Source organism: Streptomyces sp. NPDC046887, from assembly GCF_040644755.1.
Lineage (GTDB): Bacteria > Actinomycetota > Actinomycetes > Streptomycetales > Streptomycetaceae > Streptomyces > Streptomyces lichenis.
Window position 1 is genome coordinate 1 of the sequence record NZ_JBEYXH010000047.1, and the last position, 55639, is coordinate 55639.

The 55639-nt window shown below is 73.2% G+C and carries 54 protein-coding genes and 1 rRNA gene; 32 read left to right on the forward strand and 23 right to left on the reverse strand.

What is annotated here, in order from left to right:
• A 5S ribosomal RNA gene (gene rrf / locus ABZ945_RS29655) occupies nt 1–92 on the forward strand; the annotation flags it as partial.
• Nucleotides 93–143: 51 nt separating this feature from the next.
• Here the strand turns inward: rrf and ABZ945_RS29660 are convergent.
• Nucleotides 144–902: an alpha/beta fold hydrolase gene (locus ABZ945_RS29660; protein WP_361275739.1), complete on the reverse strand. Its 759-nt coding sequence runs from the start codon at nt 900–902 to the stop codon at nt 144–146.
• A gap of 59 nt (nt 903–961) precedes the next feature.
• Between ABZ945_RS29660 and ABZ945_RS29665 the strand changes: the two genes are divergently transcribed.
• The 8 genes from ABZ945_RS29665 (at nt 962) to ABZ945_RS29700 (ending at nt 7840) form a co-directional block, all read left to right on the forward strand.
• Nucleotides 962–1609: an HAD family hydrolase gene (locus ABZ945_RS29665; RefSeq protein WP_361275741.1), complete on the forward strand. Its 648-nt coding sequence runs from the start codon at nt 962–964 to the stop codon at nt 1607–1609.
• 51 nt (nt 1610–1660) lie between these two features.
• Entirely contained in the window at nt 1661–2842 is a 1182-nt protein-coding gene (locus ABZ945_RS29670) for an MFS transporter (protein ID WP_361275744.1), read from the forward strand.
• Complete coding sequence (locus tag ABZ945_RS29675; RefSeq protein ID WP_361275861.1) at nt 2811–3986, forward strand: acetoin utilization protein AcuC; 1176 nt, start codon at nt 2811–2813, stop codon at nt 3984–3986. Before ABZ945_RS29670 ends, ABZ945_RS29675 begins: the two co-directional genes overlap by 32 nt.
• Nucleotides 3987–4075: 89 nt before the next feature.
• Nucleotides 4076–4891: a phosphatase gene (locus ABZ945_RS29680; RefSeq protein ID WP_361275746.1), complete on the forward strand. Its 816-nt coding sequence runs from the start codon at nt 4076–4078 to the stop codon at nt 4889–4891.
• 129 nt (nt 4892–5020) lie between these two features.
• Entirely contained in the window at nt 5021–5233 is a 213-nt protein-coding gene (locus tag ABZ945_RS29685; RefSeq protein WP_105870973.1) for a helix-turn-helix domain-containing protein, read from the forward strand.
• A gap of 156 nt (nt 5234–5389) precedes the next feature.
• Nucleotides 5390–5488 carry an AURKAIP1/COX24 domain-containing protein gene (locus ABZ945_RS29690; protein ID WP_003948845.1) on the forward strand — a complete coding sequence of 33 codons (99 nt, stop codon included), beginning with the start codon at nt 5390–5392 and terminating at the stop codon, nt 5486–5488.
• A 179-nt stretch (nt 5489–5667) separates the two neighbouring features.
• A complete protein-coding gene (locus tag ABZ945_RS29695) occupies nt 5668–6762 on the forward strand; it encodes an NAD-dependent epimerase/dehydratase family protein (RefSeq protein WP_361275749.1) in 1095 nt (364 codons plus the stop codon).
• Between the two features lie 16 nt (nt 6763–6778).
• Entirely contained in the window at nt 6779–7840 is a 1062-nt protein-coding gene (locus ABZ945_RS29700) for a 1-acyl-sn-glycerol-3-phosphate acyltransferase (protein ID WP_361275752.1), read from the forward strand.
• A gap of 96 nt (nt 7841–7936) precedes the next feature.
• Here ABZ945_RS29700 and ABZ945_RS29705 read toward each other — a convergent pair whose 3' ends face one another.
• The 3 genes from ABZ945_RS29705 to ABZ945_RS29715 form a co-directional block, all read right to left on the reverse strand.
• Entirely contained in the window at nt 7937–9196 is a 1260-nt protein-coding gene (locus ABZ945_RS29705) for a DUF5667 domain-containing protein (protein WP_361275754.1), read from the reverse strand.
• Between the two features lie 238 nt (nt 9197–9434).
• Nucleotides 9435–10214 carry an ECF subfamily RNA polymerase sigma factor, BldN family gene (locus ABZ945_RS29710; RefSeq protein ID WP_361275757.1) on the reverse strand — a complete coding sequence of 260 codons (780 nt, stop codon included), beginning with the start codon at nt 10212–10214 and terminating at the stop codon, nt 9435–9437.
• A gap of 361 nt (nt 10215–10575) precedes the next feature.
• Nucleotides 10576–11508 carry an HAD-IB family hydrolase gene (locus tag ABZ945_RS29715; protein ID WP_361275760.1) on the reverse strand — a complete coding sequence of 311 codons (933 nt, stop codon included), beginning with the start codon at nt 11506–11508 and terminating at the stop codon, nt 10576–10578.
• A 159-nt stretch (nt 11509–11667) separates the two neighbouring features.
• On the opposite strand from ABZ945_RS29715, the gene ABZ945_RS29720 reads away from it, so the two are divergent.
• From ABZ945_RS29720 to hemB, 6 genes are all read left to right on the forward strand, one after another.
• Nucleotides 11668–11958, forward strand: a complete 291-nt coding sequence (locus ABZ945_RS29720; protein ID WP_361275762.1) for a glutaredoxin family protein — start codon at nt 11668–11670, stop codon at nt 11956–11958.
• A gap of 472 nt (nt 11959–12430) precedes the next feature.
• Complete coding sequence (locus ABZ945_RS29725; RefSeq protein ID WP_361275765.1) at nt 12431–13240, forward strand: redox-sensing transcriptional repressor Rex; 810 nt, start codon at nt 12431–12433, stop codon at nt 13238–13240.
• Nucleotides 13237–14586, forward strand: a complete 1350-nt coding sequence (locus ABZ945_RS29730) for a glutamyl-tRNA reductase (RefSeq protein WP_361275767.1) — start codon at nt 13237–13239, stop codon at nt 14584–14586. Before ABZ945_RS29725 ends, ABZ945_RS29730 begins: the two co-directional genes overlap by 4 nt.
• Nucleotides 14587–14588: 2 nt before the next feature.
• Nucleotides 14589–15548 (forward strand): hydroxymethylbilane synthase, encoded by a 960-nt coding sequence (gene hemC / locus ABZ945_RS29735; RefSeq protein WP_361275770.1) that lies wholly within the window; start codon nt 14589–14591, stop codon nt 15546–15548.
• Nucleotides 15545–17212 (forward strand): uroporphyrinogen-III synthase, encoded by a 1668-nt coding sequence (locus ABZ945_RS29740; protein ID WP_361275773.1) that lies wholly within the window; start codon nt 15545–15547, stop codon nt 17210–17212. Before hemC ends, ABZ945_RS29740 begins: the two co-directional genes overlap by 4 nt.
• 266 nt (nt 17213–17478) lie before the next feature.
• Nucleotides 17479–18483, forward strand: coding sequence for a porphobilinogen synthase (gene hemB, locus ABZ945_RS29745; RefSeq protein ID WP_361275775.1), 1005 nt, complete (start codon nt 17479–17481; stop codon nt 18481–18483).
• Nucleotides 18484–18510: 27 nt separating this feature from the next.
• Here hemB and ABZ945_RS29750 read toward each other — a convergent pair whose 3' ends face one another.
• The gene (locus tag ABZ945_RS29750) at nt 18511–19350 is read right to left on the reverse strand and encodes an NAD(P)-binding domain-containing protein (protein ID WP_361275778.1); all 840 of its coding nucleotides are present in this window, start codon (nt 19348–19350) and stop codon (nt 18511–18513) included.
• Nucleotides 19351–19485: 135 nt separating this feature from the next.
• Between ABZ945_RS29750 and ABZ945_RS29755 the strand changes: the two genes are divergently transcribed.
• Nucleotides 19486–19785, forward strand: coding sequence for a helix-turn-helix domain-containing protein (locus tag ABZ945_RS29755; RefSeq protein ID WP_361275864.1), 300 nt, complete (start codon nt 19486–19488; stop codon nt 19783–19785).
• 184 nt (nt 19786–19969) lie between these two features.
• Nucleotides 19970–20116 carry a hypothetical protein gene (locus ABZ945_RS29760; protein ID WP_361275780.1) on the forward strand — a complete coding sequence of 49 codons (147 nt, stop codon included), beginning with the start codon at nt 19970–19972 and terminating at the stop codon, nt 20114–20116.
• A gap of 70 nt (nt 20117–20186) precedes the next feature.
• On the opposite strand, the gene ABZ945_RS29765 is transcribed toward ABZ945_RS29760, so the two are convergent.
• Nucleotides 20187–21656 (reverse strand): S41 family peptidase, encoded by a 1470-nt coding sequence (locus ABZ945_RS29765; RefSeq protein WP_361275782.1) that lies wholly within the window; start codon nt 21654–21656, stop codon nt 20187–20189.
• A gap of 226 nt (nt 21657–21882) precedes the next feature.
• A complete protein-coding gene (gene argS / locus ABZ945_RS29770) occupies nt 21883–23655 on the reverse strand; it encodes an arginine--tRNA ligase (RefSeq protein ID WP_361275784.1) in 1773 nt (590 codons plus the stop codon).
• 192 nt (nt 23656–23847) lie between these two features.
• Here argS and lysS point away from each other — a divergent pair, with 192 nt between their 5' ends.
• The gene (lysS, locus tag ABZ945_RS29775) at nt 23848–25611 is read left to right on the forward strand and encodes a lysine--tRNA ligase (RefSeq protein WP_361275787.1); all 1764 of its coding nucleotides are present in this window, start codon (nt 23848–23850) and stop codon (nt 25609–25611) included.
• Between the two features lie 72 nt (nt 25612–25683).
• On the opposite strand, the gene ABZ945_RS29780 is transcribed toward lysS, so the two are convergent.
• The 3 genes from ABZ945_RS29780 to ABZ945_RS29790 form a co-directional block, all read right to left on the reverse strand.
• Nucleotides 25684–27168, reverse strand: coding sequence for a DUF2637 domain-containing protein (locus ABZ945_RS29780; RefSeq protein WP_361275789.1), 1485 nt, complete (start codon nt 27166–27168; stop codon nt 25684–25686).
• A gap of 177 nt (nt 27169–27345) precedes the next feature.
• Entirely contained in the window at nt 27346–28071 is a 726-nt protein-coding gene (locus ABZ945_RS29785; protein ID WP_361275792.1) for a DUF3558 domain-containing protein, read from the reverse strand.
• A 212-nt stretch (nt 28072–28283) separates the two neighbouring features.
• Nucleotides 28284–29213: a DUF3558 domain-containing protein gene (locus ABZ945_RS29790; RefSeq protein WP_361275793.1), complete on the reverse strand. Its 930-nt coding sequence runs from the start codon at nt 29211–29213 to the stop codon at nt 28284–28286.
• A 261-nt stretch (nt 29214–29474) separates the two neighbouring features.
• Here ABZ945_RS29790 and ABZ945_RS29795 point away from each other — a divergent pair, with 261 nt between their 5' ends.
• Nucleotides 29475–30668 carry an RtcB family protein gene (locus ABZ945_RS29795; RefSeq protein ID WP_361275795.1) on the forward strand — a complete coding sequence of 398 codons (1194 nt, stop codon included), beginning with the start codon at nt 29475–29477 and terminating at the stop codon, nt 30666–30668.
• A gap of 82 nt (nt 30669–30750) precedes the next feature.
• Here the strand turns inward: ABZ945_RS29795 and ABZ945_RS29800 are convergent, their stop codons facing one another.
• The 4 genes from ABZ945_RS29800 to ABZ945_RS29815 form a co-directional block, all read right to left on the reverse strand.
• A complete protein-coding gene (locus ABZ945_RS29800) occupies nt 30751–31521 on the reverse strand; it encodes an SDR family NAD(P)-dependent oxidoreductase (RefSeq protein ID WP_248636986.1) in 771 nt (256 codons plus the stop codon).
• 331 nt (nt 31522–31852) lie between these two features.
• A complete protein-coding gene (locus ABZ945_RS29805) occupies nt 31853–32203 on the reverse strand; it encodes a YnfA family protein (RefSeq protein WP_248636987.1) in 351 nt (116 codons plus the stop codon).
• A gap of 70 nt (nt 32204–32273) precedes the next feature.
• Entirely contained in the window at nt 32274–33029 is a 756-nt protein-coding gene (locus ABZ945_RS29810; RefSeq protein WP_361275799.1) for a Mut7-C RNAse domain-containing protein, read from the reverse strand.
• 13 nt (nt 33030–33042) lie between these two features.
• Nucleotides 33043–33831, reverse strand: coding sequence for an SMI1/KNR4 family protein (locus ABZ945_RS29815; protein WP_361275802.1), 789 nt, complete (start codon nt 33829–33831; stop codon nt 33043–33045).
• Between the two features lie 193 nt (nt 33832–34024).
• On the opposite strand from ABZ945_RS29815, the gene ABZ945_RS29820 reads away from it, so the two are divergent.
• The gene (locus tag ABZ945_RS29820; RefSeq protein ID WP_361275805.1) at nt 34025–34912 is read left to right on the forward strand and encodes an ABC transporter substrate-binding protein; all 888 of its coding nucleotides are present in this window, start codon (nt 34025–34027) and stop codon (nt 34910–34912) included.
• Between the two features lie 28 nt (nt 34913–34940).
• Here the strand turns inward: ABZ945_RS29820 and ABZ945_RS29825 are convergent, their stop codons facing one another.
• The 7 genes from ABZ945_RS29825 to ABZ945_RS29855 form a co-directional block, all read right to left on the reverse strand.
• Nucleotides 34941–35453 carry a Pycsar system effector family protein gene (locus ABZ945_RS29825; protein ID WP_361275807.1) on the reverse strand — a complete coding sequence of 171 codons (513 nt, stop codon included), beginning with the start codon at nt 35451–35453 and terminating at the stop codon, nt 34941–34943.
• 5 nt (nt 35454–35458) lie between these two features.
• Nucleotides 35459–35860 (reverse strand): hypothetical protein, encoded by a 402-nt coding sequence (locus ABZ945_RS29830; protein ID WP_361275810.1) that lies wholly within the window; start codon nt 35858–35860, stop codon nt 35459–35461.
• Nucleotides 35857–36840, reverse strand: coding sequence for a hypothetical protein (locus ABZ945_RS29835; RefSeq protein ID WP_361275813.1), 984 nt, complete (start codon nt 36838–36840; stop codon nt 35857–35859). Before ABZ945_RS29835 ends, ABZ945_RS29830 begins: the two co-directional genes overlap by 4 nt.
• A 67-nt stretch (nt 36841–36907) precedes the next feature.
• Nucleotides 36908–39226, reverse strand: a complete 2319-nt coding sequence (locus tag ABZ945_RS29840) for a hypothetical protein (protein ID WP_361275816.1) — start codon at nt 39224–39226, stop codon at nt 36908–36910.
• The gene (locus ABZ945_RS29845; protein WP_361275819.1) at nt 39223–40068 is read right to left on the reverse strand and encodes a hypothetical protein; all 846 of its coding nucleotides are present in this window, start codon (nt 40066–40068) and stop codon (nt 39223–39225) included. Before ABZ945_RS29845 ends, ABZ945_RS29840 begins: the two co-directional genes overlap by 4 nt.
• 300 nt (nt 40069–40368) lie before the next feature.
• Nucleotides 40369–41118: a Crp/Fnr family transcriptional regulator gene (locus tag ABZ945_RS29850; RefSeq protein WP_361275822.1), complete on the reverse strand. Its 750-nt coding sequence runs from the start codon at nt 41116–41118 to the stop codon at nt 40369–40371.
• A gap of 215 nt (nt 41119–41333) precedes the next feature.
• Nucleotides 41334–41915, reverse strand: coding sequence for a hypothetical protein (locus ABZ945_RS29855; RefSeq protein ID WP_248636989.1), 582 nt, complete (start codon nt 41913–41915; stop codon nt 41334–41336).
• Nucleotides 41916–42240: 325 nt separating this feature from the next.
• Here ABZ945_RS29855 and hemL point away from each other — a divergent pair, with 325 nt between their 5' ends.
• The 8 genes from hemL to ABZ945_RS29895 all read left to right on the forward strand — a co-directional run bounded on the left by hemL (nt 42241) and on the right by ABZ945_RS29895 (nt 51120).
• On the forward strand, nt 42241–43563 hold the full coding sequence (hemL, locus tag ABZ945_RS29860) for a glutamate-1-semialdehyde 2,1-aminomutase (RefSeq protein WP_361275826.1): 1323 nt from the start codon (nt 42241–42243) through the stop codon (nt 43561–43563).
• Nucleotides 43560–44258 (forward strand): histidine phosphatase family protein, encoded by a 699-nt coding sequence (locus ABZ945_RS29865; protein WP_361275829.1) that lies wholly within the window; start codon nt 43560–43562, stop codon nt 44256–44258. The genes hemL and ABZ945_RS29865 overlap by 4 nt, the downstream gene beginning before the upstream one ends.
• A 232-nt stretch (nt 44259–44490) precedes the next feature.
• Nucleotides 44491–45738 (forward strand): hypothetical protein, encoded by a 1248-nt coding sequence (locus ABZ945_RS29870; RefSeq protein WP_361275832.1) that lies wholly within the window; start codon nt 44491–44493, stop codon nt 45736–45738.
• A 204-nt stretch (nt 45739–45942) separates the two neighbouring features.
• On the forward strand, nt 45943–46563 hold the full coding sequence (locus ABZ945_RS29875; RefSeq protein WP_361275835.1) for a TlpA disulfide reductase family protein: 621 nt from the start codon (nt 45943–45945) through the stop codon (nt 46561–46563).
• 4 nt (nt 46564–46567) lie between these two features.
• Nucleotides 46568–47305, forward strand: a complete 738-nt coding sequence (locus ABZ945_RS29880) for a cytochrome c biogenesis CcdA family protein (RefSeq protein ID WP_361275838.1) — start codon at nt 46568–46570, stop codon at nt 47303–47305.
• Nucleotides 47306–47309: 4 nt separating this feature from the next.
• Nucleotides 47310–49424 carry a cytochrome c biogenesis protein ResB gene (locus ABZ945_RS29885; protein ID WP_361275841.1) on the forward strand — a complete coding sequence of 705 codons (2115 nt, stop codon included), beginning with the start codon at nt 47310–47312 and terminating at the stop codon, nt 49422–49424.
• Entirely contained in the window at nt 49421–50500 is a 1080-nt protein-coding gene (gene ccsB, locus ABZ945_RS29890) for a c-type cytochrome biogenesis protein CcsB (RefSeq protein WP_361275843.1), read from the forward strand. The genes ABZ945_RS29885 and ccsB overlap by 4 nt, the downstream gene beginning before the upstream one ends.
• Before the next feature lie 83 nt (nt 50501–50583).
• Nucleotides 50584–51120, forward strand: a complete 537-nt coding sequence (locus ABZ945_RS29895; protein ID WP_361275845.1) for an SRPBCC domain-containing protein — start codon at nt 50584–50586, stop codon at nt 51118–51120.
• A gap of 13 nt (nt 51121–51133) precedes the next feature.
• On the opposite strand, the gene ABZ945_RS29900 is transcribed toward ABZ945_RS29895, so the two are convergent.
• The gene (locus tag ABZ945_RS29900) at nt 51134–51526 is read right to left on the reverse strand and encodes a PLD nuclease N-terminal domain-containing protein (protein ID WP_361275867.1); all 393 of its coding nucleotides are present in this window, start codon (nt 51524–51526) and stop codon (nt 51134–51136) included.
• 104 nt (nt 51527–51630) lie between these two features.
• Here ABZ945_RS29900 and ABZ945_RS29905 point away from each other — a divergent pair, with 104 nt between their 5' ends.
• The 4 genes from ABZ945_RS29905 (at nt 51631) to ABZ945_RS29920 (ending at nt 55144) form a co-directional block, all read left to right on the forward strand.
• Nucleotides 51631–53082 (forward strand): menaquinone biosynthesis decarboxylase, encoded by a 1452-nt coding sequence (locus ABZ945_RS29905; RefSeq protein ID WP_361275848.1) that lies wholly within the window; start codon nt 51631–51633, stop codon nt 53080–53082.
• Nucleotides 53079–53552: a hypothetical protein gene (locus tag ABZ945_RS29910; protein WP_361275851.1), complete on the forward strand. Its 474-nt coding sequence runs from the start codon at nt 53079–53081 to the stop codon at nt 53550–53552. The genes ABZ945_RS29905 and ABZ945_RS29910 overlap by 4 nt, the downstream gene beginning before the upstream one ends.
• Nucleotides 53552–54478 (forward strand): menaquinone biosynthesis prenyltransferase MqnP, encoded by a 927-nt coding sequence (mqnP, locus tag ABZ945_RS29915; protein WP_361275853.1) that lies wholly within the window; start codon nt 53552–53554, stop codon nt 54476–54478. The genes ABZ945_RS29910 and mqnP overlap by 1 nt, the downstream gene beginning before the upstream one ends.
• A 99-nt stretch (nt 54479–54577) precedes the next feature.
• Nucleotides 54578–55144, forward strand: a complete 567-nt coding sequence (locus tag ABZ945_RS29920; RefSeq protein ID WP_361275855.1) for a Uma2 family endonuclease — start codon at nt 54578–54580, stop codon at nt 55142–55144.
• Nucleotides 55145–55164: 20 nt separating this feature from the next.
• Here ABZ945_RS29920 and ABZ945_RS29925 read toward each other — a convergent pair.
• On the reverse strand, nt 55165–55639 hold a 475-nt coding region (locus tag ABZ945_RS29925; RefSeq protein WP_361275858.1), incomplete at its 5' end, for a rhomboid family intramembrane serine protease.

Below are 55639 nucleotides of genomic sequence, written 5' to 3' on the forward strand. Positions count from 1 at the left end.
CGCCCGGTTACATTTCGAACCCGGAAGCTAAGCCTTTCAGCGCCGATGGTACTGCAGGGGGGACCCTGTGGGAGAGTAGGACACCGCCGAACAATCTTTGAAATCAGGCCCCGGACGGGTTATCGTCCGGGGCCTGATGTGTTTTAGGGCCCCATGCTGTGCTTGTGCAGGAACACCTCGAACCGTTCGGCGAAGCCTGGTGCTGCTGCCACGAAGTGACCGGCGCCCGGGTGCACACTGCGCTCGCCACCGAGCACTTCCGCGAGAGCGTCGCAGATCCGCTCGTGTGCGGCGGCATGGTCTCCCGACGCGACGAGCACCGGAATGCCGGCGTCCCGGATCACGTCGAGCCGCGGGTGGGCCTCGCTGGCCAGTCGGGCGCCGTGGGCCCGCCGAACCCCGGCGGCCACGCCCTCGGGGAGCGGGCCGTCGCCGATGGAGGCGCCCGCGAGACGAAGGAACTCGCGCAGCTCGGCCAGGTCCGTGTCCATACCGTGGGTGAGGACGGCGTCGCCGATGTGTGCGAGCCGTGCCACCTCGGGATCGCCGGGGACGAGGTAGGTGAGCGGCGGCTCGATCAAGGTGAGTGAGCGCACGCTGTCCGGCGCGGCGGCGGCTGCCATCAACGTCCCCAGAACGCCGTAGGAGTGGGCGACGACGTGCGGGCGGCAGCTGTTGAGCAGAGGTGCCAGGTCCACGGCGTCCACCTCGAAGTCCTGACGCTCCCGCGGTGGCGGGCTCGGCGGATAGCCACGGCGGTGGACGTATGCCAGCGTCCATCGATCGGCCAGCGGAGCGAGAGCGCCCCAGGTGGTCCGTGGCCCGGCACCGCCGTGCACCAGCAGGACCTCCGGCCCGCGGCCGTCGCGCACCACCACGATCCTGTCCAAGACCCCGTCCATGAGGCGAGCGTAGCGGCGCACGACGAGGCGCCGCACGGGGTCGCCATAGGGTGGCCGGTATGCGCTATGACCTGGTTGTCTTCGACAATGACGGTGTGCTGGTGGACAGTGAGCCGTTGTCCAACACGCTCCTCGCGGCCTATCTGACCGAGCTGGGGCACCCCACCACGTACGAGGACTCCATACGCGACTTCATGGGGTCCGCCATGCACCGCATCCACGACCTGGTGCTGGAGCGCACCGGGCGGCGGCTGCCGGAGGACTTCGACGACACCTTTCACGCCCGGGTCTTCGCCGCCTTCGAGCGGGAGTTGCAGCCAGTGCCGGGGGTGGTGGACGTGTTGGGGAAGCTGAAGCGCGAAGGGGTGCCGTACTGCGTGGCATCCTCGGGGAGCCATGGGCGCATCCGGGTGGGGCACCGGGCGACCGGGCTGGACCGGTGGTTCGCCGAGGGCACCGTCTTCAGCGCGGAGGACGTGGGGCGGGGGAAGCCGGCTCCGGATCTCTTCCTGTACGCGGCCGAGCGGATGGGGGTGGCCCCGGAGCGGTGTGCGGTGGTGGAGGACAGCCCGCTCGGCGTCCAGGCCGCGCATGCCGCCGGGATGGAGGTGTTCGCGTTCACGGCGATGACCCCGGCGGAGCGACTGCCGGGCGCGGAGGGCTACTTCGGGGACATGGGGGAGCTGGGGAAGCTGCTGGCTGGCTGATGCCGCCGGAGGCTCCCCGGCGAGGGGTGGGGCGGCCTACGCTGTCCCGCCATGGACACGACGGTGTTGCGGCGCGGGCGGGGCGCGTTGGGGCTGGCGTTCTGGGTGCAGGGGGTGGCGTTCGCGCTGCTGGTGACCCGTATCCCCGCCGTACAGCAGCGGTATGGGATCTCGGACGGGCTGCTGCCGGTCTTCCTCGCCGCGGTGCCGGTGCTGGCCGGGGTGGGGAGCGTGGCCGCCGGGTGGGCGGTGGAGCGGCGGGCGGCGGAGCCGGGGGCGGTGCTGCGGTGGTCGCAGCCGGTGGTGCTGCTCGCCCTGGCCGGTGTGGCGGTGGGAGACCGGCTCTGGCAGGCGGCCGTCGCGCTCGGGGTGTTCGGGCTGGCGGTGGGCGCGCTGGACGCGTCCATGAACATGCTGGGCGTCGGCCTCCAGCGGGCGTACGGGCGCTCCATCATGCTCGGCTTCCACGCGGCGTACAGCCTGGGCGGGATCGTGGGGGCCTCGCTGGCGTACTGGGCGGCTCGGGAGGGTGTGTCGCTGGTGGGTTCCTATCTGCCGGTGGTGGGGGTGCTGCTGCCGACGGCGTTGGTGGGGAGCCGGTGGTATGTGCGGGGTGGGGGGACGGAGACGAGGGAGGGAAAGAGCGGCGGGGGGCGGTCGGGGCGGGTGCTGCTGCCGTTGTGCCTGGTGATGGCCGTCGCGTATATCGGGGACTCGACCGTGTCGAACTGGAGCGCCGCGTATCTGCACGATGTGCTGGGCGGCTCCGAGGCGTTGGCGACCGTGCCGTACAACGCCTATATGGTGACGACCCTGTTGGGGCGGGGGGTGGGGGACTGGGCGGTGCGGAGGCTGGGGGCTGTGGCGGTGGTGCGGGGTGGGGCGGTGCTGGCCGCACTCGGGTTCGCGGTGGTGGCCGGGGCGCCGGGGCCGTGGACGGGAGTGGCCGGATTCACGGTGCTGGGCCTGGGGCTGAGCGTGCTGGTGCCGCAGGTGTTCGCGGCGGCCCGGGGGGACGCGGAGGTGGCCCGGGTGAACGTCTTCAACTATGTGGGCTTCCTGGTGGGGGCGCCTTTGGTGGGCGCGCTGGGGGAGGTGTGGAGCCACCGGGGGGCGATGCTGGTGCCGATGGTGCTGGTACTGGCGGGGGCAGGGTACGCCCGCGCGTTCGGTGCGGCGGGTGACCGATACGGTGGCGGTCATGAGCGGCCGCGCACTGTTGATGTGGGATGACGCAGTAACCGGGTACGACTTCGGGCCGAGCCACCCGATGGACCCGGTCCGGCTCGCACTGACCATGGGGTTGGTGCGAGCCTACGAGCTGGACCGGAAGGTGGATGTGGTGGCCGCGAAGCCGGCCGGGGAGTCCACCCTGCGGCTGGTGCACCGGGCCGACTATGTGGCGGCGGTGCGGGCGGCCTCGGCCGATCCGGGCTCGGCGGACCAGGACTACGGGCTGGGCACGCTGGACGATCCGGCGTTCGCCGGGATGCACGAGGCCTCGGCGCTGATCGCCGGGCAGTCGGTGGGCGCGGCCGAGGTGGTCTGGCGGGGCGAGGCCGCGCACGCGGTGAACTTCGCGGGCGGGCTGCACCACGCCATGCCCGGCTCGGCGGCCGGTTTCTGCGTCTACAACGACGCTTCGCTGGCGATCGCCCGGCTGCTGGAGCTGGGCGCGGAGCGGGTGGCGTACGTGGATGTGGACGTGCACCACGGAGACGGGGTGCAGGCGGCGTTCTGGGAGGACCCTCGGGTGCTGACCGTCTCGCTGCACGAGCATCCGCGCACCCTGTTCCCGGGCACCGGCTGGCCGGAGGAGACCGGTGCGGCGGGCGCGGCCGAGGGCGGCGCGGTGAACGTGGCGCTGCCGGCGGGCACCGGGGACGAGGGCTGGGTGCGGGCGTTCCACGCGGTGGTGCCGGAGCTGCTGGCGGACTTCCGCCCCCAGGTGCTGGTCACCCAGCACGGGGCGGACACCCACTTCGAGGACCCGCTGGCGCATCTGGCGGTGTCGCTGGACGCCCAGCGGGCGGTGCAGAGCGCCTGCCACGAGCTGGCGCACGCCTACGCGGACGGCCGCTGGGTGGCGCTGGGCGGCGGCGGTTACGCGGTGGTGGACGTCGTACCGCGCTCCTGGACGCATCTGGTGGGCATCGCGGCGCACGCCGAGGTGGCGCCGGAGTCGGTGATCCCGTCCTCCTGGCGGGACGAGGTGTACGCGCGGACCCGGCAGTTGGGGCCGGGGCGGATGACGGACGGGCGGTGGCCGGTGCAGTGGCGGCCCTGGGAGGACGGCTACGACCCGGCGGACCGGCTGGACCAGGCGGTGCTGGCCGCCCGCCGTTCGGCGTTCCCGCTGCGGGGCCTGCTGCCCTGAGCGCCGGTGCCGTGGGTGTTCGTCGCTCGACCGGGGGATGTGCGGCGGATCCCCCGGTCCGGCGGCCCGAACCGGGGGAGCATCGCGGGGTGCTGACCACCGAGGAGTTACGGGCGTATCTGCCGGCGGCCGGGCTGGCCGGGCGGGTGTCCGCCACCCGGGCCGGATGCCTGCGCAGCTACCGGCTGTTCGCGGACCGGGACCCCCGGGTGACGCTGGGGCTGGTGCCGGCCGGGCGGTGGGACCAGGGAGACGTGCTGCGGCTGATGGCCGAGCGGTGCGGGGTGTCGGCCGACCCGGCGTACCGGGAGGGGCCGGAGACCATCGACCCGGAGCGTACGCTCGCCGCGCTGGAGGCGTTCGCGGTACGGCTGCGGCAGGCGGCCGAGCGGCGGGAGGCGGTGCTGTTCGGCACCGGACATCCGCACCGATTGCTCCCTTTCTACGGCGCACTCGCAGACGCTTTGTCGGCGGCGGGCTGTCCCGTCCTCACCCCGGCGCAGGGGAGATGTGTCGACATAACGACCCGGTTCGGCGTACGCACGCACACTCTCGACTACGTACGAGGGGTCGCGCTGGTAAGGGTCGCGGGCGAGGAGCGGGCGCGGGGCGCACCCGGGGCGCACAGCCACTCGCCGCTGCCGGTGCGGGCCGTGCTGGAAGCGGCGGCGGACGCCGGGGGCCGGCTGCCGGAGTTGGTCGTGGGGGACCACGGCTGGGTCTGCGGGGCTGGTCAGCTGGGCATTGCCGCGATCGGGCCGGCCGACGCGGACGATCCGGCCGTGTTCGTGGCGGAGGCCGAGGGGCGGGTGGCGGTCGCGGTGCCGCTCGACGACGGCCTGCCGTCCGCCGCGTACCGGCCACTGGCCCGCCGGATACTCCAACAGGCGGGCCTCGCACGGTAAACGGACGATGGCTGCTCCTCTTCCCCACTCGTATCACCCGCCCCTAATCTGGTGAGTGAGCGCACCGCGACGAAGAGTCACCGGAAGGGGAAGCCGGTGGGCGGCGCGGGCGGAAGGTGCAGGTGGGTCATGGCTGCTGCTGGTGAGAGGCCTCTCAACGAGGTCAAGTTCCTGACCGTGGCGGAGGTCGCCTCGGTGATGCGTGTGTCGAAGATGACCGTGTACCGCTTGGTGCACAGCGGTCATCTGCCGGCGATCCGGGTGGGCAGGTCCTTCCGGGTCCCGGAGCAGGCGGTGCACGAGTACCTCCGCGACTCCTTCGTGGGGGTGGAGAGCGCGTAGCCGCCGGGGTTCCACGGCCCGTCCGGTGACGGGCGGCCCGGGGTTCCACGGCCCCTCGGATTACGAGCGTGACGCTCGGGCGGGTACGCTAGGCCGACGTAGGTCGTGTGGGCCCAGACGCCCCGCACCGAGTAAGAGAAGTGAGCGAGGGTAGTCGTGGGCTCTGTTATCAAGAAGCGGCGCAAGCGGATGGCCAAGAAGAAGCACCGCAAGCTGCTCAAGCGCACCCGTGTGCAGCGTCGCAACAAGAAGTAAGCGTCGCGCGCGCGTCATCGCGGCCCTTCCACCCGAGCGGTGGGAGGGCCGCGCTGCTTTTTCCGGGCCCGCTGCTGTTTCCGGCCCTGTCGCCGTCGGCGGAGTGCGGCGGTCGTCACAGGTGGCCGGTCACCCGCTACGGTGGCGCTGGGGCGAGGACCGAACGGAAGGCGCTGATCGTGGGGAAGGCCGTACTCGTCACGGGAGTGGCCCGGCAGCTCGGCGGCCGGTTCGTCCGCCGCATCCAGCGCGACCCGGACGTGGACCGGGTCATCGCGGTGGACGCCGAGGCCCCCGGACACGATTTGGGCGAGGCGCTGTTCGTCCGCGCCGACATCCGGCAGCCGACGATAGGGCGGCTGCTCGCCGAGTACGACGTGGACACCGTCGTCCATCTGGACGTCACCGGCACCCCGCTGGGCACCGGCGGCCGTACGGCGGTCAAGGAGACCAATGTCATCGGCACCATGCAGCTGCTCGGTGCCTGCCAGAAGTCGCCCTCGGTGCAGCGGCTGGTGGTGAAGTCCACTACCAGCGTCTACGGCTCCGCCCCGCGCGACCCGGCCGTCTTCACCGAGGCCACGCCGCCGAAGTCGCTGCCCGGCGGCGGCTTCGCCAAGGACGCCGCCGAGGTCGAGGGGTATGTCCGGGGCTTCGCCCGGCGGCGGCCCGACGTGGCGGTCTGCGTCCTGCGGTTCGCCAACATCCTGGGGCCCGCCGCGGACACCCCGTTCGCCGAGTACCTCTCCCTGCCGGTGCTGCCGACGGTGTTCGGCTACGACCCCCGGCTCCAGTTCGTCCACGAGGACGATGTGATCGACGTGCTGCGGATCGCCTCCCGCGAGCCGCGCCGGGCCACCCTCAACAGCGGCACCTTCAATATCGCCGGGGACGGGGTGCTCACCCTCTCGCAGTGCTCCCGGCGGCTGGGGCGGCCCACGGTGCCGGTGCTGCTGCCCGCGGTCCGCTGGGTCGGCAGTGCCCTGCGTACCGTCGGGGCCACGGACTTCTCCACCGAGCAGATCCGGCTGCTGACGCACGGTCGGGTGGTCAGTACGGTGCAGATGCGGGAGACGCTCGGGTTCGAGCCCGCGTACACGACCGCGGAGGCCTTCGCGGACTTCGCGCGCAGCCGGGGCCGGGGGCTGCTGCCGCCGGCCGTCCTGGGCCGGGCGGTCGACCGGATCGCCGACCGGGTCGGCGCGGACCCGGGGCCGGGGCCGGGACGGGGAGCGGGCGGCACGGGGGCCACGACCACGCACAGCGGCGGATGAGGGAGCGCGATTCACGATGGCGGACGCCAAGGTCATTCCGTTCGACGAGGACCGGCCGCGCCCCGGCGGGCAGCGCTCGGCGCGCCGCCGCGGCGGTCCGGGGCCCGCGCGGCGGCCCGCCGGGGAGCCGGCGGAGCACCCCGCGCCGGTCAGCGCGCTGCCCGGGGCGGAGGCCGCCGGCCCTGGTGCCGACCCCGATGCCGCCTCCGGTGCCGCGTCGGAGCCGCCCGCCGTCGCGGGGGAGTGGGAGCGCCGGATCGCGGGCGGGCTGGCCTTTCTGCGGCGGCGGATCACCGGCGAGTACGAGGTGGACGAGTTCGGCTACGACGAGGAGCTGACCGACCAGGTCCTGATGTCGCTGCTGCGCCCGCTCTACGACCAGTACTTCCGGGTCGAGGTCAAGGGCATCGAGAACATCCCGGCCGAGGGCGGGGCGCTGGTGGTGGCCAACCACTCCGGCACCCTGCCGCTGGACGGGCTGATGCTCCAGGTCGCGGTGCACGACAACCATCCGGCCGGGCGCCATCTGCGGCTGCTCGCGGCGGACCTGGTGTTCATGCTGCCGGTCGTCAACGAGCTGGCCCGCAAGGCCGGGCACACCCTGGCCTGCGCGGAGGACGCGGAGCGGCTGTTGCAGCGCGGCGAGGTCGTCGGGGTGATGCCGGAGGGCTTCAAGGGCATCGGCAAGCCCTTCGGGGAGCGGTACAAGCTCCAGCGCTTCGGCCGGGGCGGCTTCGTCTCCACGGCGCTGCGGGCGGGGGTGCCGATCGTGCCGTGCTCGATCGTCGGGGCGGAGGAGATCTACCCGATGGTGGGCAACGCCCGCACCCTGGCGCGGCTGCTGGGCTTCCCGTACTTCCCGCTCACCCCGACCTTCCCCTGGCTCGGCCCGCTGGGGCTGCTGCCGCTGCCGACGAAGTGGACGATCCAGTTCGGGGAGCCGATCCCCACGGACGGGTTCTCGCCGGAGGCGGCGGAGGATCCGATGCTGATGTTCAACCTCACCGACCAGGTGCGGGAGCAGATTCAGCACACCCTGTACAAGCTGCTGGTGCAGCGGCGGTCGGTGTTCTTCTAAGACCTGAGACCTGAGACCTGGTGTGCTGTACGGCGATGGGCCCCCTTCCGTACGAGGAAGGGGGCCCATGGTCGTGCTCTGCGCGTCGCCGGGGGCTCAGCGCTCCTCGTCCTGCTCGAAGCCCAGGCCGGGGATGATCCCGGGCAGCAGCGGGGGGATGGTGATGTCCGGTGCCGGGTCGACGGGGTCCCGGCCGCCGGTGCCACCGCCTCCGTCGCCGCCGTTGCCGGACGGGGGCGGGGTGTCCCGGTCGGGTTGGAGGATGCCGCCGGGGGCGTTGCCGAGCAGGCCGTCGTCCTCGGTGGGGCGGGAGCCGGTGGGGCCGGGCTTGCCGGGAGAGCTCGGGGAGCCTCCGGTGGGCCGGGCCTCCGGGGTGGTCGGGGACTGCTGGTCGGGGCGCTCGGTGCTGCCGGGAGCGTCCTGGGTGGCGCTGCTCGGCGGGCGGCTGGAGGTGCGGCCGCCGGTGGAGCCGCGCTGCGGGGGCTGGGGGAGCTTGGCCTGGAGCGGCTGGACGTCCTCGTCCATGGCGGCGAAGACGTCGCTGACCTGGTTGCCCACGTCGGTGAGCTGGACCGGGAGGCGGTCGCGCAGGCCGTTCCAGGTGTCGCGGTGGCTGCGGGTGAAGGAGCTGAGCGTGGCCATCGGGGCGATGGCGCCGTCCCGCTCGTAGGCGAGGCGGAGCAGCCGGTGGCCCTCGGCGGCGTCGTGCTGCATCCCGCTGAGCGCTCGTCTGATCTCGCCCAGGGACTCGTGGTCCAGGGCACCGGCGCGGTCCCGCTCCAGCAGGCGTCTCGCCTCGCTGAGCCGGGTGGAGGCCTGGTCGAGGTAGATCTCGCCGCGGTCGGCGTCGCCGTCCGCCATGCCGAGCTTGAGGTCCTCCATGCCGCGCTTCAGCCCGTAGAGCGAGTCACCGGGGAGGGCGTCGGAGCTGGCAGCGGCCACTCCGCTGAACGCCCCGGCCGCCACACCGACGGTGAGCCCGCCGGCGGCCAGGCCCTTGGACCAGCGGGAGCGGGGGCGCAACCTCCGCAGCCCGGTGGCGCGATGGGCGCCCCGCGCGCCGCGGGCCCGCTGCGGGGGCACCGTAGGGCCCGCGGACGCGCCGCCCTCGGCGAACATGGCCTCCATGGCGGCGACCAACTGTGCTCGCTGCACCACCTTCACTTCCGGGTCCAGCTCCGGCTTCGGCAGCTCGCCGAGCCCGCTCGCCAGGGCCAGCAGCCGACCCTGCCCGGTCGGCTCGGGGGACGGCTCGGCGGTCGGTTCGGCCGGGGTCCCGGACGGCGTGGCCGACTGCTCTTCCAGGGCCTGGGCGAAGGCGTTCGCCCGCCGGTGCGCCGATACGTTCGCGATCACTGGCGGCACCTCCTCTCGTCATGACGGTCGACTCCCCGGGGGGTCCGGAGGGTTGCACACCTTGAGTCCGTCCACACGAACGAGTGAAGGACGGCGCTCAGGGGGCGACCACAGGGAGCCTGCATCCCGCACAACGAGCGTCGCGGCACTTGGGTTACGCACGGAGGATGATCGGACCAGCGCGTCATCGAGGCGTCACCGAGGGTGAGTTGGGGTCGAGGGCGGGCGTACGGCGTCGTCAGCGGGCGTCTTCGGGCAGCAGCCGGGCCAGGGTGCGTACCGCGCGGTACTGGAGGGTCTTGATCGCGCCCTCGTTCTTGCCCATCACCCGGGCGGTCTCGGCGACCGACAGGCCCTGGAGGAACCGGAGCGTCACACACTCCTGCTGCTGCGGGTTGAGCTTGCGCACCGCCTCCAGCAGGGCGGCGTTGGAGAGCGACTCCAGCACCGAGTCCTCGGGGCTGCGCTCCACCTCGTTGGCGTCCAGCATCTCGCCGGTGGTCACTTCCAGTCGGAACCTGCTCGACTTGAAGTGGTCCGCGACCAGGTTGCGCGCGATGGTGACCAGCCAGGCGCCGAAGTCGCGACCCTGCCAGGTGAAGGTGGAGATCCGGCGCAGCGCGCGCAGAAAGGTCTCGCTGGTGAGGTCCTCGGCGGTCGCCTTGCCGCCGACGCGGTAGTAGATGTACCGGTACACGGTGTCGCTGTACTGGTCGTAGAGGCGCCCGAAGGCGTCGGCCTCGCCGGCCTGGGCGCGCTCCACCAGGTCCATCATCCGGGCGCTGTCGCTGTCCGCGGTGGGGCGGCGGGCGGTGGCCTGGGCGCCCGTACCGCCGCGCCCGGCGCGTCTGGCCACGGCGGGACCACCGTCGGCGAGCGCGTAGCAGGGGCCGGCGAGCGCGGGTGCGGCGAGGGCGGGGACGGCGTACGCGGTGGGGACGAGTCCGCGCAGGTGGCCGAGGACCGTCGCGCGGAGCGTAGCCAGGCCCGAGGCGTCAACCCCGACGTGTGGGTACACGGGACTCCCAGTGGCAGAGCTTCCATCACATGCGGTACGCCAACCATTCACCCGTCGTAGCGACGCGCTGTGTTGCCGTATGCGTTTGAGGAGAATAACGCTTAGTGCAGGGAGCGCTACACCGAGTTGCGCAAATCATTGATTCAGTCGTCTTTGTGGCGTCTTCGCGACGGAATCGGTCGCACTTGCCGATCGGCTATTGATCGGATGGTGGCGAAATCTGGCCGAGTCGGCGATCTGTTGTGCCCGAGTGGCCGGGGTGTGTCTGGCCGCGGCGGTACCGGGGTAGGAAGGTGGTTTGGGGTGCGGCGGGGTTGCGTCCGCGCGCCCCGGCCAGCCTCGCGGGGGCTTTCGCGCGGGCTCAGCGGCGGCGGCGGTGCAGGGCGACCGCGGCGGCGGTGCCGCCGGCCAGGGCGCCGACGCCCGCGGCGGCCGGGATGCCGACCTTGGCCGCCTTGCGGCCGGTGCGGTAGTCGCGCAGCCGCCACTCCAGGGACCGGGCGTGCTTGCGCAGCTTGGTGTCGGGGTTGATCGCGTAGGGGTGGCCGACCAGCGAGAGCATCGGGATGTCGTTGTGCGAGTCGCTGTAGGCGGCGCAGCGGTCCAGGTCCAGGCCCTCGGCGCCGGCCAGCGCCCGTACCGCCTCGGCCTTGGCGGGGCCGTGCAGCGGCTCGCCGACCAGCTTGCCGGTGTAGACGCCGTCCACCGACTCGGCCACGGTGCCGAGCGCCCCGGTCAGTCCGAGCCGGCGGGCGATGATGGTGGCCGTCTCCACCGGGGCCGCGGTGACCAGCCACACCTTCTGCCCGGCGTCCAGATGGGCCTGGGCCAGCGCGCGGGTGCCGGGCCAGATGCGGTCGGCCAGGTACTCGTCGTAGATCTCCTCTCCGATGCTCATCAGCTCGGAGACCCGGTGCCCCTTGACGATGGAGAGCGCGCTGTCGCGGGCGTCCTGCATGTGCTCGGGGTCCTCGACGCCGGCCAGCCGGAACCAGGCCTGCTGCCAGGCGAACCGGGCCAGCTCGCGGCGCTGGAAGAAGTTCCGCTTGTACAGCCCGCGCCCGAAGTGGAAGATCGCGGCGCCCTGCATCACGGTGTTGTCGAGGTCGAAGAAGGCGGCGGCTTGGACGTCGCCCTGGACCGGGAACTCCGGCTCCGTGGCGACGGTGCCTCGTTCCAGGGTCTCCAGCGCTGCGGAGGTCTTGCGGGCGGCCTCGGCCGACGCCTCGCCCGCCAGCACGCTCCGCGCCGTGGCGGGGCGCCGGTGTCGCGTGAGCCATCCCAGTGCGGCCATGCCGTGAGCATAGCCACTGTGTTCGGCCGTGCCCGACTTGTGGGGATGCCATGGTGTGAACAGCGGGCGGCGGGCGGGTGGCGGAGATCGTCCCGGGCGGGCCGGGAGGAGGGCGCCGGGGCGGTCGGCGAGGGGTGGCCGGAGCGGGAGAATGGGCGCATGTTCGGACGGGCGAATAAGGCGAAGAAGAAGAGGGACGGGGCGGCGGCCGGGCCCCGGACGGTGACCCTGATCGGGAAGCCGGGCTGCCATCTGTGCGAGGAGGCGCGGACGGTGGTGGCGGCGGTGTGCGAGGAGGCCCGCGCGGTGTGGGAAGAGAGGGACATCACCCGCGACGAGGAGCTGCACCGGGCCTACTGGGAGCAGATCCCGGTGGTGCTGGTCGACGGCGAGCAGCACACCTTCTGGAAGGTCGACCCGGAGCGGCTGCGCCGGGCGCTGGAAGCCTGAGGGCGTACCTGGGCCATCGCTGGGCTTCGCCGCCGTGGGCCGGTCGCGGGCCGGTGGCCGTGGGTCCCGTGGGCCGGTGGCCGTGGGCCCTGCGCGGGCCGGTGGGCGTGGCCGGAAGTCGACGTCCGGGTGCGTCCGGAGCGGCGGTGGCGCGGGGTGTGCTCCGGTGTGCAAAGGAGCGCCCAGGGGGCGGCGATGACTGGGAAAGGCCGGTACCATGGGTACGTTTTGTTGCGTTTCGGGGGCGGGGTACCAAGGAGTGTGTACGGCTTTGCCCTCATCGGCGCCCCAACGGGCCGGCTCGGACGACGGTTCCGGGATGGCGCGATCGGTGTGCGTGAGCCCGGTCACTTTGCGCGGACAAATCGGACACCATCTTTGTGCACGCGTTCACAAAGACATAGCCTGCTGTCGACGGGGCGGTCCTGGGACACACGGCCGCCCACAGCCCAGCTCATCCCGCAGGAGCACCGTGGCAACTGGCCGAACTCACCGACCGGCGACCCGCAGCCGAGGCATCCCCGAGGCCACCGTCGCCAGGCTCCCGCTGTATCTGCGGGCGCTGACCGCGCTGTCGGAGCGCTCCGTGCCGACGGTCTCCTCCGAGGAGCTCGCCGCGGCGGCGGGGGTCAACTCCGCCAAGCTGCGCAAGGACTTCAGCTACCTCGGTTCGTACGGGACGCGCGGGGTGGGTTACGACGTCGAGTACCTCGTCTACCAGATCTCCCGTGAGCTCGGGCTCACCCAGGACTGGCCGATCGTCATGGTCGGCATCGGAAACCTGGGCGCCGCCCTCGCCAACTACGGGGGCTTCGCCTCCCGCGGCTTCCGGGTCGCCGCGCTGATCGACGCCGACCCCGCGATGGTCGGCAAGCCGGTCGCCGGGATCGCCGTGCAGTTCATCGACGACCTTGAGCGGATCATCGACGAGAACGGCGTCTCCATCGGCGTCATCGCCACCCCCGCCGGGGCGGCCCAGCAGGTCTGCGACCGGCTGGTCGCGGCCGGGGTGACCTCCATCCTCAACTTCGCGCCCACCGTGCTGTCCGTCCCGGACGGCGTGGACGTGCGCAAGGTGGACCTCTCCATCGAGCTGCAGATCCTCGCCTTCCACGAGCAGCGCAAGGCCGGCGAGGACAACGGCGCCCCGGCCCCGACGGCCGCCGCCCCGGTGGCGCCCCCGGTCGCCGCCCGTACCGCCGACCCGGCGGCCACGGCGAACACTCCGGGCGACGGCCGGAACGGACCTGACGGGGACATGCCCGCCGTGATGCCGGCATGAGCCTCCTCGTCGTCGGCCTCAGCCACCGCAGCGCTCCGGTGAGCGTGCTGGAGCGGGCCGCGCTCGACCCCGACGCGCAGAACAAGCTGCTCCAGGACACCCTGGCCGCCGAGCCGGCCGCCGAGGGCGCCGTCCTCGCCACCTGCAACCGGATCGAGCTCTACGCCGACGTGGACAAGTTCCACGCCGGTGTCGCCGAGCTGTCCACGCTGCTCGCCCAGCACAGCGGCGTCGGCCTGGAGGAGCTCACCCCCTACCTCTACGTCCACTACGAGGACCGGGCCGTCCACCATCTGTTCTCGGTGGCCTGCGGACTGGACTCGATGGTCGTCGGCGAGGGCCAGATCCTCGGCCAGATCAAGGACGCGCTCGCCCGCGGCCAGGAGCTGCACACCGCCGGACGGCTGCTGAACGACCTGTTCCAGCAGGCGCTGCGGGTCGGCAAGCGCGCCCACAGCGAGACCGGCATCGACCGGGCCGGTCAGTCCCTGGTCACCTTCGGCCTGGAGCAGCTGGCGGCCGGGCCCGAGGTCGAGCGGTGGGCACACGGCAAGCGCGCCCTGGTCATCGGCGCCGGTTCGATGTCCTCGCTGGCCGCCGCGACCCTCGCCCGGGCCGGGGTCGCCGAGGTCGTGATCGCCAACCGGACCGCCGAGCGCGCCGCCCGGCTCGTACAGATCCTCACCGAGCCCGGGGGCACCGGGGTCGCCGCCCGCGCGGTCGCCATGGGCGACGCGCCCGCCGAGCTGACCCGCGCCGATGTCGTCGTCTCCTGTACCGGGGCGACCGGACTGGTCCTCAAGGCCGCCGACATCGAGGCCGCCGCCCAGGGCCGGGGACCGGGCGCCGCCCCGCTGGCGCTGCTCGACCTCGCGATGCCCCGCGACATCGACGCCGCCGCCCACCGGCTGCCCGGTGTGCGCCTGGTGGACATCGAGTCGCTGGCCGAGGCCGCCGCGGACGCCCCGATGGCCGCCGACGTCGACCGGGTGCGCGCCATCGTCGGCGCCGAGGTCGCCACCTTCGGCGCCGCCCAGCGCGCCGCCCACATCACGCCCACCGTCGTCGCGCTGCGCACCATGGCCGCCGACGTGGTCGCCTCCGAGATGGCCCGGCTGGAGGGGCGGTTGCCCGGCCTCGCCGACAAGGAGCGCGCCGAGATCACCCAGACCGTGCGCCGCGTCGTGGACAAGCTGCTCCACGCGCCGACGGTACGGGTCAAGCAGCTGGCCGGGGAGCCCGGCGGCGCCGGATACGCCGACGCGCTGCGCACACTCTTCGACCTCGACCCGGAGACGGTCGCCGCCGTCAGCCGGGCCGACGTGAACGACCCGAATCGAGGGTGAGAATGACCGACAGGGCATTGAGGCTGGGGACCAGGCGGAGCAAGCTCGCCATGGCCCAGTCCGGGCATGTCGCCGAGGCTGTACGGCAGCTGACCGGCCGCCCCGTGGAGCTGGTGGAGATCACCACCTTCGGCGACACCTCCCGCGAGCACCTGGCGCAGATCGGCGGCACCGGTGTCTTCGTCACCGCGCTGCGGGACGCGCTGCTGGCCGGCGAGGTGGACTTCGCCGTCCACTCGCTGAAGGACCTGCCGACCGCGCAGCCCGAGGAACTGGCGCTGGCCGCCGTACCGAAGCGCGAGGACCCGCGGGACGTGCTGGTCGCCCGGGACGGACTGACCTTCGAGCGGCTGCCGGCCGGCGCCCGCGTCGGCACCGGCTCGCCGCGGCGGATGGCGCAGCTCAACGCGTACGCCCGCAGCCACGGCATGGAGATCGCCTGCGTGCCGATCCGCGGGAACATCGACACCCGCGTCGGCTACGTGCGCAACGGGGAACTGGACGCGGTCGTGCTGGCCGCGGCCGGGCTCAACCGGATCGGGCGCGGCGGTGAGGTCAGCGACTTCCTCGCCGTCGACACCGTCCTGCCCGCCCCCGGCCAGGGGGCCCTGGCGGTCGAGTGCCCGGCGGTCAACGCCGAGCTCACCGCCGCGCTCGGCGCGCTCGACGACCCGCACACCCGGGCCGCCGTGACCGCCGAGCGGTCCCTGCTCGCCGCTCTGGAAGCCGGCTGCTCCGCCCCCGTCGGGGCGCTGGCCGACCTCCTGACCGACGGACAGGATGTTCATCAGATGCGCCTGCGCGGCGTCGTCGGTACCACCGACGGCTCGGCGCTGGTGCAGTTGTCCACCACCGGTCCCGTACCCGCGTCGCACCACGACGCCGTCGCCCTCGGCCGCGAACTCGCGGCCGAGATGCTGGCCAAGGGTGCGGCCGGTCTTATGGGGGAGCGAGCACTTTGAGCCCCACCACTGCATCCCAGGTTTCCTCGGCGTTCTCCGCGTGCGGACACGTCACCTTCCTCGGCGCCGGACCCGGTGATCCCGGTCTGCTGACGCTGCGCGCCGTGGAGGCGCTGGCCGGCGCGGACGTGCTGATCGCCGAGCCGGAGGTGCTCGACGTCGTCCGCGGCCATGCCCGCGCGGGCGTGAGCACGCCCGAGCTGACGGTCGTTGACGAGGCGTCAATGAGCGCCGGTGTCCCCGTGTTGAGGGATGCGGCCAATCTTGTCATGGAGGCCGCGCGGGGCGGCAAGCGGGTCGTCCGTGCGGTGAGCGGCGACCCGGGGCTCGACGGCGGCTCCGGCGCCGAGATGCTCGCCTGCGCCGCCGAGGGCATCCCCTTCGAGGTGGTGCCCGGGGTCGCGACCGCGGTCGGGGTGCCCGCCTACGCCGGGGTGCCGCTGCGCGACGCCGAGGGCGCCGATGTGCGCTTCGTCGACGCGGCCACCGCCAGTGACCGCTGCTGGGCCGAGGCCGGGGCCTCGGACTGCACGGTCGTCGTCTCCTCGGCGCTCGACTCGGTGGCCGCGGCCGCCGGTGAGCTGGTGTCGGCGGGCCGTAAGCCCGACACCCCGATGACGGTGACCATCGCCGGCACCACCACCCGCCAGCGCACCTGGTCGGCGACGCTGGGCTCGGTGGCCCAGGTGCTGAAGCAGGCCAAGGTGCTGCCCTCGCCGGAGGGCCACCGTCCGGTGATAGCCGTGGTCGGCGAGGCCGGCGCCGCCGCGCAGCGCGACCGGCTCGCCTGGTTCGAGTCCAAGCCGCTGTTCGGCTGGCAGGTCCTGGTGCCGCGCACCAAGGAGCAGGCCGCCTCGCTCTCCGACCAGCTGCGCTCCTACGGGGCGGTGCCCAGCGAGGTGCCGACCATCGCCGTGGAGCCGCCGCGCACCCCGCAGCAGATGGAGCGGGCGGTCAAGGGCCTGGTCACCGGCCGCTACGAGTGGATCGCCTTCACCTCGGTCAACGCGGTCAAGGCGGTGCGGGAGAAGTTCGAGGAGTACGGGCTGGACGCCCGCGCCTTCGCCGGGATCAAGGTCGCCGCGGTCGGCGAGCAGACCGCCAGGTCGCTGATCGAGTTCGGCGTCAAGCCGGACCTGGTGCCCAGCGGCGAGCAGTCCGCGGCCGGGCTGCTGGAGGACTGGCCGCCCTACGACCCGGTCTTCGACCCGATCGACCGCGTCTTCCTGCCGCGCGCCGACATCGCCACCGAGACCCTGGTGGCCGGGCTGATCGAGCTGGGCTGGGAGGTGGACGACGTCACCGCCTACCGGACGGTGCGCGCCTCGCCGCCGCCGGCCGAGACCCGGGAGGCGATCAAGGGCGGCGGCTTCGACGCGGTGCTCTTCACCTCCTCGTCCACCGTGCGGAACCTGGTCGGCATCGCCGGCAAGCCGCACAACGTGACGGTGATCGCCTGCATCGGCCCGGCCACCGCGAAGACCGCGGAGGAGCACGGGCTGCGGGTGGACGTGCTCTCGCCGGAGCCGTCGGTGCACAAGCTGGCGGAGGCCCTGGCCGAGTTCGGCGAGCGCCGCCGGGCCGCCGCGCTGGAGGCCGGCGACCCGGTCACCCGCCCCAGCGAGCGCCGGGCCGGCGCCCGCCGGCGCCGGACGACCACCTAGGCACGTGTGCGGAGGCCCGGCCCGGAGCGGTTGCTCCCGGGCCGGGCCTCCGGCGTACCCGGGGATGGATGGGGGTGTACGGGGGTGGGCGGCCCGGCGCGGCGGACGGGGCCGGGCCCTCGGCGGCCCGGGGCGGGTGCAGGGTGGGCTCTAGGCGTGCGCGGGGTGTGCCGGCCCGGGCCCTCGGCGTGCGCGCCGCGGCGGCCCGGGGCGGGCCGACGGGGTGTCGGCAATCGGGTGGTCCGGGCGGGCGTAGCGTGACGGGTATGACTTCGTACGGTTCCTTTCCCGGCACCCGGCCCCGGCGACTGCGGACGACGCCCGTGATGCGGCGGATGGTCGCGGAGACCCGGCTGAGCCCGGCCGATCTGATCCTGCCCGCCTTCGTCCGCGAGGGCATCGGCGAGCCGGTGCCGATCTCCGCCATGCCCGGCGTCGTCCAGCACACCCGGGACACCCTGCGGAAGGCCGCCGTGGAGGCGGTGTCCGCGGGCGTCTCCGGGATCATGCTGTTCGGCGTGCCGGAGGACGCCAAGAAGGACGCCGCCGGCACCGCCGGCACCGACCCCGAGGGCATCCTCCAGCAGGCCCTGCGCGATGTCCGTGCCGAGGTCGGCGACGACCTGGTGGTCATGTCCGACCTCTGCCTGGACGAGTACACCGACCACGGCCACTGCGGGGTGCTGGACGCCGAGGGCCGGGTGGACAACGACGCCACCCTGGAGCGGTACGCCGAGATGGCCCAGGTCCAGGCCGACGCCGGGGCCCATGTGGTGGGCCCCAGCGGGATGATGGACGGCCAGATCGGGGTGATCCGGGACGCCCTGGACACCATCGGCAAGGAGGACGTGGCGATCCTCGCGTACACCGTGAAGTACTCCTCGGCCTTCTTCGGCCCGTTCCGGGAGGCGGTCGGCTCCTCGCTGCGCGGCGACCGCAAGACCTACCAGCAGGACCCGGCGAACGCCCGGGAGTCGCTGCGGGAACTGGCGCTGGACCTCGAAGAGGGCGCCGACATGGTGATGGTGAAGCCCGCCGGCCCCTACCTGGACATCCTGGCGAAGGTCGCCGACGCGGTGGACGTGCCGGTGGCCGCGTACCAGATCAGCGGCGAGTACGCGATGGTCGAGGCGGCCGCCGAGAAGGGCTGGATCGACCGGGACGCCGCCATCCTGGAGACGCTCACCGGCATCCGCCGGGCCGGCGCCAAGATGATCCTCACCTACTGGGCCACCGAGGCCGCGCAGCGGCTGGGCGGCGCCCGCGGCTGAGCGCCTTCTCCTTTTGTGCCGCGGTGCTCAGTCCTCGGCGAGCAGCAGCTCGTCGGTCGGCCGGCCGGTCTCCAGGGCGCGGGACATCAAGGCGTAGTAGGGCGTCAGCAGCTCCGAGCTCACCCGCTGCTCCTCGGCGGTGCGCAGCAGCACCTCCGTGCTCGCCACCTGCATGGCGAGGCTGGACCCCTCGTCGTCCGGGGTGCCGCCGGACTCCTGGACCAGCCCGGCCATGGCTGTCAGCCAGGGGCCGAGCAACCCGGCGAAGACCGCCGGGTCCAGGCCGTCCCGGCGGACCAGCGCGAACGCCTGGGCCGCGCCGGCGAACATCCCGTACATCCCGGTGAGCAGGGCCACGTCGGTCAGCGCGGCGTGGCCCGGGTCGTCCCCGGCCCAGACGGTGCCCGCGAGCGCCGCCAGTACCGCCTGGTGGGTGTCGAACAGCGCCCGGTCGCCGCTGTAGAGGATGTACGCGCCGGAGCCGGACCCGCCGATCATCGGCGGGGTGCCCATGATCCCGCCGTCCAGGAAGCGGGCGCCCCGCGCCGTGGCCCAGGCGGCCCGGGCGCGGGCCTCGCCCGGGGTGGAGGTGGTCAGGTTGACCAGGTCCTTGCCGGAGAGGTCGAGGTCGGTGAGGGTCTCGTCCAGGGAGTCCTCGTTCAGCAGGCAGAGCACCACCAGGTCGCTCGCCGCGATGGCCTCGGCGGGGGTGGCGGCGGTCTTGGCGCCGCGTGCGGCGAGCGGTGCGGCCTTGGCGGCGGTGCGGTTCCAGACGGTGAGCGGGTGCCCGGCGGAGAGCCAGGCCTCGGCGAGAGCAGTGCCCATGGCACCCAGGCCGAGCAGCGATACGGAGGTCGTTTCGGTCATACGGCTAGACTCGTCGGGCGGTTCGCGGTGATCAAGTACGCACCTTGAAGTGGGTGGTTACCCGCAGGTGAGGGTGCAGGTGGGGGGCGGGGCGTGCGCCGAACGGACGGGTTCCAGTGCGGGATCGACGCCGCGATGTACGTGGTCGGCGGCAAGTGGAAGGTGCTCGCGCTCTGGGTGCTGGAGGAGTACGGCGCCGTCCGGTTCGGTGAGCTGCGGCGCCAGTTGAAGGGCGTGAGCGAGAAGGTGCTCACCGCCCAGCTGCGGGAGATGGAAGCGGACGGGATCGTCCGGCGGACGGTCTACGACGAGGTGCCGCCGCGGGTGGAGTACGCGCTGACGCCGCGCGGTGTGCAGCTCAACGAGGCGCTGGCCCCGCTGGGCGAGTGGGGCCGCCACCAGGTGCTGGGAGCGGCGCCGACCACCAAGGAGTAGCCCGACCGGGGAGTAACCGGGGAGTAACCGGGGCGGGTGAGGGCCCAGGAGCCGCTGGGGCGCGTGTTGCGGAGGGCGCGCGCCGGGGCGTATGCCACCGCATCGCGGGACAACGGGGGTTTTCGGTGCGCGTATCCGGTCAGGCGGAATGGGACGGACGCGACGTACGGAAGGAAGAACGGCGATGGTGACCCTCGTACTGCTCATCCTGCCGCTGGTGGCGGCGGCCCTGCTCCTCCAGTTCCCGGAGGCCACCGCCAAGCACCGCTCGGTGGCTCTCCGGCTGCCCTCGCTGCGGTCGCCCGAGGGCCGGCACGCCCGCGGCCAGTAGCCCCCCGGTCAGTGGCCGGTAACAACCCCGGTCAGTGGCCAGTAGCAACCCCGGTCAGTAGCGGTGGAGGTCAGCCCCGCCCGCTCCGTATGTCCCGGTCACCCCGCAGGGCGGTGACGGCCCGGTCGAAGGCGGAGTCCTTGCGCTGGGCGAACTCCTCCTCGGTGAAGACGGGCTCCCGCAGCTGCGGGGGTATACCGGCACCGTCGAAGGTGCGCCCGGTGCGGGTGCGGAACACCTCGTTGGGCAGCCCGAAGGACCAGCCGTTGGGCAGTCTCCGTTCGAGGACGTCGGAGAAGACGCCCTGGGTGTGCTCCCCGATCCGCAGGACGCCGCCCGGCCGCTCCATCAGCGCCTGGACGAAGCCTTCCCCCGCGCTGAAGGTGGAGCCGCCGGCGAGGACGGCTATCGGGCCGGTGTAGACGGTGCCGGTCGCGGGCTTGACCGTGATGCGCTGGGCGGGAGAGAAGCGGTCCGGGTGGTCGGGGTCGTTGCGGGCCTGCTTGGCGTAGCCGACGTAGGGGCGGTCGGTGAGACGGGAGGCGAGCCGCAGGGCCAGCGCGTCCGAGCCGCCGCCGTTCACCCGTAAATCGATGATCAGGCCGTCCAGGCGGGCGGTGCGCTCGGGGGTGAGGAGGGCGTCCAGGGTGCGTTCCAGCTCGGCGGCGTTGGCCGCGAAGTCGTTCCGCTGGGTGTAGCCGGCGAAGCCGGAGATCCGTAGGTAGCCCAGGTGGGATGCGCTGTCCCGGCTGCTGACGGGTTGGCCGGTGGCGGGGAGGTCGGCGTAGGTGATGCGGCCTCGCGCGTAGCGGGTGAGGCTCCGGCCGCCGAGGCCGTGCTCCTCGACCAGGGCGATGGTCCGCTGGTCCAGCTCGGGGCCGGGCATGGTGGTGCCCGGGCGTATCCAGGCGTAGCCGTGTCCCGTGCCGTCGTCGAGCCGGACGTGCCCGTCGTGCAGGGGCTCGATCATCGCGCTGAGGAGGGCGGCGAGCTCGGCGTCGGTGGTGTCCCGGTGGACGCGGGGGCGGTAGCGGTCCCGTACCGCCTGCCAGTCGATGCCCTTGGCGGCGAAGAAGGGGTAGTTCTCCGCGAAGGTGGCCCAGAAGGTGTCGAAGACGGCCACCGGTCCACTCGGCGCGGGGCGGGTGCAGGCGCGCGGCAGGGCGGCGACGCGGCGCAGCCCGCGCTCCCCGGTGGAGCCGTCGATGCGCAGCGCGGCATGGCGGACGGGGCCCTTGTGCGGCCCCGGGCCAGGGGCGTGGAGGCGGTAGACGGTGTCGTTCTGCTCGCCGGTGTAGACGGCCCCGCCGCGCTCCCCGCCCTCGGTCCGCAGGGCGGTGGCGCCGGGCAGCCAGCCCGCGCGGCTGGTCTCGTACTCGGTGAGCCGCCCGCCCGCTATCCCGAGCACCGTGCCGTAACCGTCCATCCGCCAGACACCGTCCAGCGGGTGGACGACGACCCCGGCCCCTGGTCGGGGGGATGCATGGACCGGCCCGGCCGGGAGCAGGGCCGTGGTGAGGACGCCGACCAGCAGGGTCAAGGCCGCCGAGAGGCGGAGACGGGCGGGACGGTGGGGACGGTGGAGCGAGGGCAGCACGGTGGATGACCTCCGACGGACGCGGACGGACGGGTACCTGATGGGTACGTGATCATCCTGGCGCGCGCCGCCGGGCCGGAACATCCGGCTGCCCGGTGTATCCGACCGGGGGCTACCCCCAGGTCGGATACACCTCGGCTACACCGGAGCTACACCCGCTCAGAGCCGCTCAGAGCCGCTCGGGGGTGCGGATGCCGAGCAGTTCCATGCCCTGGTGGAGGGTGCGGCCGGTCAGCTCGCAGAGGAAGAGGCGGTTCTCCCTCTGCTCCGGGGTGTCCGCGCCGAGCACCGAGCACTGGGCGTAGAACGTCGTCAGATGCGAGGCGAGCTGGTAGAGGTACGCGGCCAGCTTGTGCGGCTCATAGGACTCGGCCACCTCCGCCAGGACCTCCGCGAACTGGTCCAGGTGCAGACCGAGGGCGCGCTCCGCGAGAGCCAGGGGGAGCTCCGGGTGGGCCACCGGGCGCGCCTCGCCCGCCTTGCGGAGGATGGACCGGATCCGGGCGTAGGCGTACTGGAGGTAGACGGAGGTGTCGCCGTTGAGCGAGACCATCTGGTCCAGGTCGAACTTGTAGTCCCGGGAGGCCGAGGTCGACAGGTCGGCATACTTGATCGCGCCGATGCCGACCTGTGCCGCCCGCTCGGCGACCTCGTCCTCGCTGAGGTCCTCGTTCTTCTCCCGGACCACCGCGGCCGCCCGCTCCACGGCCTCGTCCAGCAGGTCCACCAGCCGGACCGTCTCGCCCTCACGGGTCTTGAACGGCTTGCCGTCCTTGCCGAGCACCGTGCCGAAGGCCAGCTGCACGGCGTGCGTCCGCTCGTTCAGCCAGCCGGCCCGGCGGGCGGTCTCGAAGACCATCTTGAAGTGCAGCGACTGCCGGGCGTCCACCACGTACAGCAGGGTGTCCGCGCCCAGGTGGTGCACCCGGTCGCGGATCGCGGAGAGGTCGGTGGCCGCGTAGCCGTAGCCGCCGTTGGACTTGCGGACGATCAGCGGCACCGGGTTGCCGTCCGGGCCCTTGACGTCGTCGAAGAAGACGCAGAGCGCGCCCTCGGAGCGGACGGCGACGCCGGTCTCCTCCAGGATGCGGCAGGTCTCGTCCAGCATGTCGTTGTACCCGGACTCGCCGACCACGTCCGGGTCGGAGATCTCCATGTCCAGCTTGTCGAAGACCGAGTAGAAGTAGATCTTCGACTCGTCCACGAACCGCTGCCAGAGGGCCAGGGTCGGCTCGTCGCCGGACTGGAGGGCCACCACCCGGTCCCGGGAGCGGGCCTTGAACTCCTCGTCGGAGTCGAACAGCGCCCGGGAGGCCTTGTACAGCCGGTTGAGGTTGGACATCGCCTCCTCGCCGGAGACCTCCGCGCCGCCCTCGTGGTCCAGCTCGTGCGGGTGCTCGGTGAGGTACTGGATGAGCATGCCGAACTGGGTGCCCCAGTCGCCGATGTGGTGGCGCCGGACCACCTTCTCGCCGGTGAACTCCAGGATCCGCACCACCGCGTCGCCGATCACCGCCGAGCGGAGGTGGCCGACGTGCATCTCCTTGGCCACGTTCGGCTGGGCGTAGTCGATGACCGTGGTGCCCGGGGCGGGCGCCAGCGGCACACCGAGCCGGTCGTCGGCGGCCCGGGCCGCCAGCGTCCGGACGATGGCCTGGTCGGTGAGGGTGATGTTGAGGAAGCCGGGGCCGGAGACCTCGATGCCGCCGAAGAGCTCGCCCGCCCGGTCGCCGGCGGAGACCGCCTCGGTGACCTCGGCGGCCAGCTCGCGCGGGTTGCCCTTGAGCTTCTTGGCCAGCGCCAGGATGCCGTTGGCCTGGAAGTCGGCCCGGTCGCTACGTCGCAGCAGGGGGTCGGCGGACCCGGCCTCCGGCAGGGTGGCCGTGAGGGCGTCCGCGAGGCGCTGCTGGACGGTCGAAGCGAGGGAGGGCACCGAGGCCATGGCTTCCGTTCCTGTCGTGGTCGTCGTCGTGGCGGCCGCCGATGTGCGGGGCGCGGGGCCCCGGCGGCTGCGGCTGCCATTCTCCCATGCGGCGCAAACGCATTGTCTGGGACAATGGCCTCTCCCGGGGCGGGCGCCCTGTTCCGCGCCCCCGGGACCGACGACCAGCCAGCACCGAAGAGAAGCAAGGACGTGCCGATCGTGGCTCAGAGCAGCACCGAGACCGACTGGGTCTCCCGTTTCGCGGACGAGGTCATCGCCGAGTCGGAGCGACGTGCGCCTGGCAAACCGGTCGTCGTCGCCTCCGGGCTCTCCCCGTCCGGCCCGATCCACCTGGGCAACCTCCGCGAGGTGATGACCCCGCACCTGGTCGCCGACGAGATCCGCCGCCGGGGCCACGAGGTGCGCCATCTGATCTCCTGGGACGACTACGACCGGTACCGCAAGGTGCCGGACGGCGTCGCGGGCGTGGACAAGTCATGGGCCGAGCACATCGGCAAGCCGCTGACCTCGGTGCCGGCCCCGGCGGGCTCCCCGCACCCCAACTGGTCGGAGCACTTCAAGTCCGCGATGACCGCCTCGCTGGCGGAGCTGGGCGTGGAGTTCGACGGGATCAGCCAGACCGCCCAGTACACCTCCGGCGCGTACCGCGAGCAGATCCTGCACGCCATGCGCCACCGCGGCGGCATCGACGCGATCCTGGACCGGTACCGGACCAAGGACAAGGCCACCGGCCAGCCGAAGAAGCAGCAGGCCAAGCAGCAGCAGAAGCCGGTGGAGGAGGCGGAGCTGGAGGCCGCCGAGGGCTCCGGCGCGGCCGCCGAGGACGACGGCTCCGGCGGTGCGGGCGGCTACTACCCGTACAAGCCGTACTGCGGCGGCTGCGGCAAGGACCTCACCACGGTCACCGCGTACGACGACGAGACCACCGAGCTGACGTACTCCTGCGTCTGCGGCTTCACCGAGACCGTCAAGCTCAGCGAGTTCGACCGGGGCAAGCTGGTGTGGAAGGTCGACTGGCCGATGCGCTGGGCGTACGAGGGTGTGATCTTCGAGCCCAGCGGGGTGGACCACTCCTCGCCCGGCTCGTCCTTCGTGGTCGGCGGCCAGATCGTCCGCGAGATCTTCGACGGGGTGCAGCCCATCGGCCCGATGTACGCCTTCGTGGGCATCTCCGGCATGGCCAAGATGTCCTCCTCGCGGGGCGGGGTGCCCACCCCGGGCGACGCGCTGAAGATCATGGAGGCGCCGCTGCTGCGCTGGCTGTACGCGCGCCGCCGGCCGAACCAGTCGTTCAAGATCGCCTTCGACCAGGAGATCCAGCGGCTGTACGACGAGTGGGACAAGCTGGAGTCCAAGGTCGCTGACGGCTCGGTGCTGCCGGCCGACGCGGCCGCGCACTCTCGCGCGGTGCGCACCGCGGGCGGCGAGCTGCCGCGCACCCCGCGCCCGCTGCCGTACCGCACCCTCGCCTCGGTCGCCGACATCACCGGCGGCCAGGAGGAGCAGACCCTGCGCATCCTCAGCGAGCTGGACCCGTCCGACCCACTGACCTCGCTGGACGTGGTCCGCCCCCGGCTGGACCGGGCGGAGAGCTGGATCTCCACCCAGGTCCCCGCCGACCAGCGGACCGTGGTGCGCATCGAGCCGGACACCGAGCTGCTGGGCTCGCTGGACGAGCAGGGGCGCGAGTCGCTGCGGCTGCTGGTGGAGGGCCTGGACAGCCACTGGTCGCTGGACGGGCTGACCACCCTGGTCTACGGGGTGCCCAAGGTGATGGCCGGGCTCGACCCGGAGGCCAAGCCGACGCCGGAGCTGAAGGTCGCCCAGCGCACCTTCTTCGCCCTGCTCTACCGGCTGCTGGTCGGCCGGGACACCGGCCCGCGCCTGCCCACCCTGCTGCTCGCGGTCGGCGCCGACCGGGTCCGGACACTGCTGGCGACCGCCGCCGCCTGACCGGTACGCGGGCACATGACCCGGGGCCCCGCCGAATCGTCGGCGGGGCCCCGGGTCGTATCCCTGGCGTGCTCAGGCGGGCTGGTCGGCGGCCAGGTCCTGCTGGTGGCGCTTCTCGAAGCCGGGCAGCAGCCGGTTCAGCAGCGTGCTGCCCTGCGGGTGCCGGATGTTGAGCCGGCTGGCCAGGTAGTCGCCGAAGACCTGGGCGTTGGGCTGGGCGTCGTCGTACTGCTCCTTGAACTCCTTGTACGCCTCGTAGGCGGCCCGCCCGAACGCCTCGGTGTCCAGTACGACCTCCGGCACGGCCTCCGCGGCCCCCGCCTCGCCGAACTCCGGGTCGTAGGAGCCCTGGTACGCGGGCTGGGGCTCACGCGGGGCGCTGAACCACGGGCTGGAGTAGTCGACGGCCTCGGCGCCGTCAGCGCCATCGGTGGCGTCGGTGGCGTCGGCGGTCTGCGGCGCCTGGGGCCCGTGGGGCTGCTGGGGCCCATGGGGCTGCTGGGGTGCCTGAGGCCCGTACGGCTGCTGAGGGCCGTGCTGTGGCTGAGGGCCGTACGGTTGCTCCGGTACGTACGGCTGCTGGGGCCCGTTCGGCTGCTGCTCGTCGGGCTGCCGCCCGTGCTGCTCGTGCTGCTCCTGGGGGGCAGCCTCGGGCCGTACGGCCTCCGCCTCGGCCGCCCCGGTCGGTACGGACCGCGGCGGGCCCTGCTCCGGGTCCACCTCCGGGTGCTGCTGCGGCTGCTCCTGGTCCCGGTCCCGGTTTTCGCCCTGGCCGGCGGCCTCGGGCAGCGCGGGTCGGCCGGGCGCGCCGGTGGTGAGCGGAAGGGGCTCGGCGGGCGTCTCCTGGGGGCTCGGCGGCAGCAGCGCGGGTTCGATGCCGGCCGCGGCGAGCCCGGCGGGGCCGGTCTCCGCGAGCGGGACGCCGTACCGGGCGAGCCGCAGCGGCATCAGCGACTCCACCGGGGCCTTGCGGCGCCAGGCGCGGCCGTAGCGGGCCTGCAACCGGGCCTGGTAGATCAGCCGGTCCTGCTCCAGCTTGATGACCTGCTCGTACGACCGCAGCTCCCACAGCTTCATCCGCCGCCACAGCCGGAAGGTCGGCACCGGGGAGAGCAGCCAGCGGGTGAGCCGTACGCCCTCCATGTGCTTGTCCGCGGTGATGTCGGCGATCCGCCCGACGGCGTGCCGGGCGGCCTCCACCGCGACCACGAACAGGACCGGGATCACCGCGTGCATACCGACGCCGAGCGGATCCGGCCAGGAGGCGGCGCCGTTGAAGGCGATCGTGGCGATGGTCAGCAGCCAGGCCGTCTGCCGCAGCAGCGGGAACGGGATCCGCAGCCAGGTCAGCAGCAGGTCCAGCGCCAGCAGTACGCAGATGCCGGCGTCGATGCCGATGGGGAAGACCAGCGAGAAGTCGCCGAAGCCCTTGCGTTCGGCGAGTTCGCGCACCGCCGCGTACGAGCCGGCGAAACCGATCCCGGCGATGATCACCGCACCGGCGATGACCAGCCCGATCAGCACCCGGTGTGTACGTGTCAACTGCATCGCGGCCACCCGCGATCCCCTCCCTGTATGTCCTACGGGGGCAAAGCCTGGCACATGCGTTCGGGAGACGTCCCTCGGGGAGGGCCTGAGGCGCCGTCAACGCGGGTCGGCACACGCTGCGGAGAAGCGCGGAGCCCGGCACCGCCGCGGGTGGGCGGGGGTGCCGGGCTCCAGCGTGCTGCGGCGTTACTTGTTGGCCGCGGCCACGGCCTTGACCGCGTCCTTGGCGGCGCGGGTGGCCTCCTTGGCGAGGTCCGCGCGGTCCGGGGTGTCGGAGCCCGCGAAGCCGGCGCCGTTGTAGGAGACGGTGACGACCACGTTCTCGGTGCGGGTCACGATGGCCGCGTAGGTGAAGTCCTCGTCCGACTTCTTCAGCCCGTAGCCGATGGCGACCGCCTCGTCGCCGAGGCCCTTGGCGGGGGCGGACTTCACGTCCTTGGCACCCTGGGTCGCCTTCACCTTGGCGACCTCCTTGGCGAAGTTCTCGGTGGCCCGCTGCTCGCCGCTGCCCAGCGAGGGGTCGGACTCGTAGCGCAGCAGGGAGACGTCCAGCCAGCGGTACTGGGAGCCCTTGACGCCCTTGTCGTCCAGCCCGTTCCAGGAGCAGCTGCCGCGGCTGGTGGTGTCGCTGGTCTGGCCGGGGGTGCCGCCCTTGCGCTTCACCTCGGGCACCAGGGCCTTGATCGTCACCTCGGCGACGGCCTTGCAGGGCTCGGGCAGCTCGCCGTAGACGGCCGGCTCCACGGTGGGGGTGGGAGTGGGGGTGGGCGAGGCGGCCGCGGTGGGCGACTGCTCCGGGGCCCCGTCGGCGCCGTCACCGCCGGAGTCCGACGAGCAGCCGGCGGCGACGAGCATCACCGGTACGGCTGCGCAGGCGAGTATGCGGGTGAGTCGCGGGGCTGATCGCTGCATGGTTCCTTCGCTTGTCGTACGGGAGTGCTTTCGTACGGGTGTGACTTCGTGCGGTGTGCCTTTGGACGGTGTGCCCTGGTACGTCTGTGCCCTGGTACGTCTGTGCTTTTGTCCGTCTGTGCCTTTGTCCGTCCGGACGTGCGGCCACGGTAGCCCGGATCGGCGGCGTGCCGGGGGCGGGGGCGGGCCGGTCGCGCGGGGGCGGGGGGCCGCTACTCGTCGAACCGGTCGGCCAGCCCGCGGGCCAGTCCCTGTGCCTTGTCCTGCAGTTCCGCGCTGTCGGGCACCTCGGTGATGCTCGCCGGCTGCTCGGCGTACCGGATGGTGACGATGACGTTCGATGTGCGGAACACCACGCTGACGGTGCGGCGCTGGGCGGTGGAGCCGGCGCGGTCCAGGACGTCGTCCAGGAAGGCCGCGTCGCCGAGGCCGGTGAGCACCCGGGGCTCCAGGCCCTCGGTCGTGGCGGCGCTGCCGGAGGGGTCCAGCGGGCCGGAGCCGCCGGGCTTGCCGGAGGCGCTCGGCTGGGGGGCGCCGCCGGATCCTGCCGTGCCGGGGGTCTCGGAGGTGGGGGAGGGGTCGGCGGGGGACTCGGAGGGGGCGTCCTCCGGTGACGAGGGCTTGGCGGAGGTGGTGGGCGGTGCGGCGGGCAGGACGGCCGACTCCTTGTCCCCGTACACCTGCTGCGCCCGCTCGTCGTCGCTGACCTCGGGGTCGTAGGAGACCACCCGCTCGAAGTCCAGCACGAGCTGGTGGGAGGCTTCCGGGCCGTCCGCCTTCCAGCTGCAGCCGGCCCGGCGGTCGGTGTCGTAGGTGACGGCCGGGGTGCCCTGGTAGACCCGCTCGCGCTGCTCGTCGGTGAGGTCCGCGGCGCTCGGCAGCAGTTCGCGCAGGGTGGCGGCGGAGATCGAGCCGCAGGGCTCCAGCAGGGTGCGGTACCGGCCGGGGGCGGCGGCCTGCCCGGCCCCGTCACCGGCCTTGGAGTCCTGGGCCGCGCCGTCCGGTCCGCTGCCGCCGGTGCACCCGGTCAGCAGTACGGCGCCGGCGGCGAGGGCCGCGGCCCAGCCGGTGCGGCGGGCCGCCGCGCGAGCGGCCGCGGGGTCGGCCGCGGTGTCGCGGGGTGCGTTCGCCCTGCGTCGCACGGTGGGGCTCCTCTCACTGCGATGCGCTGCGGTGCTGCGCTGCGGTGGACCGCGGTGCGCTGTGCCGCGTGGCCGGTCCGCCGGGACGGACGGCGATCGGGTCGGTGGACGGAAAACGGGTTGGCGGTCGCGTACGGCCGCCGCACACAATGTGTATCGCACGCGCTGCCGTCGCTGCCGGTCCGTCGCCGCTTTCGCGGACCTTGGCACCGGTTTTCCGTTCTGTGCCTTCTGACGTGTTTCCGGGGGAATCGAGGAGTTATGTCGTACGTGGAGATGCCGGGGGCGAAGGTCCCCATCCGGATGTGGGCCGACCCCGCGACGGTGGAGGACGGCGCCCTGCGCCAGCTGCACAACGTGGCGACCCTGCCGTGGATCAAGGGCCTGGCCGTCATGCCGGACGTGCACTACGGCAAGGGCGCCACGGTCGGCTCGGTGATCGCCATGCACGGCGCGGTCTGCCCGGCCGCGGTCGGTGTGGACATCGGCTGCGGGATGTCGGCGGTGAAGACCTCGCTGACCGCGAACGACCTGCCCGGTGATCTGTCGCGGCTCCGCTCGAAGATCGAGGAGACGATTCCGGTCGGCTTCTCGATGCACGGCGAGCTGGTCGACCCGCGGCGGCTGCACGGCTTCCCGACGGCCGGCTGGGACGACTTCTGGTCCCGGTTCGACGGGATCGCCGACGCGGTCCACTTCCGCCGGGAGCGGGCGGCCAAGCAGATGGGCTCGCTCGGCGGCGGCAACCACTTCATCGAGTTCTGCCTGGACGAGGCCGGCGCGGTCTGGCTGATGCTGCACTCCGGTTCGCGCAACATCGGCAAGGAGCTGGCCGAGTACCACATCGGGCAGGCGCGGAAGCTGCCGCACAACCAGGGACTGGTCGACCGCGACCTCGCCGTCTTCGTGGCGGACACCCCGCAGATGGCGGCCTACCGCAACGACCTGTTCTGGGCGCAGGAGTACGCCAAGTACAACCGGGCGATCATGATGGCGCTCTTCCAGGACGTGGTCCGCAAGGAGTTCAGGAAGGCGAAGGTCACCTTCGAGCCGGTGATCTCCTGCCACCACAACTACGTGGCGGAGGAGCGGTACGACGGGATGGATCTGCTGGTGACCCGGAAGGGCGCGATCCGGGCCGGCTCCGGCGACTACGGGATCATCCCCGGCTCGATGGGCACCGGCTCGTACATCGTGAAGGGCCTGGGCAACGAGGCCTCCTTCAACTCCGCCTCGCACGGCGCCGGCCGCCGGATGAGCCGGAACGCGGCGAAGCGGCGGTTCTCGACCCGGGACCTGGAGGACCAGACCCGGGGCGTGGAGTGCCGTAAGGACGCCGGGGTGGTGGACGAGATCCCGGCCGCGTACAAGCCGATCGAGCAGGTCATCGACCAGCAGCGGGATCTGGTCGAGGTGGTGGCCAAGCTCCGCCAGCTGGTGTGTGTGAAGGGCTGAGGCGGGAGCGCGGTACGCGGGGCCCGGGGGCCTCTCGTACCGCCTGCCGGGCGGGGGCCCGTACCGCCCTCCCGGCTCCGGCTCAGCGCTCGCGGTGGACCTTGGAGTTGGACGCCTGGGCGCGCGGGCGGACCACCAGCAGGTCGATGTTGACGTGCGGGGGACGGGTGACGGCCCAGGCGATGGTGTCGGCGACGTCGTCCGCGGTCAGCGGCTCGGCCACGCCCTCGTAGACCTTGGCGGCCTTCTCGGTGTCGCCGCGGAACCGGGTGGTGGCGAACTCCTCGGTCTTCACCATGCCGGGGGCGACCTCCACCACCCGTACCGGAGTGCCGACGATCTCCAGCCGGAGGGTCTCGGCGAGCACCCGGGCGCCGTTCTTGGCCGCGACATAGCCGGCCCCGCCCTCGTAGGCCGCGTGCCCGGCGGTGGAGCTGACCACCACCACGGTGCCGGCGCCGGACGCGGTGAGCGCGGGCAGCAGCGCCTGGGTCAGATTGAGCGTGCCGATGACGTTGACCTCGTACATCTGCCGCCAGTCGGCCGGGTCGCCGGTGGCCACCGGGTCCGCGCCCAGCGCCCCGCCCGCGTTGTTGACCAGCACGTCGCAGCGGTCCAGTCCGGCCGCGAAGGCGTCCACGGCCGCGCGGTCGGTGACGTCCAGGGGGTGGGCGGCGGCCTGGTGGCCCGCCGCGGTGAGCTCGGCCGCCAGTGCCTCGATCCGGTCCTTGCGGCGGGCGGTCAGCACCACCCGGTGGCCCGCCTCGGCGAGCTGCCGCGCGGTGGCCGCGCCGATACCGCTGCTCGCCCCGGTGACGACGGCGACGGGAGTGACTGCGGGGGCGGAGGTCATGGGCGTGCTCCTCGTACGGGTGGTCGAACGGCGGCCGGTACCGGCCAGGATAGGCAACGGCACGGTTGGCGCCGTCCGGGGCGCCGGGGAGTCGGGCTGCCGGGGGTGTCGGGCGCGGGGAGGCGTCGGGCCTCCAGGTTCCTGGGGCTCAGCGGGGGCGTCGGGCCGCCAGGCCCTCGGGGGTCAGCGGCCGCGCGGGGGCGTCGGGCGTCGGCGGGGCGTTGGGTGGCGGGCGGCGGCCTGGGCATCGGGGCGCCGGGCCCCCGGGGGTCAGCGGGGGAGTCGGGCCGCCGGGGGCGTCGGGCGCGGGGAGGCGTCGGGCCCCTGGGACTCAGCGGCCGCGCGGCGCGTACATGATCACGGCCATCCCGGCGAGGCAGATCAGCGCGCCCGCCACGTCGAAGCGGTCCGGGCGGTAGCCGTCGGCGGCCATGGCCCACAGGATCGAGCCGGCCACGAACACCCCGCCGTACGCGGCCAGGATGCGGCCGAAGTCGCCCTCCGGCTGGAGGGTGGCGACGAAGCCGTACGCGCCGAGGGCGACGACCCCGGCGCCGATCCACAGCCACCCCCGCCCCGCCTCGCCGGCCCCGCCCCGTACCCCCTGCCACACCAGCCAGGCGCCGCCGATCTCGCAGAGGGCGGCCAGGACGAAGAGGGCGACGGAACGGGCGATCAGCATGGGGGTCAGGGTGCCACGCGCGACCACGAAAACGCCCGGGCAGGCGGCGGCCCTTCCCCGGCGGAGGCCGTCACCGCGGTGAGGCCGGTCCCTGCACCGCCGCGCCGCCGAACTCCCTCAGGGCGTCCGCCACGATGGTCTCCAGCCGGGAGTGGTGGGCGCCGCGCCAGTAGACCCGGTCGCAGGCCGAGCACTGGGCGAAGACGTCGTAGGTACGTTCGGTGCCCTGCTCCAGCCGGGCCCGCACCGTCTCCTTGTCGGCCTGTGCCAGCTCCCCGTTGCACGCCGTGCAGCGGGTCCATGGGGCGAGCGGCGGGGCGAACCGCTCCAGGACGTCCCGGAGTTGGTCCTCGGGGCGGTCGCTGTAGACATAGCCGCCCGCCCACAGCTCGCGCCGCCGCAGCAGGCCCCGGTCGCGGGAGAGCATCACCCGGCGCTCCCGGGCCGACAGCGCGGCCAGCGCCCCGTCCCCGATGTCCTCGCTCTCGTAGGCCGCGTCCACTCCCAGCAGCCGCAACCGCCGGGCCAGTGTGCCCAGATGGACGTCGAGAAGGAAGCGCAGCGGCGCCCCGGACACCCGCTGCGGGCGCCGCACCCCGGCGACATGGACATGCTCCCCGGCCGCCGGGACATGCGAGGGCGCGACCGGGCGGCCGTCCACCAGCAGCTCCCCGGCCTCGGTCAGCGGCACGCCCAGCGACTCCACGACATGGCCCAGGGTGGACACCCCGTCGGTCACGGCGGCGGTGCGCCCGGCGCGGCGCGGGGCCGCGACGAAGAGGGCGAGCGCGGGCGCGAAGCTGATCTCGATCTCCGGTCCGTTCACGCCGTTCAGGATGTCACCGGGGCGGGAGCCGGGCCAGGAGATTTCCCTCCGGGCCGGGGGCCGGGTGTCCCTCCTCCGGCCCCGGGCCGGGTATCTCTCCTCCGGGCCCCGGTTCTCGGCTCCGGGTGGCCGTGCCGGTGGCGCGCTCGGCCGACTCCAGCCAGGCCCGGTACCACTGGGCGAAGGTCACCGGGGTGCCGTCCTCGTGGGTCAGCGGCGCCAGGTCGGCGTCGTCCGTACGGCAGTCGGACCACATCGTGCCCCGGTGGACACCGCTCACCACCAGCCACTCCCGCTGGGCGCACCCCAGATGGGAGAGGACCAGGGCGCCGGCCGTGCGCTCCGGCGCGAACAGCACCGCACCCCACCGCTCGTCCCACGCCTCGTACGCCTCGTCGAACTCCTCGATGTCGTCGAACTCCTCCTCCTCGGGGCACTCGGCGAGCAGCGCGGCCAGCAGCTCCGGGTCCGGCCCGTGCTCCGGGAACGGCTCGGCCAGCCGGGAGAGGTCGGCCAGGTCCGCCCCGTCGCCCTCCAGCCGCCAGCGCCCTTCCTCCCGGCGGAGCGGGAACAGCCCGTACCCGGGGCCGGCGCCGCCCGCGCCCACCTCCAGCAGGAAGCTCCGGTACTCCTCCGGCAGCCGCACCCCCGTGCCCGTCTCCAGGTCGGCCAGCTCCTCCCCGGACAACGGCCCCTCCAGCGCCCACCGGTGCCCCAGCGCCCCGAACACCTCGTCGGCCCCCGGCCGGTCGCCGAGCGCCCCGACCCGCCGGCGCACCCCGGCCCACCCCTGAACGTCCATGTCCCCGACCGTACGCGCCGCCACTGACACTCCCTCGGCCCGATGCCGCTCCCCGGCGTCCGACCTGGTCCGGAGCCCGCGCAAGGCCTCTGGCACGTTCCTTGCCGTAGGCACCCTTGTGCGGTTGGCCGGTTCGGGACCATGGTGGGCGCAGCCCGTCCGTCAGGGCGGGACATACGAGGGGAGCGGCGCGGTGCGGGACGGGACGGACGATACGGAAGCACAGACGACCATCGAGGCCACGGGGCCGGCGGGCGGCGCCGGGTGGGCGTTCACCGACGACACCGGGCAGGAGGTCCGGGCGGCGGCCCAGCCCCGCCGGATCGTCGCCTATGTACGGGCCGGGGCGGCCCTGTACGACCTCGGGGTGACCCCGGTGGGGGTGTACGGCTCCAACCACGACGGCGAACTCCCCGACCCGGCCAAGTCCGGCGGCCTCGTCGCGGCCGGGGTGCCCTACCTCGGGCCGGGCCCGGAGCTGACCGACGAGGTGCTCGACGGGCTGCGCCCCGACCTCGTCGTGGACGTCACCTACGACGACAAGTACCCCTACTCCCTGACCCGTCCGCTCGGGGTGCCGCTGGTCGCGCTCTCGGTGGGCGGCGCGCCGCTGCCCGCGCTGCTGGGGCGCTTCGCGGACCTGGCGCGGAGTCTGGCCGAGGACGGGCGGCTGCCCCGTACCGGCGCCGATCCGCTGGCGGTGGCCGAGCGCGCGGTCCGGGACGCGGTCGCCGCGGCCCCCGGTGTCCGGGTGCTCGCGCTGTCCGGCGCCGGCGCCGAGCAGGTGCATCTGGCCCGCCCGGGCACCTGGCCCGAGCTGCGGCACCTGGTGGAGCTGGGCGTCGAGCTGGTCGAACCGGCCCCCGGCGGCGGCGTCAACTGGCTGACCACCGCCCCCGAGGAGGCCCGGAGCCTCGCCCCGGACGTGGTCCTCGCCGACAACCGGGCGCACGCCTCGCCCCCGCCGGTACCGCCCGGCGCCCGGCTCGCCGACTGGAACCCGGAGACCCCGCCGAGCGCCGCCGCGACCGCGCGCTTCCTGCACGCGGTGGCGGCGGCGGTGGGTTCCGTACGGCGCTGACGCCCGGGGCCGGTTCCAGAGGCCCGGGTCAGGACCCCGCCAGGAAGGCGGTGGCCAGCGCGGCCCCGCCGAGGACGAAGCAGCCGAGCCCGACCCGTATCCACCGGTGCTTGGCCGCCACGATGGCGCTGGTGTCGTCGAGCGCGATGACCACGGCGGAGAGCCGGTCGCGCTCGGCGTCCCGCAGCCCGACGGCGAGCGCCCCGACCCCGGCGGCCCGGCGGACATCGAGGAAGTACGTCATCGGGGCGCCGGTCCGCCACCGGCTCGCCCGGTAGCGGGGGGCCGTGGCGAACAGCAGGCAGCCCAGAGCCAGGGCCCAGGCGGCCCCGCCGGCCAGGACCAGCCAGCGCCCCGGCCCCGCCACCGGCAGGGCGGCCCACCCGCCCAGCGCGGTGGCGGCGCACAGGCCCAGCGCGCCGACCAGCACGGACGCCTTGGTGTCCGCCCGGCCGATCTCGGCGCGCAGCTCCGCCAGCAGCTGCTCGCCCGCCCGCACCCCTTCGGGTTCCGGCGCGGGCGGGGCCGCGGACGTCGCCACCGGCGTCACCACAGGCGGGACCAGAGCAGCACCGCCGCGCCCAGCACCCCGCACACCAGCGCCCCGCGGTGGCCGAGCCGCCCGACCGCCTCGCGGGCCGCCGTCAGCACGGTGCCGGAGAAGCGCTGCCCGGCCGTCGCCAACGCGCACACCGCGTCCCCGTAGGAGTAGGCGAAGGGCGCGGCGTGCCCCGATATCCGGCGCTGCGCCTTCGTCCAGAAGAACTCCGGCAGCAGCAGCCCGAGGACCACCACGTTCACCGCGTACACGATCCCGGTCTCCAGATGGCCGAGCAGGGTGCCGGCGGCCCAGCGCAGCAGCGCGTAGCCGGCGCCGCCGAGCAGCAGCGCGTACCCCAGTGCGGGCACCCACAGATGCGGGTCGGTCCACGGGGCCGCCGGGGTCACCGCCGGTCACCGGGCTCTCCCGGCTGCTCGTCGCGGGGGTCCGCGGCCGAGGGACCCTTCTCCAACTGCTCCCGGTAGAGGGGCGGTTTGCGGGTGCGGCCCTGCCCCGCGTCCTGCAGCCGGTCCTTCACCGCGCTCAGCGCCGCCCGCGCGGTCTCCTCCAGCAGGTGGTCCTCGATGACTCCCGAGTCCAGCAGCCGCTCGATGATGCGGATCTGGTTGGCGCTGGCCTCGCGCTCGTCGTCCCGCATGGACTGGATGGCCAGCGGGACGTCCCCGGGGTTGCGGGCCAGATGCAGCCCCCAGCGGCCCAACTCGCCCTCGGCGAGCATCTCCACGTAGAAGTCGCTGCTCTCCCGCATCGAGTCGCGCTCGTTGCGGGCCTTGAGCTGGGCGAGTTCGTGCTCGTTCTCGGTGCGGACGCTCTCGTACGACAGCGAGCGCAGCGAGGCGTGCTGCTGGATCGCCTCCCGGTCCAGACTGACCCGTACGTGGCACTGGACGTCCAGCCCCTCGGCGGCGGCGATCGGCTCGTCGGCGAGCGCTTCGTTGACCGCGGTCTCGGCCGCGGCGCCCTGCTCGATCTCGTACCGCCGGCTCGCCTGCCGCATCCGGGCCAGCAGCCTGGGCTGGATGAGGGTGCGGACGTCCCGGATCTGGAGCTCCACCACCTTCTGCGGGTCGACCACCCGCCAGGTGACATCGGTCTCCGCGGTGAAGAACGCCGCGTCGCCGGAGCTGGGCAGCCGGTGCTCCAGCGTCATGTGCTGCACGCCCATCCGCACCTCGTACAGGGTGCGGTAGTTGCCGCTGACCAGCTCACCGCGGGTGGGCTGCTGCTGGGGCAGATAGGCGCGCGGACGGCCGGCCGAGGTCAGGAAGACCAGGGCGAGGTCCGCCGAGGAGGGCGGGCGCTGGCTGACGAAGTGGAAGCGGCCCAGCGGGTGGACGTTGTGGACGGGGTCGTGGTCGGTCTGCACCTGTCGTTCTCCTGCTCTGGTGTGCGGCGCACACGGTGGTCTGCGGATGTGGGGGTGAGGGGAGAGCTCAGTGGTCCGCGTGGGGCGGCAGGGCGGCCCGCAGCCGCGCGGCGGCCGCGCTCGGCGTGCCGTCGTGGCCCTGGGCGCGGCGCAGCAGGTAGTCGAGCCGCTGGACGTCGTTGCCGGTGCGTACCAGCGCGCCGAGCAGCCGGCCCAGCGCGCTCTCCAGGGCGGAGACGGCCTGGTCCTCCCCGGTGGCGGCGCGGTCCAGCCGCGCGGACGCCAGGTCCGCGGCCCGCACCCAGACGCCGAGCACCTCCCGGGCGGAATCGCGGTCGGCCGAGGAGGCCAGCAGTGCGCGCCATACCTCCACCACCTGTTCGAACGCGGTGGGGTCCCGGTCAGCGAGCCAGAGCAGCCGCGGCCACCCGTTCGCCTCCGCGCCCCGCGCGCGTACCAGTCGGCGCGCGCCGCGCAGAAAGCCCACGGCGGCCAGCTCCCGCAGCGGCCCGCGCCGGCCGTGCCATGCCACCAGCCGGTCCAGCACCAGGGCGGCGGCCGGGCCCTGCAGCAGCGCGTCCACGGTCTGCCGGAGTGCCGCGCCCAGCAGCGCGTCGGGCTCCGGCCCGGTGGTGGCCATCCGCTCGATGTCCCGCAGCGCGGTCTGCGCGGTCGCGGCCCCCAGCAGGGCGTAGGCGCGGGCGGCGGTCCACCGCCGGGCCAGGTCGGGCCGTCCGCTCCACTGGGCCAGCAGCCGGCGGACCGCGGTGTCCGCGCCCTGCTCGGCCGCCGTGTACAGCGCCCAGGCCGCCAGCTGCCGCTCGGCCGGGTTCGGCGAGGCGCCCCAGGGGTCGAGGAACCTCCCGTGGAGGTACGGGAAGTCGACGGAGGCGAGCACTCCGCAGGTCACCGCGGCCCGCAGCCGTACCAGGACGCGGTGGTCGCCGGTCAGCGAGCGCAGCCAGTCCGCCAGCGGAGCGTGGACGGCGGGGTGGCGGGTCCACACATGGTGCAGCACCGTGCTCCACATGGCCTCGTTGCCGAAGGCGATGGACCGCTGCGGCATCCGCCCCCAGGGGGTATCCGTCTCCTCGTCGTACTCGTGGGCCCTCGCCAGGGCCGCTCGGGCGGCCGGTGAGGTCCCGAACACCGGGTACGCGGCGGGGCGTTCGGGTTCCTCGACGGCGTGCAGCCCGCGGAAGAGCAGGTCCCCCAGCTCGGCCACCAGGGAGTAGGCGGACCCGTCGAAGGCGGCCAGCGCGATCAGGAACGCCTTGTCGCGCAGGGCGATGGGGCCGTCCGGCCCTCCGTCACCGCCGCCGAACCAGGAGCCGGCGGTCTCCTCCGCCGACATCCGGCCGTAGACGGCCAGTTCCCGCTGCTCACGGCGCCCGGTGGCGCACTCGGCGAGCAGCCGCCCGAACCCGGCCGCCTCCCGGGGCGACGGCCGCCCGCCCACGTACCGCACCGCGACCTCCAGCCCCAGCAGCTCGCCGACCCGCACCTCGGGCCCCTCTCCTTGGCCCGTCCCACCGGCGCGTTCCAGGGCGTCCGCCAGATGGGCCCGCACCACGGCGGCCGCCGACGGGGCCTCCCAGTCGTACGGCTCGGCACCCTCCACCGCGCTGCCGTGCGCCACGACCACGACCAGCACCCCGTCATCGCCCAGACGGCTGCGTACCGCGTGCAGATGGACGTCCCGCAGCGGGGCGTCCGGGCTGTTCACCGGGTCCATCAGCAGATGGGCGCGGCCCGGCTGTACGTGGCCGGCGAGGTCGGCCGGGTCGGTGCCCGGGTCCAGCGCGACCACCGCCCCGGCGGCCGGACCCGACCGGCTCCCCGCCCCGCTCCCCGCCCCGCTCGTCGCCTGGACGAGCATCCGCAGCGCCGCCGTCCGCCGACCGGTGCCCGGCCGCCCGCGGACCACCAGCACCCGCCGTACGGCGAGTTCGCCCGCCAGTTCGTCGTAGCGGCGGCTGGGTGCGAACGTCCTGACCAGCTCGGCCAGTTCCTCGTCCGGCACCGGCCCGGCCAGCCGCAGCCGGGGCAGCGTCCCGCCGTGCAGATGGACGTGCTTGTCCCCGGCGACCGCGTCCCCGCCGAACCGGTTCTCGCCCGCCATGACATTGGCCCGTCCGGCGGCGAGGTGCGGGGCGAGCGCGAAGAGCTGCTCCACGGCCTCCCAGGCGTCCGGCACGGGGACCTCCGCGTCCGCCGGGTCGGCCGGATCGGCCGGGTCAGCCGGGTGGGGGCCGCCGGAGCCCCGGCCGTCGGCGTCCCGGCCGGAGGAGGCCTCGACCTCCTCCGGCCCATCCGCGCCCGGGGCCGCCCGCCGTCCCTCCGCCACGGCCTCGCCGTCGTCCGCGTGCTCCGGTCGCCCGCTCACCGCTCCGTCCCTTCCACACCCTCGGTCGGCCGCTCGGGCGCCGGGCCGCCGTACTTGTCGCCGGCCACGGCGTCGCCGCCGAACTGGGCGGTGCCGAAGAAGAAGTTGCCGGTGTGCGCGTGCAGCGTGGGCTGGGCGCCGCCCTGGGGCGGCGCGGCCGCGGGGGCGGGCGGGGCGGCGGGGGCCCCGGGTCCGGCCTCAGCCCGATTCCCGGCCCCGGCTCTCTCCGCGTCCCCGGCCCCCTTCCCGTCCCCGCCCCCGGCGACGTACGCCGTCGTACGGTCGTGGTACCAGCCCGTCAGCGCCTTGCCGTGCTTGGCGGTGCCGGTCAGCGGGTGGAAGTGCTCGGCGCGCACCCCCGGGTAGCGGTGCCGCACCACGCCCCGGTGGACGGCCTCGGAGACGCAGAGCACGCTCGGCTCCGCCGTCGCCCGCAGGGCCTGCCGGAGCGCGTCCGCCTCCAGCAGCCGGAAGGCGTGGTCGAGGTCTCCGCCGACGGCGCCCCGTTCGTCCAGCGCCACCTCCCCGCTGTGTACGACGATCCGCAGCCGGAGCCTGGCGCCCTCGGCGGCCAGCCGGTTGTCGCTCGCCAGGCGCTCCGGCACCGCGGTGAGCAGCGCCCGGAGCAGGGCCGGTTTCGGCACCGCGGGGTCGATCAGGACGAACACCCCGTCGCCCCGGTCCTCGACGCGGTACTCGGTCGGCTCCACCGGTACGGCGGAGAGGCCCTCCTTCAGCACGGCGTACAGCATCCGCCGCAGCACGGCCTTCTCGGTGTCGAGCCGCTCCTCGGACGACTCGGCGTCCATGAGCAGGATGGTCTTGTTGCTGGGTTCCGCCATGCGGCGCGTCTCCTCGGTGGTGCGCCGACCGGATGGGCCCGGCCGGACGGGGACGGAGGTGGGGAAGCGGTGACGAGGCGGTGCCGAGGCGCCTCACGGGACCCCGGCGGGATCCGGCGGGACCCGACCTGAACGGGCCCCGCCGGCCCCCCGCCGTACCAGGGTCGTCGGGCAGGCGCCGGGCGAGTAGGGCGTCCTGCGCACGGTCTGTGTGACCGATGACGCAGAGGGGTGCGGCCGGCTGTCCGGTGGCGGGTCAGCGGGTCGGGATCGGCCTGCCGGCGCGGGCCTTCCGTCCCCTCACGCCGGCCCGCCGATGCGCCGGAGTACCTCTGGCCGGGTCACCACCAGCTCCTGACGGCGGGTGATCACGGCGTCCCGCTCGCGCAGTTCGCCGAGGAGCCGGGCGACCGATTCGCGGGAGGCGCCCACCGCCCCGGCCAGCTCCTGCTGGGTGAGGGGGACCCGGACGCGTACCCCTTCGGCAACCCGCTCGCCGTGGTGCTCGGCCAGCTCCAGCAGCAGCCGGGCCAGCCGCTGCCGGACGTCGCAGGCCGCCAGCTCCAGCCGTTTGCGGTCGCCGGCCCGCATCCGGTCGGTGACCACGGCCATCAGGGAGCGCTCGGCCGCCGGGTGGCGGTCGAGGAAGTCGCGGAAGCGTTCGGAGGCGATCACCACGGCCGCCACCGGCTCCAGGGTGACCACGGTGGCGGACCGGGTGGTGCCGTCCAGGGCCGCGCTCTCGCCCACCACGTCCCCGGGGCCGCGCAGCGCGAGCAGCGCCTCATGCCCGTCGGCGGACTCGTCGGTCACCTTCAGCCAGCCGTCCCGCACCAGCAGTACGTGGGTGGAGGGTTCGCCCTTGGTCAGCAGCACCGTCCGCTCGGGGTAGCGCAGCTCGACCCCGGCCGCGAGCAGCGCGGCCGCGGCCTTCTCGGCCAGCCGGGCCAGATAGGGCACCCGGTCGTCGGTGAGCAGGGGCGCGGGTGCGACGGCACGGTCCGGCCGGCGTAACGCTCCTGCCTCCGCGCGTCCGGCGGAGCTGTTCACAGCGGTGTCCTTCCCGCAGCCGCCCGCGCTCGCCGGCTGCCGGCGCGGACGGGCGCCCGGGGCTCTCCGGGCCGGGACACGGGCATCCACCCCCACCCCACCGGCACGCGCCCGACGATTGTGGCCCACCGCAGCCGCCCGAGGCGGCACTTTCACCGAACCCGTGGCCGAATCCCGGCCGAGGAGTCAGGGCCCTCGGACTCAGCTGGTGGCGCTCACGGCCACACCAAGCAGTAGGGCTGGTGCCCCGCCTCGTGCAGTCGGTGCGAGAAGTCCTGCCACTCGTGGAGCAGCTGGTAGACGTTGAAGGCGTCGCGGGGGCCGCCGCGGTCGGGGACGGTGGACCAGATGAAGGCGGCGGCGCCGACGGACTCCTCGCCTACGCCGCGCAGCGGGTCGACGACCGTCATGGGGAGCTTGACCACGGCGTAGTCGGGGTGGAGGACGACCAGCTCCAGCGGGGGGACGCGGTGCAGGGGCATGCCCTGGATGCCGGTGAGCACCATCGCGGCTATCGTCTCGGGTTTGATCTTGGTGAACATCCCGCCCATGCCGAGCTCGTCGCCGCCCAGCTCCTCCGGGCGCATCGAGATCGGTACCCGGGCCGCGGTGGCGCCGTCGGGCGCGCCGAAGTACTTGTAGGTCACCCCCATGCCCCGGCCACCCCCGCTTGTGCTGCCGCCCAGGGGCCCGGTGCTCCCCAGAGGTCCGTCCTGCTCGCGTCGGTGCCTTCCCCGCCGGGCAGGCTCGGGACCCAGGTCGTCGGTCCCCTCGCCCAGTCCGCCACCGCGATGCATATCTCCACCCGACTGCTTTTTAGGTAACACAGCCCCCGCCGCGCAACCCGATCATCGTGACAGTGACCTCCCCCACGGACGTGTGGTGAAACACCTGTCCGCGGATGGGCCCGCGCCTCTGACACCATGGATCGCGTGACCATTCCCTATGAGGCTCCAGTTTCGCAGACGCGGAGGTCCGGCGCCTCGTCGTAAAGAACGTCGCGGGCGGGCGGTCCGTTCAACGGGCCCGTCGGGCGGGACCGCCGTACGGACCTTCCCACGGCGCCCCGCCGCCGCCCGCCCGTCAGCCGTAGCCGTACCCGTACTCGCAGGTCAGGACAACGTGCCGTACTCATACGAAGCCCCAGTCTCACAGACGCTTTTCGACCGCGCGTCCAAAGTGACGCCCGGCGGTGTCAACTCGCCCGTGCGCGCCTTCCGGGCCGTGGGCGGTACGCCCCGGTTCATGGTGTCCGGTGACGGTCCGTACCTGACGGACGCCGACGGCCGGGAGTACGTGGACCTCGTCTGCTCGTGGGGGCCGATGATCCTCGGCCACTCCCACCCCGAGGTGATCGCCGCGGTGCAGGAGGCGGTCGCCCGCGGCACCTCCTTCGGTACGCCCGGGGAGGGCGAGGTGGCGCTCGCGGAGGAGATCGTGGACCGCGTCCCCCCGGTGGAGCAGGTGCGGCTGGTGTCCTCCGGCACCGAGGCCACCATGTCGGCGATCCGGCTGGCCCGCGGCTTCACCGGCCGCGCCAAGGTGGTGAAGTTCGCCGGCTGCTACCACGGGCATGTGGACGCGCTGCTGGCCGCCGCCGGCTCGGGGCTGGCCACCTTCGCCCTGCCGGACACCCCGGGCGTCACCGGCGCCCAGGCCGGCGACACCATCGTGCTGCCGTACAACGACCTGGACGCGGTGCGCGAGGCCTTCGCCGCCAACCCGGGCCAGATCGCCTGTGTGATCACCGAGGCCTCGCCGGGCAACATGGGCGTGGTCCCGCCCGCCGAGGGCTTCAACCAGGGGCTCAAGGACCTCTGCGCGGAGCACGGCGCGCTGTTCGTCTCGGACGAGGTGATGACCGGCTTCCGTACCAGCAGGGCCGGCTGGTTCGGGGTGGACGGGGTCGTCCCCGACCTGATGACCTTCGGCAAGGTGATGGGCGGCGGCTTCCCGGCGGCCGCGTTCGGCGGGCGCGCCGAGGTGATGGCGCACCTCGCCCCGGCCGGCCCGGTCTACCAGGCGGGCACCCTCTCCGGTAACCCGGTCGCCACCGCCGCCGGCCTCGCCCAGCTGCGGCTGCTGGACGACGGGGCGTACGCGAAGGTGGACGCGGTCTCCCGGGAGGTGCGGGAGCTGGTGTCCATCGCCCTGAACAAGGAGGGCGTGGCGCACCGGATCCAGACCGCGAGCAACATGTTCTCGGTGTTCTTCACCGGGGAGGAGCGGGTGCGGAACTACGAGGACGCCAAGCGCCAGGAGTCGTTCCGTTTCACCGCCTTCTTCCACGCGATGCTGGCCGGGGGCGTCTATCTGCCGCCGTCCGCCTTCGAGTCCTGGTTCGTGTCCACCGCGCACGACGCCCGGGCCATCGAGCGGATCTCCGACGCGCTGCCGGCCGCCGCCCGCGCCGCCGCCCAGGCCACTCCGGGGGCCGCCGCGTGAGCACCCGCAAGCAGGAGAGCGAGGTCACCGTCGTCCACCTGGTGCGCCACGGCGAGGTGGACAACCCGGACGGGGTGCTCTACGGGCGGCGCGAGGGCTACCACCTCTCCGAGCTGGGGCGGCGGATGGCCGACCGGGTCGCCGAGCACCTCGCGGCGCGGGACGTCACCCATGTGGTGGCCTCCCCGCTGGAGCGGGCGCAGGAGACGGCCGAGCCGGTCGCCAAGACGCACGGCCTGGACGTGGCCACCGACGAGCGCCTGATCGAGGCGGCCAACGTCTTCGAGGGCAAGACCTTCGGCGTCGGCGACGGGGCGCTGCGCCGCCCGGAGAACTGGCGCCACCTCACCAACCCGTTCCGCCCCTCCTGGGGTGAGCCGTACATCGAGCAGGTGGTGCGGATGATGGGCGCGCTGGACGCGGCCCGGGACGCGGCCCGGGGCCATGAGGCGGTGTGCGTCAGCCACCAGCTGCCGATCTGGATCGTCCGCAGCTTCGCCGAGAAGCGCCGCCTCTGGCACGACCCGCGCCGCCGGCAGTGCACCCTCGCCTCGCTGACCTCCTTCACCTACCAGGGCGCCAAGCTGGTCTCGGTCGGCTACAGCGAGCCCGCGCTCGACCTGGTCCCGCCGCATCTGCGCGCGGGCGCCAGGCCGGCCAAGTCCAAGGGCGCGTCCAAGGCCTTCGGCGCCTGAGTGAGGCACCTGAGCAAGGCACAGGGCGCCCGGCTTCGTATCTCCAGGGGTACGGGGCCGGGCGCCGCTGTGTGGTCAGGGCATGACACTGCGAAGTGGTGCACCCCGCTCCGGAACCGCGCGAGTTCCCCACCCCTCTCACTGAATGCCGGTTTTGACCCAAGTCAAGTCCCACGTCAGGTAGGGAGCGCCGGCACGGCAGCGAAGAAGCGCGAACGCGGATGGGGACGATATGCGCGGCATCACTCGAAGGGGACTGCTCGGAGCGGGAGTCGGGGCAGCGGCCGCCCTCGGGGTCGCCGGCTGTGAGTCGGCGAGCGGCAAGTCCGGTGGCGACGGGGCGGGTGGCGCCGGCGACCCCGGCAAGGGCGGCGGAACGAGCCCCTCGCCGACCGCCAAGGAACGGCTGATAGGCGACGGCTCCACGGCCGACACCGGCAAGCAGCCCCACCAGCCGGACCGGCCCGTACCGCTGGAGCCGGGTCAGACCCCGCCGCAGTTCGTGGTGTTCTCCTGGGACGGCGCGGGCGAGGTCGGCAACGGCCTCTTCCCGCGTTTCCTGGAACTCGCCAAGGAACACGACGCGGCGATGACCTTCTTCCTCTCCGGGCTCTATCTGCTGCCCGAGTCCAAGCAGACCCTCTACCGCCCGCCGAAGAACCGCGTCGGCGCCTCCGACATCGGCTACCTCACCGACGACCACATCAAGCAGACGCTGAAATACGTCCGCCAGGCCTGGCTCGACGGACACGAGATAGGCACCCATTTCAACGGGCATTTCTGCGCCGGTTCCGGATCGGTGGGGAACTGGAGCTCCGCGGACTGGCAGAGCGAGATCGACCAGGCCGTGAAGTTCGTCACCGAATGGAAGACCATCTCGGGCTGGAAGGACATCGACCCGCTGCCCTTCGACTACCGCAAGGAACTCGTCGGCGGCCGCACCCCCTGTCTGCTCGGCCAGGACAACCTGCTGCCCACGGCGAAGAAGCTCGGCTGGCGCTACGACGCCAGCTCGCCCGGCGGCCACCAGATGTGGCCCGCCAAGAAGCAGGGCGTCTGGGACCTGCCCCTCCAGCAGATCCCCTTCCCCGGGCGGTCCTTCGAGGTGCTGTCGATGGACTACAACATGCTCGCCAACCAGTCCGGCAACTCCACCAAGGGCATGACCTCCCGCTACCCGGAGTGGAAGCGGCAGTCCACCGAGGCGTACATCGCGGGATTCCAGCGCGCCTACGAGTCCAACCGCGCGCCGTTCTTCGTCGGCAACCACTTCGAGCAGTGGAACGGCGGTATCTACATGGACGCCGTGGAATCCGCGATCAAGCACATCGGCGGAAAGAAGGACGTGCGGATGGTCTCCTTCCGCCAGTTCTGCGACTGGCTGGACGTGCAGGACCCGAAGATCGTGGAGAAAATGCGCACCCTTCAGCCCGGGCAGTCCCCGACCGGCGGCTGGAACACCTTTCTGAAGTCCGTCTGAGGGCTGTCCGGAGTCCGTCCGAGGTCCGCCTGAGGGGCGGCGGGGGCCGGAACAGGGCCTGCGGGGCCGGGAGCCGATCTTGAATCCAAGGAAGCTGGGAGCCTCCGGGGCTTCCGGCTCCCTTAGGCGCTATTCACATCAGCCCTTTACGGGCAGCCAGGGGGGCGCGGAAGATCCCCGGAACGCCCATGCGAAACTTTTCACATGAGCCCTCGGTCGAGTTCCGGAACCCGCCGCGCCCCCCGCAGCGCCCTGCTGCTCACCGGTGCCGTCGCGGCCGCGCTCACGCTCACCGCGTGCGGTGGCGGCGACGGCGACCTCAAGAGCGGCGGCGGTACCAACTTCGTCACCGGCAAGAGCGGCATCGCCACCGTCGCCCCGGCCGACCGCAAGCCGGCCGGCGCCATAGCGGGCAAGACCCTCACCGGCGAGCAGTTCGACGTGGCCGACCTCAAGGGCAAGGTCGTCGTCCTCAACGTCTGGGGCTCCTGGTGCGGCCCCTGCCGCGCCGAGGCTCCGCACTTCGCCAAGGTCTCCAAGGAGCTGAAGAAGCAGGGCGTGGAGTTCGTCGGACTCAACGTCCGCGACCCCAACGAGAACCAGGCCGTGCAGTTCGAGAAGAACTTCCAGATCACCTACCCGAGCCTGCACGACCCGGCGGGCAAGCTGCTGGTGAACGGCTTCCCCAAGGGCACGCTCAACCCGCAGACCATCCCGACCACCATCGCGCTCGACCGCGAGGGCCGGATCGCCGCCCGCTCGATGGCCGCCCTCGGCGAGGACAAGCTGCGCGAGATGATCGACCCGCTGGTCGCGGAGAAGTAGTCCTATGAACGAGACGGTAGAGAGCGGTGCGCTGCTGCTCGCCCTGCCCATCGCCCTGCTCGCCGGACTGGTGTCCTTCTTCTCCCCGTGCGTGCTGCCGCTGGTCCCCGGCTACCTGTCCTACGTGACCGGGGTCACCGGCACCGACCTGGCCGACGCCCGGCGCGGCCGGATGACCGCCGGCGCCGCCCTCTTCGTCCTCGGCTTCACCGCCGTCTTCGTCTCCGGCGGCGCCCTCTTCGGCTACTTCGGCAGCACCCTCCAGGAGTACCGGGAGACCCTCACCACCGTCCTCGGTGTGCTGATGATCCTGCTGGGCGTCTTCTTCGCCGGGCTGATGCCCTGGTTCACCCAGCGCGAGTTCCGCTTCCACCGCAAGCCCGCCACCGGGCTGGTCGGGGCGCCGCTCCTTGGCGCGCTGTTCGGCATCGGCTGGACCCCGTGCATCGGCCCGACCCTCGGCTCCGCCCTGTCCCTGTCGGCCACCGAGGCCGGCGCCGGGCGCGGGGCGCTGCTCACCTTCGCGTACTGCCTCGGTCTGGGCGTACCGTTCGTCCTCGCGGCCATCGCCTTCCGCAAGGCGCTCGGCGTCTTCGGCTGGGTCAAGCGCCACTACGCCTGGGTGCTGAGGATCGGCGGCGCCATGATGATCGCGACCGGACTGCTGCTCCTCACAGGTGTGTGGGACACCCTGGTGCAGCAGATGCAGGTGTGGTCCAACGGTTTCCAGGTGGGGATCTAGTCCGATGAGCAAGACCGACACGAGCGCGGTGAACCGCGCCGCCTCCGAGACCGAAGCGGCGGCTTCCGAGGCCGAGGCGGCTTCTGAGGCCGAGGCCGGCGCCCAGTTGTCCACCGCCCCCCGGGAGGACACCTCCACCGGCGGCCCGACGCTCGGGCCGATCGGCTGGCTGCGCTGGTTCTGGCGCCAGCTGACCTCCATGCGGGTCGCGCTGATCCTGCTCTTCCTGCTCTCCCTCGGGGCCATCCCGGGCTCGCTCATCCCGCAGAACGGGGTGGACGAGATGAAGGTCCAGGACTTCAAGACCGCCAACCCCGGCCTCACCCCGCTCTACGAGAAGCTCCAGCTCTTCGACGTCTACAGCTCGGTGTGGTTCTCCGCGATCTACATCCTGCTGTTCGTCTCCCTCATCGGCTGCATCGTGCCCCGCAGCTGGCAGTTCGTCGGCCAGCTGCGCGGCCGCCCGCCGGCCGCCCCCAAGCGCCTCACCCGCCTCCCGGCGTACACCACCTGGCGCACCGGGGCCACGCCCGAGCAGGTCGACGAGGCCGCGCTGCGGCTGCTTAAGGGCCGCCGCTACCGGGCGCACCGCGCCAAGGGCTCGGTCGCCGGCGAGAAGGGCTATCTGCGCGAGGCCGGGAACCTGCTCTTCCATGTGGCGCTGATCGTGATGCTGGTGGCCTTCGCCACCGGCCAGCTCTTCAAGTCCGAGGGCGGCAAGCTGGTGGTGGAGGGCGACGGCTTCTCCAACACGCTGCCGCTCTACGACGACTTCCGCTCCGGCTCCCTCTTCGACACCGACGACCTGGCCCCGTTCAGCTTCACCCTGGACCAGTTCAGCGGCACCTACGAGACGAGCGGCCCGCAGCGCGGCACGCCCCGCACCTTCGAGGCGGACGTGAACTACTCGGTGCCCGGTGGCCCGGACAAGAAGGGCAAGATCAAGGTCAACGAGCCGCTGGTGGTCGAGGGCACCAAGGTGTACCTGATCTCCCACGGCTACGCCCCGGTGGTCACCGTCCGCGATCCGCGCGGCGAGGTCGTCTTCAAGGGCGCGGTGCCGCTGCTCCCGGTGGACAACAACATCACCTCCACCGGTGTGATCAAGGTGATGGACGGCTACCGCGACAAGAAGGGCAAGAAGGAGCAGCTGGGCCTGCCGGCCTTCTTCGTCCCGACCTACGCGGGCAAGGGCCACGGCCAGATGTTCAGCAAGTTCCCCGGCCTGGCCGCCCCCGCCCTCAACCTCGGCGCCTACCACGGCGACCTGCGGGTCAACGCCGGACTGCCGCAGAACGTCTACCAGCTCGACCGCAGCAAGCTGAAGCCGTTCAAGGACAAGAACGGCGACGTCTTCAAGCAGACCCTGCTGCCCGGCGAGACCATGAAGCTGCCCGACGGCGCCGGCTCGGTCACCTTCGAGAAGGAGATCAAGGAGTGGGCCAGCTTCCAGATCTCCCAGCAGCCCGGCAACGGCCTGGCGCTGGCCGGTGCGATCGCCGCGATCGCGGGCCTGGCCGGCTCGCTGTTCATCCAGCGCCGCCGGGTGTGGGTACGGGCCACCGCCGGTCCCGACGGGGTGACGGTGGTGGAGATGGCGGGGCTGGGCCGCAGCGAGTCCGCGAAGCTCCCCGAGGAGCTGGCCGAACTGGCCGCCCGCCTCCACGCCCTGGCCCCGACCGCGCCGACGGCCGAGGGCCCCGGGGGCGGGGACGCTACGGATGCCCTCGGAGGCGAAGAGCCGGAAGCGGCCGCCCCGGAAGCGGCCGGCCCGGAAGCCGCAGATGGGGACGCCGCGTCCCCCGCCGGTCCCGCTGAGCCCGCTACCCCCGGCGCCGTCACCCCGGCGGCCCCCGCCTCGGGCAAGCCCGCCCGCTCCGGCGGTCCTGCCGCCGACCCCGCGGATCCCGCCGCAGACCCCGCGGATCCCGCCGCCTCCGCCGCCGATCCCGCAGACGCTGTCGCCTCCTCCGCCGCCGACCCCGCGGGCGATCCTGCGAAGTCCGCCGACTCCACCGCGGCTGCTTCCGCCTCCGCCGCGGATCCCGCAGACACTGCCGCCTCCGCCGCAGATCCCGCCGGCTCCGCCGGCCCCGCCGAAGAAGGGGCTGAGAAGTGAATCTCGCCGCCGCGACCAACGAGAGCCTCGCGGAGATGAGCAATGTGCTCATCTACTCGTCGATGGCCGTCTACACCCTCGCCTTCCTGGCGCATATCGCCGAATGGGTCCTCGGCAGCCGCAGCAAGGTCGGCCGCACCGCCGCCGCGCTCACCCCGGCCCGTACCGCCGCCGCGGCCTCGGCCCCCCAGGTGAAGACCGCGGGCGGTACGGCGGTGCTGGACCGGCCCAAGGTGGTCACCCGCTCTGCCAGCGGGGCGCGGGACGTGCCGGACGGTCCGGGCGCGGCCGGCGGGGACGAGCAGGGCGACCTCTACGGGCGGATCGCCGTCTCGCTGACCACTCTCGCCTTCCTGGTCGAGGCGGCCGGTGTGGTCACCCGCGCGGTCTCGGTGCAGCGGGCCCCCTGGGGCAACATGTACGAGTTCTCCACCACCTTCTCCACGGTGGCGGTCGGCGCGTACCTCGGCTTCCTGCTGGCGAAGAAGAACATCCGCTGGATGGGCCTGCCGCTGGTCACCACCGTCCTGCTGGACCTCGGCATCGCCACCACCTGGCTCTACACCGAGAGCGACCAGCTGGTCCCGGCGCTGCACTCGTACTGGCTGTGGATCCACGTCTCCACCGCGATCTTCTGCGGCGCCGTCTTCTACCTGGGCGCGGTCGCCACCCTGCTCTACCTGTTCCGCGACTCCTACGAGAGCAAGCTCGCCGGCGGCGGTTCGCCGAGCGCCTTCGCCCGCTCGGTGCTGGAGCGGCTGCCGGCCGCCGCGTCCCTGGACAAGTTCGCCTACCGGGTCAACGCGGCGATCTTCCCGCTGTGGACCTTCACCATCATCGCGGGCGCCATCTGGGCCGGCGACGCCTGGGGCCGCTACTGGGGCTGGGACGCCAAGGAGGTCTGGTCCTTCATCACCTGGGTCGCCTACGCCGCGTATCTGCACGCCCGGGCGACCGCCGGCTGGAAGGGCCGCAAGGCGGCGTACATCGCGCTCATCGCGTTCGCCTGCTTCCTCTTCAACTACTACGGCGTGAACATCTTCGTGAACAGCAAGCACTCCTACGCCGGGGTGTGACCGCCGGAGTGTGACCGCCGGGGTGTGACCGCTCCGGCGAGGGCGCGGTCGCGCGCGGCCGGGCGGCGCGGGAGGCTGGGGGCATGGCCCCCACGCTGCTGCCGCCCGGTGAGACGGAGACCCGCGGCGACCGGCACATCCTCCGGTTCGCCGTGCCGCTGCCGCACCCCGGCGAGCGGGTCTGGCTGGCGCTCACCACCCCCGGTGGGCTGGGCGACTGGCTGGCGGAGTCCCGGGGGCTCCAGCCCCGGCTGGGCGGCGAGGTCGCGCTGCGCTGGCTGACCCCGCCCGACCGCACGGCGGCCCCCGGGCCCGCCGAGAGCGGGACGGTGACGGCCTGGGAGCTGAAGCGGATCGCCGAGTACACGGTGGGGCCGCACGGCAGGATGCGGTTCCAGCTGGAGCCGGGCGAGCGGCCGGGCACCACCGTGCTGCGCTTCACCAACGAGTTCCGGGGCACCGAGGAACAGCGGCTGGACCGGCTGGCCTGCTGGCACGACCACTTCCTGCACCTGGCCGCCCATCTGGACGGCCACCGCACCGACTGGGCCGACTGGTCCACCAAGCGCTGGCAGGGCCTGCGCGACGACTACGAGGCGCGGGACTTCGACGCCTCCTGAGGGCTGTCGGGACTCAGGACTTCGAGGGGCCAGGGCCGCCGTCGGCCGGACCGCCGCCGCCCTGCTCGTCCGCCGGGCGGGCGTCCTTTTCAGGCTCGGACCCTTCCTCGCGGTCCTCGCGCGGGGCGGCCGGGCGGTCGCCGCCCAGCGACTTCAGGAATTCCGGGTTGTCGTCCGGCGCGACCCAGCCGCCGCCCGAGCGGCCACGGCCGCCGGGCCTGCCCGCGCCGGGACGGGGCCCGGTGCGGGCCTTGCCGCCGACCAGCCAGACGATCGGGCCGACGATCCAGAACAGCAGGATGATGAAGACCCAGGCCACCTTCGGCAGGTGCTTGGTCTCCTCCTCCGAGGTGTTCAGGCAGTCGATGAAGGCGTAGATCGTCAGCGCCAGCGGCAGGATGAACATGAGCGCCCTGAGCATGTGGGACAGCCCCCTGGAAGCAGCGGCGGGCCGTGTCGCGACAGCCCCGGTGACAGAGCCAGCGTAGCCGGTGGCGGATACTGGACCCCATGGCTTACGACGATCTTCGCTCGCTGCTCAGGGCGCTGGAGCGCGACGGCGACCTCAAGCGCATCAAGGCCGAAGTCGATCCGTACCTGGAGGTCGGGGAGATCGTCGACCGGGTGCAGAAGTCCGGCGGCCCGGCCCTGCTCTTCGAGAACGTGCGCGGCTCGGCCATGCCGCTGGCGATGAACGTCTTCGGCACCGACCGCCGCACGCTGAAGGCGCTGGGCCTGAAGTCGTACGACGAGATCGGCGAGAAGATCGGCGGGCTGCTCCGCCCCGAGCTGCCGCACGGCTTCACCGGGGTGCGCGAGGCCTTCGGCAAGCTCGGCGCGATGGCCCACGTACCGCCGAAGAAGGTGAAGGACGCCCCCGTCCAGGAGGTGGTCCTCACCGGCGAGGACGTCGACCTGGACGCGCTGCCCGCGCTGTTCACCTGGCCCGGGGACGGCGGCTCCTTCTTCAACCTGGGGCTCACCCACACCCGGCACCCCGAGAACGGCATCCGCAACCTCGGGCTGTACCGGCTCCAGCGGCACGACCGGCGCACCATCGGCATGCACTGGCAGATCCACAAGGACAGCCGCAACCACTACCAGGTGGCCGCCCGGCGCGGGGAGCGGCTGCCGGTCGCCATCGCCTTCGGGGCGCCGCCCGCCGTCACCTACGCCTCCACCGCGCCGCTGCCGGAGGACATCGACGAGTACCTGTTCGCCGGGTTCCTCCGGGGCAAGCGGATCGAGATGGTCGACTGCAAGACCGTGCCGCTCCAGGTGCCGGCGCAGGCCGAGGTGGTGCTGGAAGGCTGGCTGGAGCCCGGCAAGACCCTTCCCGAGGGGCCGTTCGGCGACCACACCGGCTTCTACACCCCGCAGGAGCCGTTCCCGGCGCTCACCATCGACTGCGTGACCATGCGCCGCCGGCCGCTGCTCCAGTCCATCGTGGTCGGCCGCCCGCCCACCGAGGACGGGCCGCTGGGCCGCGCCACCGAGCGCTTCTTCCTCCCGCTGCTCAAGATCATCGTCCCGGACATCGTGGACTACCACCTCCCCGAGTCCGGCGGCTTCCACAACTGCGCCATCGTCTCGATCGAGAAGAAGTACCCCAAGCACGCGCAGAAGGTGATGAGCGCCATCTGGGGCGCGCACATGATGTCGCTCACCAAGCTGATCGTGGTCGTGGACGCCGACTGCGACGTACGCAATCTGCACGAGGTGTCCTGGCGGGCGCTGGGCAACACCGACTACGCCCGCGACCTGACCGTGGTCGAGGGGCCGGTGGACCATCTGGACCACGCCTCCTACCAGCAGTTCTGGGGCGGCAAGGCGGGTATCGACGCCACCGCCAAATGGCCCGAGGAGGGCTACACCCGGGACGGCGGCTGGCCCGAGATGGTGGTGTCCGACCCGGAGACGGCGGCCACGGTGGACCGGCGCTGGAAGGAGTACGGACTGTGAGCGGCTCCGCGATGGCCGGCCCGGCCCTCTTCCTCGGCGGTGAGGACGCCTATGTGGCCTTCGTCCGCCCCGAGCTCGACCCGGCCGACACGGACGTCATCCGGGCCGCCGCCGAGGCGGGCGTCGACCCGGCCGAGTTCGCCGGGCCCGGGGACACCTGGGCGGTGCTCTACGAGACCGGGACCGGCGAGGGCGACGGCTTCGACCTGCCCGGCGTACGGAACACCGAGCCGGCCGGGTTCGCCGAGCAACTGCGCGCCGAACTGGCCGCCGCCGCAGGCCCCTTCACCGTGGACGGCGGCGCCGTGCTGCGGCTGGACGCCCACCCGGCCGGTCCCGACGCGTACGCCTTCACCGCCCGCGTCACCCCGCCCGGCGACGAGGTCGCCCCGGTCACCGTGGAGACCGGCCCGCTGCCCGTCTCCGCTCTGCTGACCGACCTCGACGCCTTCCTGGAGAGCCTCGCGTGATGACCACCGCCGACGGAGTCGTCAGCTCCGGTCCCGCGCCCCGGCCGCAGCCGGCCGGCAAGGTGAAGTCCTTCCTCCGGCTGGTGATGATCGAGCACTCGGTCTTCGCGCTGCCCTTCGCCTATATCGCCGCCCTGACCGCCATGTTCGAAGCCGACCGCTCGGTGCACTGGCTGGAACTCCTCCTGGTCACCGTGGCGATGGTGGGGCTGCGCACCTTCGCGATGGCCTGCAACCGGATCATCGACCGTGAGATCGACGCCCGGAACCCGCGCACCGCGAGCCGCGAACTGGTCACCGGCGCGGTCTCGGTCCGCTCCGCCTGGACCGGCGCCCTGCTCGCCCTGGCCGTCTTCCTCGGCGCCGCCGCCCTCCTCAACCCGCTCTGCCTGACCCTGGCCCCGATCGCCGTCGTGCCGATGGTGGTCTATCCCTACGGCAAGCGGTTCACGAACTTCCCGCACGCCATCCTGGGTCTGGCCCAGGCCATGGGCCCGGTCGGCGCCTGGATCGCTGTCACCGGCGCCTGGTCCTGGGACGCGGTGGTCCTCGGCCTCGCGGTCGGCGTCTGGATCGGCGGCTTCGACCTCATCTTCGCCTGCCAGGACGTCCAGGCCGACCGCGCCCACGGCGTGAAGTCCGTCCCCGCCCGCTACGGCATCCCCGCCGCCCTGCACGGCGCCCGCGCCGCCCATGTCGTCACCACCGGGCTGCTCGTCTGGTACGCCCTGCTCACCGGTGCCGGCCTCTTCTTCTGGCTCGGCCTCCTCGTCGTCGCCGCCGCCTTTGTCTACGAGCACACCATCGTCCGCCCCCACGACCTCTCCCGCCTCAACCGGGCCTTCTTCACGGTCAACGGCTTCATCGGCATCGCCCTCTTCGCCTGCGCCCTGCTGGACCTGGTGGTCCGGGGGCTGCGGGGGTAGCCCGAAGGGGTGAAGGGGACGGAACCGGGCCCGTCACCCACGGTCGACCGCTAGCGTCCGGCCTGACCACCGAGTGCGCGGATCGGGAAGGGGCTCGGCATGACCGGTACGGACGGAGCACCCGTGGCCGCGCGGCTGAGCCGGTTCGAGGACGCGTTCCCCGGCTTCCGGTCGCAGATCGTCGCGGGCAGCTTCCTGCTCACCCCGGTGAAGCCGTTCGACGGCGCCACCATCCACACCCTGTGGGACCAGCTCGCCGCCCAGCTCCCTGAGGGCTGGGAGTGCGTGAGCGATGTGGCGGTGCCGTTCGACGAGGACGACGAGTTCTGCCCGGACCTCGCGCTGCTGCCGGCTGCGGAGGTGGCCAGGAACCTCATCGCCTACCCGCCGGAGCTGATCGAGCTGGCGGCGGAAGTGGTGTCGCCGGGCACCGCGCACCTCGACTACGAGGTGAAGGACCAGGCGTACGCGCGGCGCGGCATCCCGAACTACCTGGTCCTCGACCCGTACCGGGCGCACTGCGTGACCCGGTGGAACCCCGGCCCCGACGGCTACCGGGGCCAGGACACCATCCCGTACGGCGGGAAGGTCACCGTGGACACCCGTATCGGTCGGCTCACCATCGACACCGCCGACCTCCCCGTGGACCCGGGCGCACGCTCCTGAACCCGCGAGGGCCCGCATCCTCAGGCGTACGGCGGGAGGGCCGCCCTGCGCGGCGCTCGGCGGCGGAAGACGAAGGCGGCCAGGGTGCCTGCCGCCAGGCCGAAGAGGTGGCCCTGCCAGCTGACGCCGTCCTGGCCGGGGGATATGCCGAACCAGATGGAGCCGCCCCAGATCGCGCCGACCAGCAGGCCGACCACGATGTCGGGGGCGCTGCGGTCCACGAAGCCGCGGGCGACCAGATAGCCGAAGAGGCCGAAGACCAGGCCGGAGGCGCCCGCGGTGACGCTGTACTCGGGGGAGACCAGCCAGACGCCGAGGCCGTCGGCGACGATGATCAGCGCGGCGACGCCCAGGAAGCGGCGAATACCGCCCAGCGCGGCGAGGAAGCCCATCACGGCCAGCGGGATGGTGTTGGCCATCAGATGGTCGAAGCCGTAGTGGAGGAAGGCGGAGGGCACGATGTCGCGCAGCTCGCCGGTGTCCCGCGGGCTGACC

Bases quoted from the DNA above. Each gene is read 5' to 3' on its own strand.
- ABZ945_RS29660 (WP_361275739.1), bottom strand. From the start codon at position 902: ATGGACGGGGTCTTGGACAGGATCGTGGTGGTGCGCGACGGCCGCGGG.
- ABZ945_RS29665 (WP_361275741.1), top strand. From the start codon at position 962: ATGCGCTATGACCTGGTTGTCTTCGACAATGACGGTGTGCTGGTGGAC.
- ABZ945_RS29670 (WP_361275744.1), top strand. From the start codon at position 1,661: ATGGACACGACGGTGTTGCGGCGCGGGCGGGGCGCGTTGGGGCTGGCG.
- ABZ945_RS29675 (WP_361275861.1), top strand. From the start codon at position 2,811: ATGAGCGGCCGCGCACTGTTGATGTGGGATGACGCAGTAACCGGGTAC.
- ABZ945_RS29685 (WP_105870973.1), top strand. From the start codon at position 5,021: ATGGCTGCTGCTGGTGAGAGGCCTCTCAACGAGGTCAAGTTCCTGACC.
- ABZ945_RS29700 (WP_361275752.1), top strand. From the start codon at position 6,779: ATGGCGGACGCCAAGGTCATTCCGTTCGACGAGGACCGGCCGCGCCCC.
- ABZ945_RS29715 (WP_361275760.1), bottom strand. From the start codon at position 11,508: ATGGCCGCACTGGGATGGCTCACGCGACACCGGCGCCCCGCCACGGCG.
- ABZ945_RS29720 (WP_361275762.1), top strand. From the start codon at position 11,668: ATGTTCGGACGGGCGAATAAGGCGAAGAAGAAGAGGGACGGGGCGGCG.
- ABZ945_RS29730 (WP_361275767.1), top strand. From the start codon at position 13,237: ATGAGCCTCCTCGTCGTCGGCCTCAGCCACCGCAGCGCTCCGGTGAGC.
- hemC (WP_361275770.1), top strand. From the start codon at position 14,589: ATGACCGACAGGGCATTGAGGCTGGGGACCAGGCGGAGCAAGCTCGCC.
- hemB (WP_361275775.1), top strand. From the start codon at position 17,479: ATGACTTCGTACGGTTCCTTTCCCGGCACCCGGCCCCGGCGACTGCGG.
- ABZ945_RS29750 (WP_361275778.1), bottom strand. From the start codon at position 19,350: ATGACCGAAACGACCTCCGTATCGCTGCTCGGCCTGGGTGCCATGGGC.
- ABZ945_RS29755 (WP_361275864.1), top strand. From the start codon at position 19,486: ATGTACGTGGTCGGCGGCAAGTGGAAGGTGCTCGCGCTCTGGGTGCTG.
- ABZ945_RS29760 (WP_361275780.1), top strand. From the start codon at position 19,970: ATGGTGACCCTCGTACTGCTCATCCTGCCGCTGGTGGCGGCGGCCCTG.
- argS (WP_361275784.1), bottom strand. From the start codon at position 23,655: ATGGCCTCGGTGCCCTCCCTCGCTTCGACCGTCCAGCAGCGCCTCGCG.
- ABZ945_RS29785 (WP_361275792.1), bottom strand. From the start codon at position 28,071: ATGCAGCGATCAGCCCCGCGACTCACCCGCATACTCGCCTGCGCAGCC.
- ABZ945_RS29795 (WP_361275795.1), top strand. From the start codon at position 29,475: ATGTCGTACGTGGAGATGCCGGGGGCGAAGGTCCCCATCCGGATGTGG.
- ABZ945_RS29800 (WP_248636986.1), bottom strand. From the start codon at position 31,521: ATGACCTCCGCCCCCGCAGTCACTCCCGTCGCCGTCGTCACCGGGGCG.
- ABZ945_RS29805 (WP_248636987.1), bottom strand. From the start codon at position 32,203: ATGCTGATCGCCCGTTCCGTCGCCCTCTTCGTCCTGGCCGCCCTCTGC.
- ABZ945_RS29815 (WP_361275802.1), bottom strand. From the start codon at position 33,831: ATGGACGTTCAGGGGTGGGCCGGGGTGCGCCGGCGGGTCGGGGCGCTC.
- ABZ945_RS29845 (WP_361275819.1), bottom strand. From the start codon at position 40,068: ATGGCGGAACCCAGCAACAAGACCATCCTGCTCATGGACGCCGAGTCG.
- ABZ945_RS29855 (WP_248636989.1), bottom strand. From the start codon at position 41,915: ATGCATCGCGGTGGCGGACTGGGCGAGGGGACCGACGACCTGGGTCCC.
- ABZ945_RS29870 (WP_361275832.1), top strand. From the start codon at position 44,491: ATGCGCGGCATCACTCGAAGGGGACTGCTCGGAGCGGGAGTCGGGGCA.
- ABZ945_RS29875 (WP_361275835.1), top strand. From the start codon at position 45,943: ATGAGCCCTCGGTCGAGTTCCGGAACCCGCCGCGCCCCCCGCAGCGCC.
- ABZ945_RS29880 (WP_361275838.1), top strand. From the start codon at position 46,568: ATGAACGAGACGGTAGAGAGCGGTGCGCTGCTGCTCGCCCTGCCCATC.
- ABZ945_RS29885 (WP_361275841.1), top strand. From the start codon at position 47,310: ATGAGCAAGACCGACACGAGCGCGGTGAACCGCGCCGCCTCCGAGACC.
- ABZ945_RS29895 (WP_361275845.1), top strand. From the start codon at position 50,584: ATGGCCCCCACGCTGCTGCCGCCCGGTGAGACGGAGACCCGCGGCGAC.
- ABZ945_RS29900 (WP_361275867.1), bottom strand. From the start codon at position 51,526: ATGTTCATCCTGCCGCTGGCGCTGACGATCTACGCCTTCATCGACTGC.
- ABZ945_RS29905 (WP_361275848.1), top strand. From the start codon at position 51,631: ATGGCTTACGACGATCTTCGCTCGCTGCTCAGGGCGCTGGAGCGCGAC.
- mqnP (WP_361275853.1), top strand. From the start codon at position 53,552: ATGACCACCGCCGACGGAGTCGTCAGCTCCGGTCCCGCGCCCCGGCCG.
- ABZ945_RS29920 (WP_361275855.1), top strand. From the start codon at position 54,578: ATGACCGGTACGGACGGAGCACCCGTGGCCGCGCGGCTGAGCCGGTTC.